The sequence below is a fragment of the Virgisporangium aurantiacum genome, from assembly GCF_016863635.1.
GTDB lineage: Bacteria > Actinomycetota > Actinomycetes > Mycobacteriales > Micromonosporaceae > Virgisporangium > Virgisporangium aurantiacum.
Genome location: NZ_BOPG01000114.1, coordinates 1 through 56,508, shown reverse-complemented (window position 1 = coordinate 56,508; position 56,508 = coordinate 1). Strand labels below are relative to the sequence as shown.

The following is a 56,508-nucleotide window of genomic DNA, read 5'->3' as shown; positions in this document are numbered from 1 at the left end:
ACCGGCGACCGTGTACGAACAGGCATCCGAACTCGGCGAGGTCGGCGCCGGCCTCGTGGTGGCACCCAACGCCGGCCGGCTGCTTCGTCGGCTCGGGGTGATGGACGAACTCGTGCGGCGTTGCGTACGGATGGAGGTCGGCTGGGAATTCCGGCGATGGCGGGACGGAACCGTCCTCTCGGCCGAGGACCTCGCCACCTCGTGTGAACGCCTCTACGGTGAACACACCTACACCGCCCATCGAGCCGACCTCCTGGACTGCATCAAGCTCGCCGTCCCCGACACAGCGGTTCGCCTGCGCAAACGCCTCATCGAGGTCGTAACCAGCGTCGATCATCCCGTGCTGCGCTTCGACGACGGCCACGTGGTCGAAGCCGACGTGGTCATCGGCGCGGACGGCATCCACTCAACAGTGCGCCAGTCCCTCGCCACGGCGACCCCCGCGACGTATTCCGGCCTCTGCGCGTTCCGCGCACTGGTCCCGATCGAGCGGACCCCGCCGTTCGCCCGCCGGCGCGCGCACACGCTATGGATCGGCCCCGGTCGCCACCTGGTGCACTACCCCATCTCGGCCGGGAAGTACGTAAATCTCGTAGCCTTCTGCCCGGCCGGAGACTATTCCGTCGAATCGTGGTCCGCGACGGCGACCCTTGAGGAGTTCCTCACCGAGTTCGAAGACTGGGATCCCCGCCTACGCCATCTCATCCAGTCGGCCGGGACGCCCGGACGTTGGGCACTGCTGGACCGACCCCCACTCCGCTGCTGGACGTACGGCACGGTCACGCTCCTCGGCGACGCGGCTCACCCGATGTTCCCGTTCTACGCCCAGGGCGCCGCCCAGGCGATCGAGGACGCAGCCACGCTCGCCGGCTGCCTCGCCGACGAACCCGCCGATCCGGCCCACGCCCTCCGCCGCTACGAAAAGCTGCGAATCCCCCGCACCACCAAAATGCAGCAAGTAAGCCGTGCCCGATCACACATCAACCATCTCCCCGACGGCCCCGAGCAACAGGCCCGAGACAAGGCGTTCACCAACGACGACCCCCTCGCGGCCAGCGGCTGGATCTACGCCCACGACCCCGAAGCGATGGCGCCTCCGCCGTAAGGGTCAACCCGCCTCGACCGGGTTTCGGGCACCTCGATTGTCACCGCACCGGTCTCCATCGTGACGCCCATCTGGTCGGGATTGCACTATCACCGACTCGCGCCGGGCGTCGATCGTGTGTCCTGCTCCATCGACGGCAATCGCGGCAGGAACCGAAGCATCTGGCGACGGCGTCAGCCCCACGGGTGCCGGTGCTCAGGCCGGCTGGTTCAGCGGGCGCGCCGATTGGCAGCGGATGGTGTGGGCAGTTGCCGAGGTGGCGGTGCGCCTGGCCGACGGGTGAGCAAGGTCCGGGCCTATTCGGGCCGCTGCCCGCCCCGTTGCTGTGCCGCAAGTGCCCGGCGGGCATGTGGCAGGCATCCCGCTGCGTCGTCGAGTGCGAGGTGGGCTGCGGCGACGTGTGTGCCCGGGCGGCGAGCAGTATGTAGCCGGATGTGGCCCCGCTGTCGGTGTGCGTGTCGGCTGCCAATGTCAACGATCATCTGGTCCTGCCGGTTGCGCTGGCGGCGGTGACGCCGGTGCGGCAGCCGGTCGGCCGACCGCGGAAACGACCGGCTAACCTCCACGGTGAGAAGGGCTACGACTACCCGGTCTGCGGGTGTTGCTCAAGCACCGGGCATCACGGCGCTGATCGCCCGCCGCGGGATCGAGTCCTCCAACCGCCTGGGCCGCCGCACTCGCCCGCGCACACGTCGCACTGAAGCGGCCGCCGCCAGATCCGGGCCAGCGCGGCGTGGGCCGATCGGTCCGCGACCGGGGGTGACCGACGGGTGGCCGCCTCGGGGTAGTCGGTCGGCTTGGGTGCCCGGGCAGACCTCCGGCTGGACCTGTTGGACATGCCAGCCGCAGCGACAGTCGACGTGCGTCCGAATCTGTTGATATATAGGTGATCGTGAGGCTCCTCAATCGGGGCGTGACTCGCCGGAGAATCACAAAGAACTCCGCTCAGTCCTCTCGCCGCGGTCGGCCTCGTCCTGACGCACCCATTACGCCGAGGGCCTACACGTCACGGACAGGCAGCGGCACCGGTTGTTAAGCGGCCGAACGCGCACCGCCGTCTGGACCGGGGTGGAGATGTTCACACCTGGTAGGTGGCGACGGTGGTTTGGAGTTCGGCGGCCATGCGTGCCAGGTCCTGGGCGGTGGTTTGGGTTTGGGTGGCGCCGGTGGCGGTGGAGTCGGCGGCTTGTGCGACGCCGCTGATGGTGGCGGCGATGTCGGCGGCGCTGGTGGCGGCGTCGTTGACGTTGCGGGACATTTCGGTCGTGGTGGCGGTTTGTTCCTCGACGGCGGCGGCGATTGTCGAGGTGTAGTCGTTGATCCGGTGGGTGACCGAGGTGATCTCGCCGATAGCGGCGCCCGCCTGGTCGGTTTCGCTCTGGATAGCGGCGATTCGCCGGGAGATGTCGTCGGTGGCTTTGGCGGTCTCCTGGGCCAGGTCTTTGACCTCGGTGGCCGCGACGGCGAAGCCCTTGCCGGACTCGCCCGCGCGGGCGGCCTCGATCGTGGCGTTGAGGGCGAGGAGGTTGGTCTGCTCGGCGATCGAGGTGATCAGCTTGACGACGCTGCTGATCTCGGTGGAGGACTGGCCGAGCCTCGCGACGATCTCGTTGGTGCGCTGGGCGGTGCGGGCGGACTCGGCGGCGGCCTCGGTCAGGCTGTGTCGCCAGGGTCGCGGCTGGCAGGGCACCAGGCCCAGCTCACGCATGATGGACCGGACCAACTCGAGGCTGCAGTCCACCTCCCAGCGGACCAGGTCGGCGTACACCCGCCGGTACCCGTACGTCTCGTCGGATTCGGTGAATGAAAACTCAACAACGCGGCTGATATCGGTTCTCCGTCGCGCGGTCGCCGACACGTCGCGGTCTCTCCATTCGTAGAAGCCGGACCGGGATACGCGCAGCCGCGCGCACATGAACACCACCGGAAACTGGTATGACCCGTCACCGGTCTCAAAAGACTGTATGAACTCGTACTTCTCGCTTACGGCTGGCGCTGGGCGAAGTACGAGGCACATTTTTTTAGGAACTCATTTTCCATCTTGACTTCCCGCAACTCCCGCTCCGCCTCACGGAGGCTGGCCCGCTCATCAAGCGTCAGCTTCGGCTCCTCGCCGGCGTGCTCGCGTCCGTACGCCGCGACCCAGTTACCGAGGGTTCCCTCCAGGATGCCAAGTTCCCGAGCGACCTTTGCTATCGGTAGCGACGACTCGATCACCCGCTCGACCGCCGCGGCACGATATTCGGGGGAATAATTTCGACGCTTCTCAGGCACAATTCCTCACTTTTCCAGAGAAGGATCTTAATAGATCCCTTGTCCGGAAAGTCCGTGGCACCCCCCTTCTGCACCTACTGCACCCGGGCCCAAGAGCCGATACGCCAGCCTGGTCCTCTGCGCCGTGATCCGTGAGCTGCAACAACTACTCATCCACGTGGCCGGTGTATACCAAGTTTTCAAGATCGGCGCTTCCATGCGCGTCTCATCCTGGAGTCTTCGTGATCGCCGACCTGGACCGACCGCCGAACAGCGGCGCAGCCGGGGACGCGCCGCTGCCTCGACGGTTGCCTGGCTGAATGGACGCGGCCCAGCGCTGGTGCGCGCCGGCGATGCGCTGCCGTGCTCGCCCGCCCTGCGGGCGCGGGCCTGAGCCCGGTTCAGCCCACCTGAACCCGGTTGCGGCCGCTCTGCTTCGCGCGGTAGAGCGCCTCGTCGGCTCGGTTGAGCAACGTGTCGAGGTTGTCGTCGGGCTTGAGATCGGTCAGGCCCACGCTGATGGTGACCTTCACCGGGCCGTCCGGGCCGGCACACGTCGTCGCCTCCACCGTGGCCCGGACCCGGTTCGCGGTCTCGATTGGGTCGCCGTGCATCTCCGGGAGCAGGACCGCGAACTCCTCGCCGCCGAGGCGACCGACGATGTCGTGGTCGCGTAGCTGCCCGGCCAGGACGCGCGCGACGGTCCTGATCACCTCGTCACCTGTGCTGTGCCCGTAGGTGTCGTTGACGCGTTTGAAGTGGTCGATGTCGAGCATCATCGCGGTTACCGGACGGTTGTTGCGCGTGGCGATGTCTAGTTGTCGGGTGGCCAGGTCGGTGAAGTGGCGCCGGTTCGCGATGCCTGTCAGCCCGTCGGTGATGGCCAACCGCTGGACCTCGGCGAACAGCGTGGCGTTGTCGTAGGCCGTGGCACCCTGCCGGACGATCGCGGCAGTGATCTCGATCTGGGCGTCGGTGAACGCGTCGCGACCGGATCCGGCGATCAACACCCCGCTGCCCTGGCTGCGGGTGGACAGCGGGACGGCCAACCAGCAGCGGGACGGTCCCAACACCGCGCGTATGTAGGCGGGAACCGGCTCGGATGCCGTACCGGATTCCGGCTGAAGCGGGACCGCGACTTCGATCTCGAACGGGCGCCTCCCGTCCGGAGCCGTCAGCGTGAGCGCGCCATCTTCGCGCAAGAGAACGCCGACCCAATCGGCCGAGGCAGCCTCGACGGCCACCTCGAGCAGCCGTTGTATGACCTGATCCGGCTGGAGTGTGCCGGTCAGCTCGGTCATCGTCTGGCGTAGCGTCTCGGCGATATCCCGCTGCCGGCGGGCCACCTGCACCGCAGCGTCGAGTTGGGCCGCCCGCGCCGTCTCCAGGGATGTCGCGACGTGGTGGCTGATGGCCGACAAGATTTCGACATCGTCGTCGGTGAACACGCCCTTCGCGACCCGGCTGTCGAGGTAGACAGCGCCGATGAGCCGCCCGTCGATCTCCATCGGTGCGATCATGATGCTGCGCAGGCCGTACACCACGGCGCTGTGCGACCCGACGGCGGCGCCCTCCTCGGTGCCGGTGATGACGATGGCCGCGCGCTCGACCGCCACCCGCTCGACCAGGGAGGAGCTGTAGCCAGCAAGTTCGTCCATGTCGTGCCCGACACGGTCGCGGCCCAGGACGGGGCGAAGTGTCGCATCGCTGTCCGGCAGGAACAGCAGCGCCCGCTCGGCGCCGAGGATCGTCAGCGTCTGGTCAAGTGCCACGCGGCTCAGCTCGTGCGGGTCCAGCACGCGGGCGGCGGCGAGACTGACCTGCTGTAGCGCCTCTAGCCGGCGGTAGGAACGGTCGCTAGCGACCGCGGTGGCCTTCCGGTTGCTCCGGCCGCCGCGCGGCGTAGGCGCCTCGGCCACCCCGAACTCCGTGCGCACCCAGCGAGCCCGGTGGGTCCAGCCGTACCTGGTGGCCAGCGCGAGCGCCACCTCCGCCTGACGCTGTGCCTCGCCGTCCACACCGAGCGCGCCGAGTGCTCGCGCCCGGATCCTGGCCATCTCGAAACCGATCGCGGGGGCGTCGAGCCGGTAGATGGCCGGTTCGTGTCGGGCGAGCAGCGTGAGCGCCTTGTCGTGCTCGCCGCGCAACTGCAGCAGCCCGGCCCGGGCCGCCGCCGCGTAGCCGCGCAGCAGCGGCCCGTTGGCCGCCCGCTGTAGCTGGCGCACTGCGCGCCGGGCCGCGTCCAGCCGGGCCGGCAACTCCCCGGGGGTCGCCTGGTGACACTGCGCGAGCCGGCCCAGAGCCAGGTAGACGTAATAGGTGCGGTACACCGTGAACAGCGCCGACAGCCGCACGCCGAGCCGGTCGAACTCGGCTATCGCAGCCTCGAACGGCTCGCCGAAATCGCCCCGCTCGTAGGCGCACTGGATGGCGGCCAGGACGACGCTGACGAGCCGGGCCGTCTCGTCAGGTCCATGGCGGCGCTGCTCATCGAGCAGCGTGGCCGCCCGCGCGGCGTCACCGAGCAGTGCGTGCGCCATCACTGCGGCATTGCCGTGGACGATCCCGGCCGGGAGCTCGGCCGCGGCCACAGCGGTCAGCCCGTGCTCGTACCAGGTCAGGGCCTGCCTGGCGTGGCCGCAGTTCACCAGGTGCTGGCAGCGGGTCAGGACGCCGCTGAGGTAGAGCCCCGTGTCCAGCCAGCGCCGCTGCTCCTCGCAGACCCGGAAGGCGACCTGGCCGTCGTCGATGCCGCCGATCAGCTTCGCCAGCGCGGACATCACGACAACGCCAGCGGCAAGCTTCGGGTCGCGCAGGTCGGTTGTGGCGATGGTGGCGGCGCGGGCGAAGACCCGCTCCGCGCGGCGCCACTGACGCACTTTGGCGAAGAACATGCCGCGCGAGACCAGGTGCTCCACATACACGGGAGAAATGCCGAGCCGGGTGGCCGGCCAGGCGACACGCGCCCCGAAGAACGGCGCCTCGGGCTTCATCACCCCTACGGCGGAGCTGTGCATCGCGGAGATGTTGAGGGCCGCGCGCAGCCGGACCCGTTCGCGTATGTCCGGCGGAGTCCGCGTGGGGTGCAGCCGCCCCCAGCCGAGCCTCCCGACCGTCCCCGCGAGCAGCAGCGCCCACAGCGTGGACACGACCAACAGGAACGAGTTACGCGGCATCGGGTGGCCGATAGTGGCCAGGCCCTCCCGACACGTCTCGACTGCCGCGGTCAGCTCCCAGCCGTCGCGTTGGGCGTTGGACAGCGTCAGCAGCAGGGCCGCCCGGCGTAGCGGCTCGCGCTCCGAGTCCAGCGCCAGGCCCAGCTCCCGCTTGGCCGCGTCGAGCCGCCCGGTGCGTAAATACGCCTGCGCCACCGCCTCGCGAAACTCGCTGTCCGGCGCGATGCCGGCCGCAGTGGCTGCGGCGGCCGCCGGCTCCAGGAACGCCACCGCGGCGGCGTGCGCGTTTTCCACCAGTGCCAGCCGGCCGGCGGCGAGTCCGGTGTAGTAGACCTGCTCCGGTGTCTGGTCGGTCTCGCCGGCGGCGTAGTGCGCGGCCACGGCGTACACCTGGTCGGGGGTGCCGGATCCGCGCGCGTCGAGTGCCTCGGCGAGCCGCTGGTGCACCCGGCGCAGTTCGCTGGCGTCCTGGCCGAGCAGCAGCGCCTCCCGGATCCGGTCGTGCACGAATCCGACCTCGGCCCCGGCAGTCTCCACCAGCCGGTGATCGATGGCCTCGCGCACCGCGGCGAAGACCACCCCGGGTTCGAGCCCGGTGGCCTCGGCCACCAGGTCGGGGGGGAAGCGGGAACCGACTGCCGCAGCGACCATGAGGACGTCTCGTGTCTGGTCGCCGAGACCGTCGACCCGGGCCAGGACGAGATCGAGCACGTCGGCGGGCAGCCGAAGCGCCTCCAGCAGGTCGGCGTCCAGCTGCCACACGCCCCAGTTCGGGTAGAGCGCCCCGGCGTCGACGAGCGCGTGCAGGTACTCCAGCGTGGCGAACGGGTTGCCGCCGCCGCGCACCGCGAGCTGCGCGGCCAGTTCCGGCCCGACCCGCGTCCCGCCGAGGTGGGCCGAGACCAGGTCGGCGATCCGCTCGTCGTCGAGCGGGCCTAGGGTGACCCGCAGCGCCAGAGTATCCCCGGCGTCGGCGCAGAATCCGTCCACCGCCTGCTGGTACTCGGCGCCCTCGCGCGCGGTGGCGACCAGGAGCAGCGGGGCGTCCAGCATGTCGCCGGCTAGCCGGCGCAGCACCCGGCGGGTGGCCGGATCGGCCCATTGCACGTCGTCGAGGTGGAGCACCAGCCCGCCGGCCGAGCGGGCGAGGGTCGTCAGCAACTCGGCCACCGCCGCCACGAGCTGTTCGGACCGGTCCTCGACGGACACGGCCGGCGCCGCGAGCACCTCGGCCAGCGCCAGCGACAGCGGCGCCAGCAGGGCCGCGCCGGCGCCGGCGGCCGCCCGGACGCGGGCGATCCCCGCCGCTCGGTCGGGATCGGACATCGCGATCACGGATCGGACATACCGGTCGATCGCTGTACGCAGGGCCCCCAACGGCACCGGCTCGTCCGGATCGCACTTGCCGGCCAACGTCAACGCACCGTCGGCGCGCGCCGAGGTGACCAACTCCCGCGCCAGCATGCTCTTGCCGGTTCCGGTGGCCCCCGACACCAGCACGATGCCGCCAGTCCCGGTGCGGGCACGCTGCCAAGTTTCGCGTAGATCCGCCCGCTCCGCAGCCCGGCCGATCAACCGGGCGCTGGCACCCGCGCCGACGGGATCCGCCACCGCGTCGCCGCCCGGCCACCCGGCCGGCATCAGCGCCGCTAGGGCGCGGCGCAGGTCGTCGGCGGACTGGTAACGGTCATCAGGGTCCTTGGCGAGCAACCGGCCGATGACCTCGGCGCATCCGGGTGACAACTCGGGCAACGTCACCCGCGGGTCGGGTGGGGCGGCCACGGCATGCAGGCGCATCAGCTCGCCGACGTCGTCGCTGACGAACGGCAGCGTTCCGGTGGCGCACTCGAACAGCACCACGCCCAACGAGTACAGGTCCGCCCGGCCGTCCACCGCCCGCCGGAGCATACCTGTCTGCTCCGGCGCGGAGTAGTCGAACGTCCCCGCCGCCGCGGCGTCGTCCCGGTGGGCGATTTGATCACGGTCTGCGAGCCCGAAGTCGATCAACCGGCCGATGCCGTCGGACGCCACCACGATGTTCGACGGCTTGATGTCACGGTGTACCAGGCCGACACTGTGCGCCGCCGCAAGCACGCCCGCCACGTCCCACCCGAGGCGGACAAGAACCGCCTCGTCGATCGGCCCCTGCTCCAGCACCGCAGCCAGCGGGGAGCCCTCAATCAGGTCCATCACTAGATATGGCCGGCCATCGGCTTGCCCGACGTCGTGGGGCCGGGGCGCGCCCGGGTGGTCCAGCCGGGCTAACAGCGCCGCCTCCCGGCGGAACTGCAGCAGCAAGTCACCGGCGCCACCCACCTCCCGGTGCGGCGCCTTCAACGCGTAGTCGACACCGTGACGGCGCGCCCGGTAGACGGTTGCGTAAGCGCCACGGCCCAACTCGCCAAGGACTTCAAGATCCGCCCCGAAACTGTCCACCACACCGGTTTCATCGGCGCCCGGACACGCGCCCTGAGCCGATCACCCAGTCGGAGACACCGCTGAACCGGACGCCGCGCGACGGACAGGGTCATGACGGGGCGTTTCCAACTCAGAAGCGGGGTCACGTCGTCGAACAGACCGTCCCGCGCGAAGGCACCTCCGTATGATGGCCACGTGGATGGTGGTGCGCAACCCGGGTTGTCCAGCTCGCTGAGGCCGCCGCGTATTCGCTGGCGGTCACGTCCGCATGGGTTAGCAAATCAGGCAGGGCTGCGTACACGTCCGCTGGCCGTGCGGTTGGCCGAGGCACTGTCGGCCCCGCTCGGACTGGTGCCGCCCGCCGCCGGACAGGTGCTCGTCGACGACGTGTCGCTGTCCGGCGCGGACCTTGTCGCGTGGCGACGGCACATCCTTCATCGACGCACTACCCGACGGCTATACCACGCGCCTCGGCGACAGCGGCACCGGCCTGTCCGCCGGCCAGCGACAGCGGGTTGCGCTCGCCCGGACCTTCCTGCGGGACGCCCCGCTCGTCCTGCTCGACGAACCTACGGCGAACCTCGACGCGGAGACCGCCGCCGGGGTGCTGGCGTCGGGCTGCTCGCCGCCGGGCGGACCGTCATCATCGCGGCGCACCGGCCCGACCTGGTCGCTCTCGCCGACCGCGCCATCCCTATGCCGGTGCCCGGCGGGACCGGAGCATCGTGACACCGGCCTGGCTGCGGCTACTGCTGTCTGCCACGCGGCCGGCGGCAGTAGCCGGCTCGCACTGTCCACTGTGGCGGGTGTCGGAGCCACCGGGCTGGCGTCGGGCTGATGGCCACGGCGGCGTTACTCATCTCCCGCGCGGCGCTGCATCCGCCGGTGCTGCACCTGATGGTGGCGATCGTCGCCGTGCGGGCGTTCGGAATCAGCCGCGGCGTGCGCCCCGTCACCGACGTCGAGGCCGTTCTCGACGCACTGATCCGGGTACTGCTGCCGTACACGGTGACGGTTCTGGTCGGCGCCGGCTCGGTCGTCCTCGTGGGCGCGATGCTGCCCGCCGCCGGCGTGACGCTGGCGGTGGGACTCGTCGCGGTCGGTGTCGCGGTGCCGGTCATCCAGGCAGCCGCCGCCCGCTGCAGCGACGGCCGACTCGTCCGCTGCGAGGCGAACTGTCCGTCGCGACCGTCGACCTCATGCACGGCCTGCCCGACCTGGTCGCCTACGGCGCCGTCGACGACCACCTGGCCCGCATCGCCGACATCGACCGGCGGCTGGCCGCTGAAGTCCAGCACGAGTTCGTCGCCATTCTTGACCGCGCGCAGGTTCACTGTGGACAGGTGGTTGGTGTGCCCGTCGTGCTCCAGGAAGTGGCTCACGTGCACGGTGGTATCCGGCAGTTCGGCCAGACGCCGGCGGGTGGCCCACTCCGACTCGTCGATCATCCGGTGCATCATTGCCCCGACCTACTCGGCGGTGTAGCGGTCGAACACGCTACGCAGGCGATCGCGGGCCACGTTGAGGGCGGCGATGAACGCCCGGATGTCAAGGCCTAGCGCGGCGGGGAGCCTCGTCGCGGTCAGGATCATCTCCAGCACGTCCTCGCGCACTCGCCGCGGTCGACCAGCTTGACTCCGGGTATGCGCTGGCCTTCCTCGCCGTCACGATCGACTTCTTCCAGATCCCCGATGACGCCGACAAGGGCGCCGAGGCTCGACTCGCTCGACAAGCGATCCTGAACCACGGGAACCGACGCTTCCACATCCTGGTCGGCGAGCCAGCCCTCCGAACCAACGTCGGCGGACGAGACGTCGTGCGAAACAAGCTTGAGCGCCTGTCCGCGGCGATCAATTTGCCGCAGGTTCGCTTCGGTGTGGTCCCGCTTGGTGCCGGCCTACCGCGTGCCACTCCATACCGGTTTCTGGATCATCGACGACAACTCGTCCAGTTCGACACCTACACCGCCGAACTGTCTCTCACCAGGCCCGACGAGATTGCGGCGGCGTACGCGCGAGCATTCGAGAGGCTGACCGCTCTTGCGGTCTACGGCCCCCGAGGCCCGTGCAGTGACTCCTATGTGACTACATAGCGTCGTTGGTGCGCATGCACGTCGTCGCCAAGGGCTTAACGAGAATCCGGGCACCGCTCGGCGATCGCCTTTGGAGCGCAGCCCAAGGGTGACCACCACTCCGGTGACCGCCCATATAAGTTCGTCGACACTGTCGCCCAGTGAGGGAGTCAATATGGCGATGCGACCGTTCAGGCAACGTCCGGTGCGGCTCGGGCCACTTTGAGCAAAGGAGTTTCCGCCGATCAAACAGATGAGGATGGCAACCGATCGCGGGGGGGTATCGCAGCTACGGTCGATGTTCAATGCCCTCGGCCCGCGGCGTCTCCGTCGCCTTCGCACCGGCGAGGGACGCTCCCGCGATGACGAATACCCGCCCGTGCGTTGATGTCCATCAATCTGTTTGGCCGGCGCGGATCAGGCCCTGCTCGTAGGCGTAGATCACTGCCTGCACTCGGTCACGAAGCGACAGCTTGGTCAGGATCCGATGGACGTGGGTCTTCACCGTACCCTCGGAGAGGTATAGCCGGCCCGCTATCTCCGCGTTGGTGAGGCCCTGGGCCACCAATGTGAGCACCTCCCGTTCCCGGTCGGTCACCGTGGTGACGGGCGTCAGCGGCGCCGTCGGTGCGGCCGCCGGTGCAGCGCCGATGTACCGGTTGAGCAGGCGGCGGGTCACCGACGGCGCCACCACGGCGTCGCCGCGGGCCACCACCCGGATCGCCGTGAGCAGGTCCGGCGCGAGCGTGTCCTTGAGCAGGAACCCGCTCGCACCCGCGTGCAGGGCCGCGTAGACGTACTCGTCGAGATCGAAGGTGGTCAGGATCAGTACCCGGATCCGGTCGTCCTGTGCGCAGATGCGCCGGGTGGCCTCGACGCCGTCGACCTCGGGCATCCGCACGTCCATCAGCACCACGTCGGGTTGGCGCTCCATCGCGGCGGTGGTCGCCTCCGCGCCGTCGCCGGCCTCGCCGATCACCTCCATGTCGTCGGCGTTCTCGAGGATCATGCGGAAACCGGCCCGCACCAGGGCCTGGTCGTCGACGACCAGCACCCGGATCACGCGTCCTGCCCTCGCACCGGCAGCACCGCCCGCACGACGAAACCGCCGGCCTCGCCCCGGCCGGCCGAGAACCGGCCGCCGAGCAGATACACCCGCTCGCGCATGCCGCGCAGCCCGTGGCCGCCACCGCCCGGAGTGCCGCCACCGCCCGGGGTGCCGCCGCGGCCGTCGTCGCGGACCTCGATTTCTACGCGGTAGTCCTGGAAGGACACCGCCACTTCGGCGGACGCGCCCGGTCCGGCGTGTTTCATCGTGTTCGTGAGCGCCTCCTGCACGATCCGGTACGCCGAAAGGTCCACAGTGGATGGTAGGGCGGGGCGCTTGCCGTCGACCGTGAGCCGCACCTTCGTGCCGGCCTCCGTCACCTGACCGACCAGGGCCGGCAACCGGTCCAGGCCGGGCTGCGGATGCCAGACGTCCTCGATCCCGTCGACCCGGGCGAGCACCCGTCGCATGTCGGCGAGCGAGTCGCGGCCGGTCGCCACGATCGCCTCCAGCGCCGTCCGGGTGTCGGCCGGTTTCCGGTCCAGGGCGGCCGCCGCGCCCTGCGCCTGAGTGACCATCACCGACAGGCCGTGCGCCACCACGTCGTGTAGTTCGCGGCTGATCCGGGCGCGTTCTGCGGTAGCGGCGAGGGTGGCCCGCTGCTCCTGTTCCCGCTCCAGGTCCAGCGCGCGGGCCCGCTGGCTGCGGGCGGCCGAACCGGTGGCCCACGAGGCGATCAGCACCGATCCGAGCAGGAGCACGCCGCTCCACGTGTTCTGGGCGATGTTCGTCGAGCGGACCGGGCCGGGCGGCGCGGGGCCGCCCACCGCGGCGCGGGCGGGCACCACCGGGATGCGGTCCGGCAGGCCGGGGACCGGCAGCGAGTTCGCCGCCGAGTACAGGCTCCACCCGGCGACGCCGATCAGCAGGCCGGCCAGCGCTCCCACCGAAGCGGCACGGTGGTAGCGCAGGGCGACTGTGTAGAGCAGGATCGGGACAGCGAGGTCGATGATCATGAACGGGACCGGCAGCGCCATGTGCATGCCGACCGCTACCGTGCCGAGGACGAGCATCGACGCCGGCCACCGGCTGCGCGCGGCGATCGCGACCACGGCGATCGCCGCCGCCACCCACCAGGTCACGAGCTGCCCGGTGTGCGGGCCTTCTCCGGTGATCCGGTTGCCCGCCGTGACCACCGCGGTCGGGGAGTTTACGACGGCGCACGCCGCGAGCAACGCGAGCGCCACCGCCCCGTCCCGGACCACTGGTCGCGTCCGAACGGCAATTCCGATCCGACCTCCCACGATGGGCGAATCTACCGCCGGAGCCGTCGCAGTCGCGTGCACCGCGGGGTGGATCCCCCGGTGGCGGACGTATATCGCGGGATAGACGCGGGTCCGCTCCCCGCCGGTAGACGCGCGTAGCACGGCGCCGCCGGCACGGTGGCCGCATGACACGACAGATGTTTCCGACACCGACCCGGACGGTCCGCGAGGTCGGGCTGCTCCTCGCCGTCGCGGCGGCGCTGGCCACCGTCCTGGCCCTCACCGGCTGTTCCGGCTCCGACGAGGACGGCGGCGTGGCGTCCGCCGGCGACGGTCCCAACGCCACGAGCAGCGCGAACGCCGCCCAGCGCGGCGACAGCCTGAAGTTCGCGCAGTGCATGCGCGAGAACGGCGTGCCCGACTTCAAGGACCCCGGCGGGGACAGCGGCGGCGGCGCGCTAATACCGCAGGGCACCGATCAGGATGTGGTGAAGGCGGCAATGGAGAAGTGCAAGCAGTACAGCCCGAACGGCGGCGAGCCGCCGCAGATCGACGCGGAGTCGATCGAGCGGCAGCGCAAGTTCGCGCAGTGCATGCGCGAAAACGGCGTGCCGGACTTCCCGGACCCGGAGGGTGACACCGGCGGATCGGGCAGCCAGCTCAAGGGCGTCGACACCAAGTCCGAAGCGTTCAAGTCCGCCCAGGAGAAGTGCGAGCAGCTCGTGCCGCGGCCGAGCGGCACGGGTCCGGGTCGAACCCGATGACGCGGCGTCAACCCAGGTCGCGCCGCCAGCGCTGGATCACGCGGGCGGCCATCGGCGTGGCCGTGGTGCTCGTTGGTGGAACCGCGGCCCTCGCGGCCGTCGGGCTCGACTGGTCCGGGGAGACCGATAAAACCGCCCGGGATCGGGTGCCGGCGACGACGCCGGTCACCCGGCAGACCCTGGTGGAGACCAAGTCGGAGAGTGGCGAACTCGGCTACGACGCGCCGGTGACGGTGTCGGCGCGGGCCGCCGGAACGGTCACCAGCATGGCGGGTGTGGGCACGGTGATCCAGCGCGGGCAGGCCCTGTTCCGGATCGACGACAAGCCGGTGATCGTCCTCATCGGGACACTGCCCGCGTACCGGGCCCTGTCGAGCGGGATCGAGGGGGCGGACGTGAAGCAGTTCGAGACCAACCTCGCGGCGCTCGGGTACGACGGGTTCACCGTGGACGAGGAGTACACCGGTTCGACCGCCTCGGCCGTGCGGGAGTGGCAGGAGGACCTCGGCATCGACGAGACGGGTGTGGTCGACCTCGGCCGGGTCGTGTTCGCGGCCGCTCCGCTGCGGGTCGAGACACAGTCGGCGAGCGTCGGCGCGGCGGTACAGGCGAGTACTGCCGTTCTCAGCTGTACCGGTACGGCACGCGTGGCCACGGTCGAACTCAACATCGGCGACGCCCGCCTGGCTCCGGTCGGTGCTGCGGTCGAGGTGACGCTGCCCAACGGCAAGAAGTCCGCCGGAAAGGTCATCGCGGCCGAGACGGTGGTCGACGACAGCGAGGGTGGCGGCGGCGATTCCGAGACCACGCTGGAGGTCACCGTGTCCATCGACGACCAGACCGCGCTGGCCACGTTGGACCGTGCGGCGGTGACCGTCGCGTTCACCGCGTCGAAGCGGGAGAACGTGCTCACCATTCCGGTCGCGGCCCTGCTGGCGCTGGCCGAGGGCGGCTACGGGGTGGAGATCGTGGAGGGCGCGTCGAGCCGCGTAATGGCCGTGGAGACCGGGCTGTTCGCCGGTGGCCGGGTCGAGGTGTCCGGCGACGGGTTGACCGAGGGGATGACCGTGGGGGTGCCGTCGTGACCGATTTTGTGGTGGACCTGAACATGGTGACGCGTACGTATCCCGGCGATGTGACCGCCGTCCGGGAGGTGTGCCTGTCCGTCGGGTACGGCGAACTGCTCGCGATCGTCGGGCCGTCCGGCTCGGGGAAGTCCACGATGCTGCATCTCATCGGCACGCTCGACCGGCCGACCACCGGTACGGTCCGCATCGACGGGCACGACGTCGCCGCGCTGGCGGACCGGCAGCTGTCGGCGCTGCGCGCCCGCCGGATCGGGTTCGTATTCCAGCAGTTCCACCTGGCGCCGGGCCAGCCCGCCGTGGAGGCCGTCGCCGACGGGCTGCTGTACTCCGGTGTCGGCATTGCCGAACGGCGGGCGCGGGCCGAGGCGACACTCACCCGGGTGGGTCTCGCCGACCGGCTCGATCACGAGCCCCACCAGCTGTCCGGTGGTGAGAAGCAGCGGGTGGCGATCGCCCGTGCGGTGATCGGCGAACCCGCGCTTCTGCTCGCCGACGAGCCGACCGGCAACCTCGATTCCGCGTCGGGCGCGGGAGTGGTCGAGCTGCTCCGGGAACTGCACGCGGGCGGCACGACGGTCATGGTCATCACGCATGACCGCGACATCGCGACGTCGCTGCCGCGCCAGGTGGTCATGCGAGACGGGGAGGTGGTCGCGTGACGACCACGACCACGCGCCGGTCGGCCGCACAGACGCTGAGCCCGGACCGGCTGCGCCCGGGCGACCTGCTCCGGGTCGGCGGCGCCGGCCTGCGCACCCGGCCGCTGCGGGCGTTCCTCTCCGCACTCGGCATCGCCATCGGCATCGCCGCGATGACCGCGGTCGTCGGGATCTCCAGCTCCAGCCGGGCGGAGGTGGACCGGCAACTGGCCGCTCTCGGCACCAACCTGCTCACGGTGGCGCCCGGCAACACGCTGCTGGGCGAGGACGCCAAGCTGCCACTGGAGGCGGTGGCGATGATCTCCCGCATCGGGCCGGTGACCCGGGTCGCCGCGACCGGCACCGTGTCCGACACCAAGGTCTACCGCAACGACCGGATTCCGTCGGTGCAGTCCGGCGGCATCGCCGTGCGGGCAGCGCATCTGGAACTGCTCGCGACCGTCGGTGCCTCCGTCGTCGAGGGGACGTGGTTGAACGCGGCCACCGACCGGTACCCGGCGGTGGTGCTCGGTTCGGCGACGGCGAAGCGGCTGGGCATCGCCACGGTCGGTGCCGAGGTGCGGATCTGGCTGGGCGGGCAGTGGTTCACCGTGATCGGCATCCTCGACACGGTTCCACTGGCGCCGGAACTGGACTCGGCGGCCCTGGTCGGTTGGCCGGCCGCCGAGGAGTACCTCACGTTCGACGGCCACCCGACCACCGTCTACACGAGGACGACCGACCCGTCGGTCGAGGAGGTGCGTGCCGTCCTGGCGGCGACCGCGAACCCGGAGGCGCCGAACGAGGTCAAGGTGTCCCGGCCGTCCGACGCGCTCGCCGCGCGTGAGGCCACCGACGAGGCGTTCACCGGGCTGCTGCTCGGCCTCGGCGCGGTGGCGCTCCTGGTCGGTGGGGTCGGTGTGGCCAACACGATGGTCATCTCGGTACTCGAACGCCGGGCGGAGATCGGCCTGCGCCGGTCGCTGGGTGCCACGCGTGGCCAGATCCGGGGGCAGTTCCTGTCCGAATCGCTGCTGCTATCGGCGTTGGGCGGAGCCGGCGGCATGGTGATCGGGGTGGCGGTGACCGCGCTGTACTCGCTCACCCAGGAGTGGCCGACGGTGGTACCCGCGTGGGCGACCGCCGGTGGCGTCCTGGCCACGCTGGTGATCGGCGCGATGGCCGGCCTCTACCCGGCGATCCGCGCGGCCCGGCTCGCACCAACCGAGGCGCTCGCCACGCCGTAGGACGGCGCGGCGCCCCGGGTTCAGTCGTCGTCGAGGGCGTCCAGCTCATCAGCTCGGCACAGGAACGGACGTCCTCGACGGCGACCCGCGGCTCCACCACTCGAGGAGGCTGCGCCCAACTACGGTGACGACGACCGCTTCGCGCGGCCCGGCCGGCGACGACGCGTCTCCCACGGCGGCACAGAACCGGTTACTTACCAGGCTCTCAGCACGACTCCCGCGGCTGACACGTCCGGGCCGTTCGAGGTGCCGTCAGCCGAGGACACTGCAAACTCGACTACACCCGCTGACCGAGCCAATCCAGGCTCAGGCGACGGCACCGGCACCGGCACCGGCACCGGCACCGGCACCGGTTGGAACGACTCGGAGCGCTGCACCGGCCAGCAGGCCGATGCCAATGGTGCCGATAAGCGCGGCGACGACGTCGACCAGCCAGTGCTCGCCGAGGACCACCCGGCTCCCCGAGACCAGCACGGCGGTGGTGAACCCCACTCCCATGACCGCCCGCAGCCAGCCTGGCCGCTGTGACCCGAAAAGCAACGCCGCGGTGACCACCGCTGCCATCAGAACAGTCACGTGACCGCTCGGGAACGTGCCGGCCTGCGGCTGCAGCGGTGGGCCGGGTCGCAGAATCAGATCCTGCGCGAATATCAACGAGGCGCACAGCAGGCCCACGGTGATTGACCGCAGCAGAAAGCCCGTCGCCCGCGCGCGGCCGCGCCACCACACAGCGGCGATACCCCCGGCCACGCCGATCAGGCAAAGCAGCGTCCCCGCAGCGCTGATGGTGGTGGCTACGGTCGCGATGGTGCTTCCGGACGCGGCGGTAGCGTGGGCGAAAAGCCACGCATCGGCGGGCGGGACGACGTCGCGCAGCAGCATGCCGGCCGTCAGGACACCACCGATGCACACGGCTCCTGCACCTGCCAGCGCTAGCCGTTGTTTTCCTGGCGTCAAGGTCATGCGGATCATCGTCGCAGCGTCGCGGTCGCCGCGACATAGGTACCATCCCGGATTCCTCGGTGAGCACATGCGGGGCTATACGACGAGGAGCACCAGGGCACACCCTGCGGGCACAGACGCGGCGAGTCGGCTCCGGCGTGTGACGACCGGAACCAGCCCGGCCGGTACACGTAACTCCCTCACGCATACCGGCCACGCGCCACTATTGCCGGCGTTGGATGGTGGGCGGGCTATGGTGCGGTGCCTCCGTCAGGGAGAGCGGGCTCTTACGGCCGGGTAGAGTCCGGCGATCGCGCCGATCACGAGGAATGCCGCACAACGGTGTACACGCGTTCAGATGTGGACGGTGGGTGCGGCGTCAGGATCGGCCTGCAGCGGGCCGGAGCGCAACAGCAGGCCACTGATCACCGCGCCGGCGAGGAAGAATCCGGCGCACCAGGCGAACGTGGTGGTGTAGCTGTCGACGGTGGCGGCAGCGATGATGTCGGGGCTGGGGGTTCGGCCTGCGAGGTTGTCCGTCATTGCGGTGGCGGCGATGGTGCTCAGTACGGCGGTGCCGATCGACCCGCCGACCTGCTGCGCGGTGTTGACGAGTGCGGAGGCGACGCCGGCATCGGCGGCGTGGACGCCGGAGGTCCCAGCGGTCATGGCCGGCGCCATCGCTAGGCCGATGCCCATGCCCATGACGATCAGCGGCCCGAGGACGTCGGCGGCGTAGGTCGAGGCGACGTCGAGGCGGGTGAGCCAGAGCATGCCGGCTGCGGCGATGAGGAAGCCGGTCGGCACGAGCGGGCGTGGCCCGATCCTGGGTACGAGCAGGCTGGTGGCGGTGGTCGCGGTGACCGCGAGGGCACCGATCATGGGCAGGAACGCCACGCCGCTGCTGATCGGGGAGAAGTTGAGGGTCTGCTGCAGGTAGTAGGTGAGGAACAGGAATACGGCGAACATGCCGATGCCGAGCGTCAGAACGGTGAGCAGGGCGCCGCCGCGCGTGCGGTCGGCGAGCACGCGCATGGGGACGAGTGGGTGCGCGACGCGGATCTCGATGGCGACGAACGCCGCGAGCAGGACGGCGGCGGCGATGAGCCAGCCCCAGACGGCGACGTCGCTCCAGTCGTGTGTCTCGGCGTTGGCGAATCCGTAGACGACGGCGAACAGGCCGGCGGAGACGGTGAGGGTGCCGGGGATGTCGAGGCGATGGCGGGGGCCGTCGGCGTGCTGGTTGTGTAGCAGCGCCGTGGCGCCGATGATGGCGGCGAGGGCGAAGACGACGTTGACGTACATGCACCAGCGCCAGTCGAGGTATTCGGTGAGGAGCCCGCCGAGGAGCAGTCCGATGGCGCCGCCCGCGCCGGCGATGGCGCCGTAGATGCCGAACGCCTTGGCCCGCTCCTTTGCGTCGGTGAACGTCGTGGTCAGCAGCGACAGGACGGCCGGCGCCAGTAGTGCGCCGAAGACGCCCTGGCCGGCGCGGGAGGTCACGAGGACGCCGAAGGTGCCGGCCGCGCCGCCGACGGCGGAGGCGGCTGCGAAGCCGACGAGACCGATCAGCAGCGTGGTCTTGCGGCCGATCAGGTCCCCGATGCGACCGCCGAGTGGGAGGAGGGCGCCGAAGGCGAGGGCGTAGGCGGTGACGATCCACTGCCGGTTTTCGTTGGTGAAGCCCAGGTCGGCCTGGGCCGAGGGCAGCGCGATGTTCACGATCGTCGCGTCGAGCACCACCATGAGCTGGGCGATGCCGAGTACGCCCAGGATCATCCAGCGTCGGCCGTGGTGCACATTGTGGTCGTCGTGACTGGCATGGCCGCCGCCGGCGGCGGCGCGATGGGTGTGAGCGGTGGTCATGTGGAGTCACCTTTCTCGCGGCGTGGAGGACTCTTCTCCACTTGGCTGGGCTGGCCGAGCTTAACCGGAGAAGGCTCCTCCAAATGGAGAGAGTGTCTCAACTCATGTAGGGTTCGGTCATGGCGCCGGACACCACCCGCTTCGTCAAGGCGGCCACGGAGGCGGCCACGGAGGCGGACGGGGATGCCGGACGTCCGGGGCCGGCTCGGCCGTTGCGGCGCGATGCTGAGCGGAACCGGCGACGCATCCTGGCGTCCGCCCGCGAGGTCTTCGCCGCGCGGGGGGTCGACGTGACATTGGACGACATCGCCCACCACGCCGGTGTGGGCGTGGGCACCGTGTACCGCCGGTTTCCGAGCCGGGAACACCTCGTCGAAGCCCTCTTCGACGAGGACCTCGACCAGATCGTCGCCTGGGCGGGTGAGGGGATACGTGCTCGCGACGCCTGGGCCGGCCTGACCGGCTTCCTCGAACGGTCCGTCACGTTCATGTCCACGGACCGAGGGCTACAGGATGTGCTGTTCAGCCACGCCTACGGCCGGCAACGGGTGGCGAGGATACGGGAACGGATCGCACCCGCGGTCGATGCACTGATCGCGCGCTGCCAGCGGGTCGGTGTCGTGCGGGACGACGTGGTTGGCGGCGACATCGCACTCGTCCAGTTCATGGTCGCGGCTCTGATGGAGTACACCGAGCACGTCGAACCGGGCCTGTGGCGACGCTACCTGGCACTCGTGCTCGATGGGCTGCGAACACCATCGTCGGCGTTGCCGGTAGCCGCGCCGACCATCGACATCCTGACCCAGATAGCGGAGCGGTGGAGGCCACCCCGCCGGCACGGTTCGGAGCCATCCTCAGGTCGGTAACGGGCCGCCGGTGTCAGGGGATGTCCGTAGCCGCCGGGAACGGCCGCTGAGTGTCCGGTAGGTCGTCGAGGCCGAGCACCCGCTCCAACAGCCGGAGCCGGAAGGCGGCGGTGAGCGCTGCGAACCACAGCGCGAGCGCCGGTAGCACGATCACGAACACCGGTGCGGCGGGTCCGGCCAACCCGAAGTAGGTGTACAGCGCCGGGACGAACAGAACAGCGGCGAAGACCGCGACCAGTGCGGCGACCAGCAGGACGGGTCGCCGGTCGGTGGTCGGGTGTGTCCAGGCGGCGAACAGCCGCGACGGTGGGGCGAGAAACAGGATCAGAACGAACGAGGCCAGGCACATGAAGGTGGACAGTCCGGTTTGTGCGCCGATGGTCGCCGAAGCGGTCGCGAAGTCGGTGTCGGTGCCGTAGGTCAGGCCGGTGTAGTTTTCGAACTCGTCGATGACCTGGGTTGGGGTGCGTCCGGATCCGAATCCGACCGTGATCGCCTGGTACAGCGTGGCGTACACGGCTACGCCGAACCCAGCGGTGACCAGCGCGGCGGGGACGACGAAGCGACCGAGGGTGGCGAGCATCCGGGTGTCGGGTGGAACCGGTCGGGCCCACATCGTCAGGAACAGCGTCGGCACTCCGACGGTGAGCAGGGTCAGTCCAACCTGTGTCGGCGAGTACGGGAAGCCCAGCCCGAGCATGGTGACGGTGAGGATGACCAGGCCCTGACTGGCCACGCGGGTCAGGAAGATGTGCATCGACAGGCCGATGCCGCCGATGATGCGTCGGCCTTCGCGCCGGGCGGGCAGCAGCGCGGCGAACGAGTCGTCGACCAGGACGATGTCGGCGACGTCACGGGTGACGCTGCTGCCGCTGCGCATGGCGACGCCGACCTGGGCGCTCTTGAGCGCACGGGCGTCGTTGACGCCGTCACCGATCATGGCGACGTATCGGTTCTGGCGACGCAGCGACCGGACGACGCGCTCCTTGTGTTCCGGGGCGACGCGGCCGAACACGACGGTTCGTGCCACGACCCGGTCCAGGTCCGTGTCGTCGAGGCCGTCGAGCTGCGCCCCGGCCACCGGCTCGCCGACGTGCAGGCCAGCTCGCGTCGCGATCGCGGCCACTGTGCCCGGGTCGTCGCCCGAGAGCACCTTGAGCGTGACGCCGCTGGCGCATAGCCGTTCGATCGTCTGCGGGACATCGGGGCGCAACTCGTCGGCGAGGGCGACCAGAGCGACAGCTTCAATGGCCGGCAAAGCGGGAGTGCCCGCGCCGTCGCGCAGACGGGCGTCGCCTCCTGCCGCCCGGGCTAGCAGGAGGACCCGCAGCCCGTGCCGGGTCCGCTCGTTGACCGCGGCTTGCGCGATCGGTTCGCGTAGCCGGGGCGCGAGCGCATCGGGGGCACCGAGCACCCACGTGCCGGCGTCGGTGACCATCCCGGACCAGCGCAACGAAGAGGCGAACGGCACCTCCTCACGCACCTGCCAGTCGGTGTGTGGCAGCTCCGCGGCGAGGGCCAGCATGGTGAGATTCGGTGTGGTGGCATTGCCGGCCAGGCTGCCGAGCGCGGCCTCGACCTCGGCGACGTCGTGGCCGCGGAGCGGGACGACCTCGTGGACGGTGAGCCGTCCGGTCGTCAACGTGCCGGTCTTGTCGGTGCACACCACATCGACGTTGCTGACCGACTCGACGGCGTTGACCTGCTGGACCAGCGCACCATCTCGGGCGATGGACGCGGCGCCGACCGTGTAGGCGACGGCGATGAGCAGGAACAGGCCGTACGGTACGAGCCCGGACAGCACTGCGGTCGTCTGCACGATCCGCAGCACAGTGAACCCTTCGATCGCTGCCTGGGCGAGAATCGCGCTGCTCATCAGCACCGTCAGTGCGATGACGAGTCGGACCACGAACTCGATGCGCCGCTGCAGCGGCGTTCTGTCGGTCGTCGCCCGGCGAGCTTCAGCGGTCAACCGCCCGGCGTAACTGTGCGACCCCACATCGCGGGCCAGCTGATAGCCCTCACCGGCAACGCACAGACTCCCCGACCGCAGCTCATCACCGGGGTTCTTCACGACCGGATCCGACTCACCGGTGAGCAGAGACTCATCGGCCTCGACCCGACCCCCGTACAGACCACCGTTCAAACCACCGTCCAACCCACCGGTGAGGACACCGTCCAGCAGTGGCCCGTCCACCACGATCTGGTCACCGGCCCGGACCCGTAGCACGTCACCGCGAACCACCGCCTCGGGCCCCACCGCCCTCTCCTGACCGTCGCGCACTACGAGCACGTCGGCCCTGTCCAACAGCTGGAGGCGGTCGAGTTTGCGCTTCGCCCTGATCTCCTGAGCCGCGCTGATCACCGCGTTGAGAAGTCCGAGTCCCACGCTGATCACGGCGTCGCTGTAGCGGCCCATGGCCAGGAGTGCCACACCAATGACGAACAGGATCACGTTGAAGAACGAGAAGACATTCGTCCGCACGATCGCGGTGACGCTGCGGGTCGCTCCGCCCACTGCGGTGTTCGCCTCGCCGCGGCGTCGGTGCGCCTCCGCCTCCGCGGTGCTCAGTCCCGCCACGGGCGCCGTCACCTGGCTCATTCGTAACAAGTCCTTGCCATCGTCGCGTGCCGCACAGCGCTCATGCCAACCCGAAATGACAGTACGTCCATGTTCGCGGTCACGGCGGTGACTCGCCCGGTCTGACCAGCCCGGTCTGGTAGGCGATAACGACCAGTTGGGCCCGGTCCCGTACACCCAGCTTGGTCATGGCCCGGTTTACGTGTGTCTTGACGGTCAGGGGTGACAGGTACAACTTGGCGGCGATGTCGTCGTTGGACAGGCCGTACGCGACGAGCGCGAGGACCTCCCGCTCGCGGTCGGTCAGGTCGTCCAGTGGTGCCGGGACGGGTAACGGTCCGGGTTCGGCGTGGGCGAGGAACCGAGCGAGCAAGCTGCCCGTGGCCTTCGGCGACAGCAGTGCCTCCCCGCTGGCGACGACCCGGATGGCGCGGACGAGGTCGGCCGGCTCGACGCCCTTGCCGAGAAATCCACTCGCCCCGGCGCGGAGCGCGCGGACGACGTTGTCGTCATGCTCGAACGTGGTGAGTACCAGGATCCGCACACCGGCCAGGCTCTCGTCCGCGGCGATTCGTTTGGTGGCCTCGATGCCGTCCATGTCGGGCATCCGGATGTCCATCAGTACCACGTCGGCCCGCTTGGAGCGGGCCATCTCAACCGCCTCACGCCCATTGGTGGCTTCGCCGACCACCTCGAGATCCGGCTCAGACTGGATGATCATAGAAAAGCCTGTGCGGATCAGCGCCTGGTCATCGGCGAGCAGAACTCGGATCGTCACAACAACACCCCTTTAGCTGCCGGGAGTTCCGCGTGGACGACGAACCGGCCGCCGGGTTGGACGCCGGCGCTGACCGTGCCGTTGGCAGCGGCCGCGCGTTCGCGCATCCCGACCAGGCCGTAGCCGGACCCCTTCCGCGGTCGCCGTCGCGCGGCCGGGTCGGTGACCGGGTTGGTGATCCCGTTTGTGACGTCGATCTGGACTGCGGCCGGAGTGTAGGTCACCGTCAGCTGTGCCACGCCGCTGCCGTGCTTCTGGGCGTTGGTCAACGCCTCCTGAATGATGCGGTAGGCGGCGAGATCGACGACCGCGGGTAGTTCTCGTGATGCACCGTTCCGCCGGTGTTCGACCTTCAGCCCGGCGGCGGCGAAACCGTCGAGCAACTCCGACAGCCGGGCCAGCCCTCGGGTCGGTTCGGTGTCCACATCGATGTCGTCGGAGCTGCGGAGCACACCCACGACGGAGGCCAGCTCCTTCAACACGGTGTCGCTCGCGCGGCGGATGTGAGCCAACGCCGGACCGGCCGCTTCCGGCTGGGTGGGCAACACATGGGTGGCGGCTCCGGCGTGGACATTGATCACCGCGATGTGGTGGGCAACGATGTCGTGCAGTTCCCGGGCGATCCGTAGCCGCTCCTCGGCGACGCGGCGGCGGGCCTCCTCCTCGCGGGTCTCCTCCGCACGCCGGGCCCGATCTTCCACCTCGACGATGTACGCCCGGCGGCTGCGGGTCGCGTCGCCGAAAGCCACGGCCGCAGCGCCCCAGGCGAATGTGCCGAGGTTCTCCGGCGCCCACCAACCGCCGTCGGCGAGTAATCCGCCGATGACGAACAGACCGACCGTGCACCCGCCGGCGACCTGCCAGGCACGTCGACGTTCGCTTCGGGTGGCGAAGGTGTAGGCGACGACGATCCCGGCCACGATGAGTATCGGGTGACGGTGGTGCGTGACAACGATGAAGGCGGAAGAAACGGCCACGGCGAGCAGCAGGAGTGCCGCCGGCCACCGGCGGCGCCCCGCCACGGCGACGAGCGCCGTGCCGACCGCGAGAACATCCCCGGGCCCGGCGTCTCGGATCGCCTCACCTTGTCCACCGGTCACTACGATCACACCAAAAACAGCAACGAGCGCGAGTCCGAACGCCGCATCGGCGACGTGGGGATGCCTGCGCCCCCACGCCTGAACGGCGGCCATCTCCATGCCGCTCACGGTATGCGAGCCCACGGTCGCGGGACCTCATCTCGGCGTGGTAACTGCGGGCGGACGGGGTACCACAACCGCAGTACCCACCGGCCCGCATGTCCGCCCCCGGGCAAAGGAACGAGGGAACGCGTGCAGTCGCACGCCGGTCGTCACCAGGCCAACCCGAGGCATAGGTGCCCGGCCGGTACGCGTGGGGGGATGTCGCGGTGCGTACCGGCCGGGCTAGTTCCTGGTCGGTTAGGAAACCGGAACCGGCTCGGTGACGTGCTCGGACTGCGGCACGTGACTTTGCTTGCGAGCCTGGCGACGTTCCCGACGGGTTTCGACCATGGTGTAGAGGACCGGGATCAGAACCAGGGTCAGCAGGGTCGAGGTGATGAGGCCGCCGATGACGACCACAGCGAGCGGGGTGGAGATGAAGCCGCCTTCACCGGTGATGCCCAGGGCCATCGGCAGGAGAGCGAAGATGGTCGCGAGGGCGGTCATGAGGATCGGACGCAGCCGTCGCCGGCCGCCTTCCACGACCGCGTCGATCACGGTCATGCCCTGCTCGCGGTACTGGTTGACCAGGTCCATGAGGACGATGGCGTTGGTGACGACGATGCCGATGAGCATCAGGATGCCGATGAGCGCGGCGACGCCCAACGGGGTTCCGGTTACCAGCAGCAGACCGAAGGCGCCAATGAACGCGAACGGGATCGACACCAGGAGGATGAGGGTCTGGCGGATGCTGCGAAACACGGCGACCAGGATCAGGAACACCAGTGCGATGGCAGCAACCATGGCCAGAATCAGTTGGGAGAACGCCTCACCTTGATCGGCGGTGACCCCACCGATCTCGTAGCTCGCACCGGCCGGCAGCGTCAGTGTCTCGAGCTTGTCCGTGACCGCGGTGCTCGCCGCACCGGTGTTGTCACCGACCGGGGTGGCGGTGACGGTGTTGGTCCGTTCACCGTCGACATGGGTCCGCTGTACCGGCCCGTCGACCTGGGTGACGGTGGCCACCTGGTCGAGCCGGACAGGGCCGCTGCTGGTCGGCAGCGTGATCGCCTTGACCGCGTCGAGGCTGTTCGGGGCGGTGGTAGTCGTCTTCACGACCACGTCGTGCGCGGCGCCGTCGAGGGTGACCTGGGTGACCGTGGTGCCCTCAACCGACTGCCGCAGCGCGGACACAATCGCAGCGGTGGCCAGGCCGTACCGGGCAGCGGCCTCGCCGTTGGGCACGACACTGATCTGTGGCGCGCTTTCACTGAGATCGCTCTGCACGTCGGTGACCTGCGAAACCTCGGCCATCGCCTGCTGCACTTGTTGCGTGGCCTGACTGAGGGTCTCATCGTTGTCGGCACGGATGGACACCGAGATGGTGCTGCTCCCGCCGGGGCCGTCGGCACCACCGGGGCCTGAGCCGCCGATGGTCAGGTCGCCGGCGTCGGTGATCGTGGCGAGCGTGTCGCGGACGGCGTCGGTGACCTTCGAGCTGTCGGCGTCCGAGGCGAGGGTGAGGGTGTATGAGACGTTGTTGGCGGTGCGGGCGCCGAAGAACCCACCCGACGAGCCGATCACGACCTGGTAGGACTGCACGCCGTCCACACTGGACAGAGCCTGCTCGACCTTCTTCGCCGCGGCGTCGGTAGTGGCCAGATCGGCACCCGCGGGCAGGGCCTGGTTGACCCGGATCGAGTCCTCGCCGGAGTCGCCGAGGAACGTGGTCTTCAGGCCACCGGCCATGGCGAACGTGGCGATCAGCAGAACCACCGCCCCGGCCAGCACGCTCTTGCGGTGACCGACCGCCCAGGTGATGACCGGAAGGTAGATGCGCGGCAGCACGCCGTGCCGCTCCCGTTCCTCCACCCGTGCCCGATACTCGTCGGCCGGGACACCGGCGGCGTCCTTGGGCGCCTTGAGGAACCAGTAAGCCAGCACGGGGACCACGGTCAGCGAGACCAGCAGCGAGGCGAGCATGGCTGCAGAGACGGTGATCGAGAACGAGCCGAACAGCTGTCCGACGAACCCACTGACGAACGCGACGGGGAGGAACACCGCCACTGTCGTCAGTGTGGACGAGGTGACGGCACTAGCGACCTCGCGCACCGCGGACAGGACCGCGGTGCGCCGGTCCTCCCCGTAGCCAAGGTGGCGCTTGATGTTCTCCAGAACCACGATCGAGTCGTCGACAACGCGACCGATGGCGATGGTGAGCGCGCCGAGGGTGAGGATGTTCAACGAATAGCCGCGCTGCCATACCGCGATGAGCGCCACAAGCAGGGACAACGGAATCGACACGGCCGTGACGATCGTGGCCCGGGCCGAGCGTAGGAACAGCACGATCACGAGGATCGCCATCGCCAGCCCGAGGGCCCCCTCCTCGACGAGACCGTCCACGGAGTCACTGACTGAAGGACCGGAGTCGGACACGACGACGAGCTTGGCGTTGTCCCCGAGCGCGGCCTGCAGCTCCGGGAGTTTGGCACGGACGTCGTCGGAGATGGCCGGGCTGCTTCCTCCGTGGTCCATGGTGATCGAGATGCCGAGACTCGGCTTGCCGTCGGTCCGCGTGATCGACGTGGCCGGAGCATCGGCGATCGTAACGGTGGCGACATCCTTGAGCTGGACGGGTGCCGCCGCAGCCGCGACGGACGAGCCGGCGGGGCTCTGGGTTGTGCCCGCCGACGGAGGTCCGCCGGCCTGTGGCGCGCCGGAGGAACCGGGTCCGGCTTGGCCGCCAGCAGACGCGGGGGTGGCGGCAGACAGCCACAGATCCAGAATCTGCTGCAAAGACGCGACCGGCTTGCCCACGGCGAGACTGAGATTGCGTCCGTCGGAGGTGATCTGTCCGGCTGACGACGTGCCGCCGAGTGTGCTCAACGCGTTGATGACCGACTGTGTCGACAGGCCAGCCTTCGCCAGGGCGGCAGCGTTCGGGGTGACGGTAACGACCTGGTCACGCACGCCGGAGACGGACACGTCATTGACGCCGTCGACCCCCCGAAGCGCGGGAACCACCTTGTCGTCCAGGTCGGCGGCGAGCTTGCGCTGGTCACCGTCCGACGTCACGGCCAGAACCATCGTCGGCAGATCGCCGGTGCTGCCGGTGAGCACCTCTGGCGTGACACCTTGCGGCAGCGACGAGGAGATCCTCGACACGGCCTGCTCGACGTCGGCGGATGCCTCGTCGATATCGGTGTCGAAGGAGAACGACACCATCACCTGGACCGAACCTTGTTGGGAAGTCGAGGTGGTGCTTTCCACGCCGTCGAGACCCTCAACTGCCTTCTCGATGCGACCGGTCACCTGTTCCTCAACGACCTCAGGCGCCGCACCCGGATAGGTCGCGACCACGGTCACGGCAGGAAACGACAGATCGGGCAGCAATTGCTGCTTCAGCGACAGAGTCGCGTATACCCCCAGTCCCACGATGAGCGCGGTGAGCAGAGCCACCAGCTTCCGATTCGCCAGACTGATGCGGGACAGGAAAGACACGTGCGACCTCGCTCGGGGAAACGTCTCGTCGTCGGTGCAGCGAGCACCACGGCCGAGTTTGGGCGATACACCTCGGATCGGCATCGTCTACCGGCAGTCGAACAGCTACCGCGGATGCGGTAACTTCGCCACCGGCGTACCACGGATGTGGTAGCTCGCCGACGCCCGCACGCCACCTGTTCAGCGGTTGATCACGGGGTCTTTGGCAAGTGCCGTCGTGCGCTGCCGGATGGTTGATCGCAGCCGATCGGCGTCCGATTTTGTCGCGGCGCCGTCATAGCCCTTGACGCCGGACAGTGCCGCGACGAGCGCGTCGAGTGACCGCACCGCAACGCCGTCAGCGTAGATCTTCCGGTAGAGCTCACGGTAGGCGTCTTCGTAGACGTTTTTGAATTTGCCGGAGGCGAGGAAGCGTTCCTTGAGCTTGTTGCCCATGGCGATCCCACCCGGAGCACCACCGCCGGCATTGTTGCCTCCGCCCGGCGGAGCGAAGCCCTCCGGCAGGGTGAAGCCCTCCGGCAGGGTGAAACCCGCCGGCGGAAACCCGCCTCCGCCCAGCATCCCGCCCATGGAGATCGTGTCGTGTGGTCCCTGCGCGGCGTCGCCGCTGAAGGTGAGGTTGTAGTCCCAGCCGATGACGCTGAACCGCTTGGTGTCCAGGTCGTACCAGAGATAGAAGTTGTGCCCAGGCCCAGCCATGTCGTCGAAGTTGAGCAGCAGGTTCTGCAGGGCGACGTAGCGGGCAAACGATTCCACCTCGACGTGGCTGGCCAGATCGGCGTCGAAGTCGGCGTCGGATGACTGCTCGACCCACTTCACCAGGTTGATCACGGGCTGCAGGTCGTGACTGCCGGTGTTGTTGACCTGTTTGTAGTCGTCGTTGTAGGCGGTAGGGTCCTCGCCTTGATAAGTGAAGCGCCCAGTGCTCAGCGACTTGTAGAGGACCCCGTCACCGATGCCGTCGGCGAAGTTCGCGTCGGGGTGCTGCACAAGGAGCCGGGCCTTCACCGGCCGGTCGTTGACCTGGAATCCGGCGTAGGCGTACCGCTGGGCCGGCTCGCCGGCCTCGTCGATCACCGCAAGGGACAACGCCTCGTTGAGCACGGTGCTCCCGCCGCCCATGCCGGAGATACGCACGGCGACCTGCCGGTGGCCCTGGTATCGGCGACCGTCGGCGAACTCGTCGAAGCTGAGCAGCCATGGCAGCTCTTCCGGCTTGGCGCTGTCCAGCGAGACTCCGCCCAGCCCGGCAGCGCCAAGACCGCCACCGGGGAACTGACCACCCCCGGGGATCTGACCACCACCCGGGAACTGACCACCACCGGCCGGACGGCCGTCGGTGGCCGCGTTGGGGCCGCCCCGGGTGTCTTCGGCGCCTTCGCCAAAGAACGGTCGGGTCTTGCCCTTGTGAGTCAGTTGCGCGAGGGTCGAGTTGCCCTTCAGGCGCAGGCCGACATCCTTGACGAGGGTCCCGTCAATGGTGACGTCGGCGCGGACGTACTCCTTGTCGCCGGTCGCGATGTAGCCGTCCATCATCCGCTGGTAGGCGGCCGCGCTGTAGGTGATCGACACGGTGTGTGCGACGGCGTTGTCGAACAGGTCGACGGACCCGGTGACATTGTGGGTGACGTCGTCGGATCTGCCGTCGCTGCTGCTGGTCACGATCGGGCGGACCTGTACATTGCCCGCGAGCACGATCAGCGCGACCACGGCCGCGGCGCAGCTGGCCAACAGTTTCCAGTAGTGCCGAACGCGGACGGGGATCCGGTGCTTCAGCCGGGCGGCCGTCGCTCGTTTCCCGGCCGAAGGTGGAGTGGCCATCACAGGTCCGTCTGGTCGTAGCCGGTCAGCACGGTGACCCGCTGGCCGGAAGTGACCTCGCTCAGCGCGGGGATGAGGTCGCCGGGCTCGCCGCCCTTCTTCAGCCGGACGGTGTACATCAGTTCTGTCAGCGCCCCGCCCCGGATCGATTCCATGCTGACCAGTTCGAACTCGGTGGTGTGTCGGATCAGCACGTCCTGGATCGCCGCGGTGTAGTTGCCTTCGGGCGGGACCTGCACCTTGACGACCTGCCGCTGCACGTTCAGCTGGAACCAGCCGAACCGGTACATCACAACGATGACCAGACAGATCGCCGCGGCGGCGACGATTGCCAGCAGGTAGAAGCGGGTGCCGGTGGCCATGCCGATGCCCATGACGAGGAAGATGAAGCCGACGTCACGAGTCTCCTTGATCGCGTTGCGGAACCGGACGACCGACAAGGCGCCGACCAGTGCGAACGCGCGAGCGATGTTGGACCCGACGACCATCATGATCAGCGAGATGAGCATGCCGAGGATGATCAGCGTCTGCACGTAGGACTGGCTGTAGGAGATGTTGCGGTGTGTGGCCCGGTAGACCCAGCCGATAACGGCGCTGAGCAGGAACGACAGGGTCAGCGAGACGACGATGTCGGCGACGCTGAACGTGCCTGTGAGGTCTTGAAGCTCGAAGTCCATGACTGTTATGCCTTCAAGGGTGCGGCCGGGGCGAGCGCCTCGGCGGGGTCGGCGGGGACGTGGAAGATTGAGCGCGGTGCGCGACCGAACGCCTCGACGCTCTGGCAGTACTTGGACATCCGCACGATCGACAGGTTCAGACGCGCGGCGAGGTCGGTCAGCCAGTACGGGACGCGGTCGTTGGCCTTGACCTCCAACACCGACAGCCACGCCGGCACGATCAGCCGGTTCTCGGCCGCTGCGGCCAGGTGGAAATCGCGGTCACGGCCGCGGACCCGGTGGTCGAGGGTCACTCGCAGGCCTACGTCGGCGTCCCGGCCGATGTAGGCCTCGCGCTGGTAGGCGGTTGTCGCTGTCGGGACGAGATCAAAGCCGCACACCAGACCGAGGACCTCGTTGAGAAACGCCCTCTGTCCTGGCTGGCAATCGACCATTTGACGGTCGTCGCACAGCAGGCGTGCCTGCTGGTACGGGATGGCGATCCGCCGCTTCTGAGTGACCCGGTTGACCCGCTGCTTGATCTCGACGAAAACGACGGTGTCATCGGTGATCCCGGCACGGTCGCCATAGTGGCGAATCCGCACCTTCCGACGGAACCGCAGACCCTCGATCTTCTCCCAGTAGAAGCGGAGCTGGCGGGTGTCGTAGTAGAGGCTGGTCACGCTGTAGCCGTCGGCGCCGCCGTGCTGGTCCGGATCGAGACGGGGATGTAGCTCGTCGCGTACATCGGACAGCTGGTCACTGGGAACCAGATACTTGATCTCGTATCGGTTGAAAGCGTGCAACGCACTCGGCGCTCGTAACGCGTGCCCGGCATGATCGTTGTCGTCGGTCGCCAATGGGGGCGCACCAACCGGCGGCGAGTCAGGTGCTGCCGGCTGTGCGCGGCGACGGCCGAGGCGAAAACGCATGCGCTATACCATTTCTACTCTGCCCCAGAGTCCCTCACGCACGAGGCGCGGTAACCGGCGGCTGAACCGGAGGCGGCTATCAGGTGAACGACAGATAGCCTGGAGCCGGACATTAAGAGCATCCGGAGCTGTCTGTAAGAAAGGGCTAAGAACGCAGTCCGGGTGTTCGGTCGACGAAAGCCGGATATTTGATTCTGAACCCGACGCGGGAGTCGAAGAATCTAAGAACCGAGTAAGAAGCGGACCCGCGCCGGTACGGCGTTCCTAGGGTGGACGCCATGAGTTCGGGCTACCGACTACTGATCAGCGACGACGACCCCGCCGTGCGGCAGGCGCTGGAACGCGCCTTACGATTCGAGGGCTACCAGGTGGAACTGGCTGCTGACGGCGCGCAAACCCTCGCCCAGGTCGCCAAGGTCAAACCCGACCTGGTGATGCTCGACGTCATGATGCCAGGCATTTCCGGGCTGGACGCCTGCCGCTGGTTGCGTTCCAACGGGGACCACACACCGGTTCTGATGCTCACCGCCAGAGACGCGCTACCGGACCGGGTTGCCGGGCTGGACGCCGGCGCCGACGACTACCTCACGAAGCCTTTCGCGTTACAGGAACTGTTGGCCCGGGTCCGGGCACTGTTGCGACGAGCCGGGCAACCGCCCGGTCAGACCGACGTACAGAAACTGGGTGATCTCGTCTTCGATCGTCGCGCCCGTCAGGTCTACCGTGGCGGCGAACCGATCGACCTCACACGGACGGAGTTCAACCTGTTGCAGACCCTCATGGACCATCAGGGCCAGGTACTCACCCGCAGCCAGCTGTTCGAGCACGTCTGGGGCTTCGACCTCGACCAATCATCCAACAGCCTCGACGTCTATGTCGGCTACCTGCGCCGCAAGATGGAAGCTGGCGGCCGTCCGCGCCTGGTGCACACCGTACGCGGAGTCGGCTTCGTACTACGCGACGACGAGCGGCGATGACCGGCCGGCCGTCCATCAGACGGCGCCTGGCACTCATCGCCGGGGCCGCGACCACGGTCGTGGCGGTCGTCATGGGGGTATCGGCCTGGTTGGCGTTGAGCCAGACATTGATCCGGCAGATCGATCGGGAGCTGAACGCGATGACCCACGGCCCGTTGCCGCAGCTGACCGCCGAAGCCGCCGCCACCATTCCCACCACCCCCTTGAAGGCCGACAACGATCTGCGTCTACAGGTCCGGTTCACCGACGGTGCCCGCGTCACCGTCCCCCGCGATACTGCGGAATTGCCGTGGAGCGCAGCCGATACCGCCGTCGCCAACGGTGTCCAGGCGGAGGCCCGCTACACCGTCGACACCGACCACGGCCGCTTCCGCGTCCTCACCTTCCGTGGCAACCTGGGCCAGACAATCCAGATGGCCCGGTCACTGGCCGGAACCGACGCGACCCTACGACGATTCGGCCTACTCACCGCCGCGCTGATCGTCGGAGCGGCGAGCATCGCCGCCGTCGCGGGACGGCTGGTCGCCCGTGCCGGTCTGCGTCCGGTCGACGAACTGACCACCGCCGCCACACGCATCGCCGAGACCCGCGACCTCAGCAAACCCATCCAGGTATGTGGCCATGACGAGATCGCCCAGCTCGGCCGGGCGTTCAACCACATGCTGGGGCGTCTGGACGTCGCCCAGCGCCAGCAGCGTGAACTGATCGAGGACGCCGCCCACGAGTTGCGAACCCCTATGTCGAGCCTGCGTACCAACGTCGAACTGCTCATCCACGCAGGTGATCGGCTCGCACCGTCCGACCGCAGTGCGTTGCTGACCGACCTCGCCACACAGAGCATCGAGCTGACCGATCTGGTCGCCAATCTCGTCAACCTGGCCCGCTCCAACACCGGCGATGAGCCGGCCGTCGCCACCGACCTCACCGAACTGGCCGCCGAGGCAAGCGACCTCGCCCGCGCCCACTACCCGCGCACAACGTTCCGGCTCGACGCGCGCGACGCTCTGACCATCACCGCCAGGCCCGGTGCGGTGCAACGAGCTCTGGTCAACCTGCTGGACAACGCCGCCAAGTTCGGACCACCCGGACAGGACGTCGAGATTCACATCCGCGATACAGCCATCGGCACGGCGTCATACGCCGAGGTCAGCGTCCACGACCGCGGCCCCACCATCCCCGCCGACCACCGCGACCGCGTCTTCCAACGGTTCCACCGCCTGGACGCCTCCCGTTCCATGCCCGGCTCGGGCCTCGGACTGGCCATCGTTCAACAGACCGCCGCACAGCACGGAGGCATCGTCACCGTGGACGCACGCCCGGGCGGCGGCAACACCTTCCGCCTCCTCCTCCCCGCTACGCCGGTATCGCCGACGCCGCCTGGCGAGAACCGCTGAGACCTGCGGCCCCCGCGACGTCGCCCCGGTACTGCAGTCTTTCCTGACTCGGCTACGTCTCTGTCCAGAGTGGACCGTGCGGCGCCGTCGCTGTCACGCCAGGCGTCCGGTTCAGTTCCCGGTCAGCGCCGTCGGCTCGGCATTGTCCACCTCAGACCCGCGAGACGGTGTCGCGTCGGGGTCCGGAGCGTTGTGGTCGGCGAGCCTCTTCTCTGGCAGGAGAGTGGCTAGTACCAGGCCGAGGACGAATACCGGAACCATGTAGCGGAGCACCGGTGTCAAGGCGTGCTGATAAGCCAGAATCACCGCCTCTTGGGTCGTGTCCGGAAGCGAGTGGACCGCGGCGGGGGTCAGCGAGTCGGTGTCGCCGACAATCATGGCAGCGTCGGAGGCGAGGCGGTGCTCGAGCTGATCGGTGAGCCGGTGGGAGAACACGGCGCCGACGGCCGCGGTGCCGAGAGTGGCACCGATCTCCCGGAAGAAGTTGTTGGCGGAGGTCGCGGTGCCCACATCGGCGCTGCCGAAGTCGTTCTGCACCGCCAGGACCAGCGTCTGTACGATCAGGCCGAGGCCGGTGCCGAGCACGAACACATAGGCGCAGACCATGACGAGCGAGGTCGTGGTGTCCATTGTGGACATCAGGGTGGCAGCGGTGCCGACAAGGACCGTGCCGGCGATGGGATAGATCTTGTAACGGCCGTTCCTGCTCATCAACCGTCCGGAGAGGATGGCGGTGACCATGATCCCGACGACCATGGGGACCAACAGCAAACCGGACTCGGTGGCGCTGACGCCGTAGACCATCTGCAGGTACGTCGGCAGGTAGCCGACGATCGCGAACATGCCGATCCCGATGACCAGCAACCCGATCAGGGTAGCGATGTTGAAGATCCGGCTACGAAACAGCCGGAGCGGGATGATCGGCTCCGCAGCGCGGCTCTGAGAGTAGAAGAACACCACCCAGGCGAGCGTGCCGGCGGCCGCCATGCCGATGATGAGCGGGTCGGACCACGCGTAGTCCGTGCCGCCCCAGTCGGCCACCAGGACGGTGCAGGTCACCGCGGCCGCCATGAGTGTGAAGCCGAGGTAGTCGAAGGCGACCGCGGCGGCCTTGCGGGGCAGGTGCAGAGCGAACACGCCGATTGCGAACGCCAGGGCACCGACCGGCAGGTTGATCCAGAACGCCCAGCGCCAGCCGATGCCGTCGGTGAACCATCCGCCCAGCAGCGGCCCGGCCACCGAGGAGAGGCCGAACACGGCGCCGATCGGCGCCATGTACTTCGCGCGTTGTCGCGGCGGTACAAGGTCGGCGATGATCGCCTGCGAGGTGATCATCAGTCCGCCGCCGCCCATTCCCTGTATCGCGCGGCCGATGATCAGCATGGTCATGTCCTGCGCTGCCCCCGCCACCGCGGAGCCAGCGAGGAAGAGGCCGATGCCGCCGAGGAACAGGAGCTTACGGCCTATGAGATCGCCGAGGCGGCCGTACACGGGCATGACGATGGTGGCCGCAAGAATGTAGGCGGTGATCGTCCATGCCATGTGGCTGACGCCGTGCAGTTCGCCGACGATGGTCGGCAATGCGGTGCTGACGATCGTCTGGTCGAGCGAGGCGAGCAGCATCGCGGCCATGAGGGCGGCAAAGGTGAGGCCGAAGTGGCGTGGAGTGCGGGTCGTGGACTGTTCCTCTACCTCAACGGCCCGGGTCGAGTCGGTCACGGGGGCTCCTGGAATCGAAGTGCGACGGCGGCGCAGAAGGGTAGAGCCGCCGTCGGATCGGTGCCGGCGGCGGCCCGCAAGAGGTGAGAGATCGGTCAGGCCGCCGTGCGGGGCAGTGAGGCGGGCCTAGTGTCTTCGACAGTTACTGCCATCGGCCGATCAGCTCGATGTAGTGCTCGCCCTTGACCCGTCTGCCGTCGTATGTGCCGGTGAACGCCGCCGTGGCTTCCAATCGGACGCCGGCGACAAGGACCAGTTCCTGCGCTGGAGTCCCGGTGACCTTCACGTCCAGTTCCGTGCGAAGCGAGGGAATCCTGACCCGGAACCGGGTCGGGTACTTCTGCCCGGTCTGCGGACTGGTCCACGGCTCGGACGCCCCTCGCTCGAGCGGTTCGACCGCGACCAGTTCGTAGGAACCGTCCGGATGCAGCACGGTGGCCCAGCAGTCCTCCACGTCGGCGCCGATCACGTCCCAGATGGCGATCTTGTCGCCGTTGGGCATGCTGAGATTCATCCACGCCCACCGCAGGAGCTGAGGCAGCGGTCCCCACTGCCGGTCCAGCCAGGCGGTGCCGGTGATCGCGTGCTGGCGGCCCTCGATGACGAGGGTTCCCGATGTGCGCATGGACGGGAACGCGTACTCGTAGTTCGGCACATCGAGCAGCTTGACCAGGCCGGATCCCGCGTACTTCATGACGGGTCCGGTCGGCACGAATTCGGCGTCGAGGGACCCCCACGGCGCGGCGGCCTTCACCGTCATACGGGTGGCATCACCGGTCCACGTCATTTCGGGCAGTTTGATCTCAAGCTTGTCCTGGCTCCAGTGGAACTGCTCGTCAGTGAGGGTGGTGGAGTGGCTCTTGTACCAGCCGGCGGTCGTGTCCGTCACCGAGATCGCGTAGATGCCCGCCAGCCCTTGAGCGTTCGGCGCGGCCAGTGCGTGCCCCAGAACACCGAAATCGTGACCGCCCGCCTTCACCATGCTGGCGAAGTAGATCGAGTCGGACCAGGTGACTTCCGGTCCAGGGGTTCGCGAACCCAGGTCGGTGTTCGGGTCGACCCAGGAGGGGAGTCCAGACCCGGCAGGAAGCATCGCGTCGCCGGGTTGGCGCGTGACCACGGTGGCGGCTGCGGCCGGCGCCGACGGTGCGACGGCCGCAGCGGCGATGGCCGCAGCTCCCGTGATGACCATGCGGCGATTCGGTCGAAGATCGGTCATGTGGGTTCCCTTTGCTGGTGGCTGCCCACCGCGGGACGGGATGGGCGGATCGGTGACCGGTTGCACCAACCACCGACCAATTAATCGAACGGTCGGTATTCTCACGGACCGTACCGTGCCGTAGAAAATTAATCAAACGGTCGGTATGCTGGCCAGACGCTACGTACGTCACCTGTGGCGAGCCTGAGAGGGTGTAACGTCCGGCCTCAAGTTCGGCGCGGACGCGGAGCGACGACTAGGAGCGGGATGGCACGCACCGTAGGCAGCAGCGCCGACGCGACGCGCAGACAGATCCTCACCACCGCGCGGGAGCTGTTCGTCGACCATGGCTACGCGGCCACCTCGATCAAGGACATCACCGAGCGCGTCGGCGTGACGAAGGGCTCGCTGTACTACCACTTCTCCTCCAAAGAGGAGATCCTGCACGCGCTGGTCAGCCCGCTCATCGAGGCTCTCGAGGTGTTCACCGCCGAGGTCACCGCGGCTGGTGGTCTCAACGCCGAGCTGGTCCGGCGGCTACTCAACCTCATCGACGAACACGCGGGAGTCCTCAAGTCCGTGTTCGGTGACCCGTCGACCGCGCAGAGCCTCGCTGTCCGCTTTCGGTTACCGGAGCGCATCGACGGCCTGATACGCGCCGTGGCCGGGTCCGAAGACGCGGACGCCGTCCTGCGGGCGCTCTGTGTGCTCAGCGTCATCCACGCCGCCACGCTTGCACCGGCAGGGATCGACGTTGACGCCAACGGCATCCCCACGCCGCGCTTCGGCACCGCTCCCCTGACCGGCGACCAACGCGCCTTCGTCCTGGCAGCCGCGCTCGCCGTGCTCGACCTCACCACCTGAAGGGCTGGTCGGGCGCCTGGCTAGCCCACTGCCCGCTTGGTGGCGTGGTCCGTCTCCGCCCGGGCGGACCATGATGTGCCGCCGGCACAGCGCGCGTATGCCGCCCGGCGACACCGGTCTCGGCCGCTGCCCGGTGGACCCGTACGTTCGGCAGGTGCAGACCTCAATTACGGTCCCGGGGCCGTCGAAGCACCCGGTCGGCGTTGACCCGCCGCGCCAGTGACAACACGTCGGCCGGCCCCGCCGCGCCAACACGCTGATACATCCGCCCGGCAAACACGGGCGCTCACCCCCATCGATAGGTCAATCCCGCATCCGCGAGCGGAGCGCGGCGAGGAGACCGAGTACCAACTCACCCAGGATCGTGGGCTCGACGGCCGCGTCGCAGCGTCGGATCAGCGCGCCGACCACCGGGCCTGACGCGGCCTCCTCGGGTCCGCCCGGGTGCGGCCCGCGCGGGAATGCCACCACCTCCGCCCCGTCGGACCTGACCTCCACCGACACGGTGCGACTCCCAAAGTCCACAGTGGACTGTGCCGGCGAATGGATCAGATCCTCGGTGATCGCGGCCCGGTCGGCACGGCCGGGCCGCGCGGTGGTACCCAGCACGGAGCCGAGCAGCATGCCGATGTCACGGGCGCCGATGGCGATCAAGGCCGACGCCACCGGCGTCCCCCAGCGCCACATCCGGTCTTCCCGCAGCACCGGCACCATCTGCAGTAGGTTCGCAGTCTCGAAGACCATGGCCCGCCCCGCCGGCGCCGGTGGCGACGGCGGCTCCACACGCCACAGCGCGACCGGGTTGGTGTGCAGCCGGGGCTCGAACCACCACGACCGGCCGGGCTCCTCGACATCGGTCCGCGGCGGAAACATGCGGACTCCGCGACAGGGCAGGAAGTCGGCGAAGACGGACCCGTCGCCGCCATAGGCCATCGGCAGACCCAACTCGGTCAACCGATCGAAGACCACCCAGCCGAGCCGCTCCAAGGGACCACGCAGGCTGAGCGCAAGCTCGAACTCGTACGGTGAGAACGCGGTGCCCTCGGCCGGACCCGGCTCCCCGTCTTCACCCAGTACGGTGGCGTCGATGTCGACGTGCGCCCAACCGGAGAACCCGATCCACCGCTCGGCGGCCACCGCCAGGACGAATCCACGCTCGGACCAGAAATAGCCGGTAACCTCGAGCAACTCGGCCACCCGGCGTGCGAGCGCCTGCCCCTCCCCCGCATATTTCACGTAGATCTCGACGCTGGCGCCCACTACAGAACCCCTGCTACCCGTTGGGTTGGTTGATGTCGCTGCCCCCTGGGCGCCGACCGACCTCGTTGGGATCCCCATCGATCCCACGAACTGTACCGCCGGCCGCCATTCTCGTCCTTCCTCTCCATCGCCTGCGCCAGTTCGGCGTCGCTATGTCAGAGCATCACATCGAAGCGTCCGTGTGGCAGGCATAGAAGATGCCCTCTGGGCGGGGGGACTGGGAGTTGGTTAGGCGCCCGACTGGCCCAGGCCTGGCAGCTATGGGCCGATCCCAGGCAACTCGAGCGCGTTGGAGATCGAAGGCCGCCCTCGCCGACGAGGCCTGCCAGCCCCTGGTCGGAATGCCGGTGACCATCCTTCGGGTCAGATTCGAAGCAGACTGAGCCGACGCGGTGACCCGCATGGCAATCGACGGGATCTTCCCATCGCGTGAGGTCGGGGGCCGGTTCGAGGATGTGTACGCGCAGGGTTGCGCGCGGCAGTTGGGCAGATCCCCGGCAGTGTTCTCCGCTGTCCCGCCGTCCGGCCGTCCGCCCGTCTACGGAGTCGCGTTGACTCGACGTGCTGGATGGATGTGTGGGAGCCACCGATCCGGCTGTGTCCAGCGGTAGATCGGTGGCTCCTGTGAACTGTGCACGCGGGGCGGTCAGACGTCGGAGTGCTTGAGACGCCACGCCGCGGCTCCGATGACGGCGGCCAGGTAGCCGAGGAAGACGGCCAGGCCGGCCCATGGGGTCAGCGCATCGGTTTGCTGGGTGACGGCGGTGAAGGCGCTGCTGGCGTTGGAGGGCAGGTACTGCAGCGCGGTGCTCCATCCGTCGGGGAGCAGGAGTTCCGCGACGCCGGTGAGGAGGAACAGGACCCCGAACAGAGTGCTGATCGCGGCCGGCGTCGAGCGTAGGAGGGAGCCGAGCCCGATGCCGAGGATGCCGGATCCGGTTAGGACGACGGCCGTACCGATCACAGCTCGGGCCACGCCCGGGTCGGACCAGGAGGCGCCGCCGTCGCCGATGATGGCCTGGCCGCCGGTAAAGGCGATCGCGGTAGCGGCGAATGCGACGGTGAAGACGACCGCGGCGAAGACGGTGATCTTGGCCCAGAGGACCGGTAGCCGTTTCGGTACGGCGGCCAGCGATGACCGGATCTGGCCGGTGCCGTACTCGCTGGCCATGAACAGCACGCCGAGGGCGCCGAAGACCAGCTGGGCGAACGTCACGCCGGCCAGGCTCGCCGAGACAGGGTCGCTGGCCCCCGAGCCTGGGCCGGGCGGGGCACCGGTGGTGGTCGTGCTTGTGTCGCCGGTGAATATCGACGCGGCGAGCAGCCCGATGCCGATGAGGAGGGCGGCCGCGACGACCATCGTGGCCACGGTCGACCGCAGCGACCAGAACTTGATCCATTCGCTCCGGGTGACCCGGGCCTGGGTGACGCGGATGGGGGGGCGGGTGAGGGCGACTGTGCTCATCGTGCGGCTCCGGTCAGCGTGTTGTCGGTCGGGACGGCTCCAGCCGAGGTGGCTGCGGTCGAGGTGGCGTGGTATTCGACGGTGTCCTTGGTCAACTCCATGAATGCCTCTTCCAGCGACGGCCGCTGGATGGTCAGTTCGTGCAGGGGGATTCCGGCGAGGGCGGCGCGGTCGCCGATGTCGGCAGCCGATAGGCCGGTGATCTCCAGGACGCCGCGCTCGACGCTCAGCGTCGTCACGTGCGGCCCGGCGACCAGGTCGTGTAGCTCCGCAGCGCGGGGCGAGCGGACCCGGACGCTGTCGCGGCCGGCTCGGTCGATGAACCCGCTCATGGAGACGTCGGCGAGCAACCGGCCTTGGCCGATCACGATGAGGTGCTCGGCGGTCAGTGCCATTTCGCTCATCAGGTGCGAAGAGACGAAGACGGTGCGGCCCTGGGCTGCGAGGTCCCGCATCAGGTTACGGATCCAGAGCACCCCTTCCGGGTCGAGGCCGTTGGTCGGCTCGTCCAGGATGACGACGTCCGGGTCGCCGAGCAGTGCGCTGGCGATGCCGAGCCGCTGTCCCATGCCGAGGGAGAATCCGCCGACGCGCTTGCGTGCCACCTGCGACAGCCCGACGATGTCGATCACCTCGTCGACCCGCGACCGCGGTACGCCCGCTGTCGCCGCCAAGGCCAGCAGATGGTGGTATGCCGAGCGGCCGGTGTGCACCGCCTTGGCGTCGAGCAGGGCACCGGCCTGCCGCAACGGATCGGGATGATCGGCATATCGGCGGCCGTTGACGGTGGCGGTCCCGGCCGTGGGGTGGTCCAACCCCAGAATCATCCGCATCGTGGTCGATTTACCGGCGCCGTTCGGTCCGAGGAAACCCGTAACGATCCCGGGTCTGATTGTGAAGCTGAGTCCGTCCACGGCAGTCCGGTCGCCGTAGCGCTTGGTCAGGTCGTGTACTTCGATCATGGCTTCAACTATCGGGATTGAGGCGGGTAGTCGGCGTCCTCTGTCGGCAGGCCGCTGCACTACCACCACCGTGGTAGCCCCACCACGTGGGGATACCGCACTCAGACGAGACCCTCGCGGAACATGGGCCTGCGGTTCAGCGAGGTACGCGATCGGCGTGTTCGTCGACGAGCTTCGTGGCGATGTTGTCCAGGGCCTGATCCAGCAGCACCCGGTCGGCCGGGTCGGTCATTGTGATGTCGTCCAGGCGGGTGTCGAGCCACTGCCGCCAGGCGCCCTGGACACGTTCGAGCTGTAGCTGACCTACGGCGGTGAGCTCGACGGTGTCGCCGTCGAGACGGGCGTAGCCGGCCTGACACAGATCGGCGAAGGCAGGCATGACAACTTCCGGTGGTAGCCGGTGTGCGTGGGCGATCGTGTTCAGATCTGCGTTTCCGCGGGCCTTCGTATGCAGGTGGGTCTGGCCCACGGCCCACGCCTGCGCCGGATTGAGCGGGCTACCGGAGGCGGCGAGCACGCCGTCGAAGACCCCGCGGGGATCGACGGTGCGCATGGTGGCGCTGATGGCTCGTTCGAGTTGGGCCACGCGGTCGGCCGAGTGCGGGGTCGAGAAGCCCTCCCCGACGTCGGACGCGGTGGCACGGGCGCTGTCGCGCAGCGGTAGCTCCTTGAGCAGCCATGCGACGAGGAAACCCAGAACGGCGACGGGAACGACCCAACGGAACACGTAGCCGATCGTGTCGGCGTACGCGTTGATGATGGGTGCGGCCTGCGCCGCGGGCAACGCCCTGAGCGCCTCCGGGCTGTGCGCCGCAGCCGGCGGCAGACCGGGATCAGCGGCGAGGGCGGCGCTGAGACTGGGGCCGAGCTTGTTCGCGTACAGGGTGCCGAATATCGCTGTGCCGAAGGAACTGCCCAGGGTGCGGAAGAACGTCACCCCGGACGTGGCGGTACCGAGATCGGTGTAGGAGACCGTGTTCTGCACCACAATCGTGAGGACCTGCATCGACAGGCCGATGCCGGCCCCGAGCACGAACATGTACACCGACTCGACCCACACACCCGTGCCGGCATCCATTGTGGACATCAAGAGCAACCCGATCGACATGACCGCGCCGCCCGCGATGGGGAACGCTTTGTAGCGACCGGTGCGGCTGACGAGGTTGCCGGAGATGACAGAGGTCAGCAGCAACCCGACGACCATCGGCAGCGTGCGAACGCCGGAGGCGGTCGCCGACACGCCGTCGACGTACTGCAGGAACGTGGGGAGGAACGTCATCGCGCCGAGCATGGCGAAGCCGACGATGAAGCTCAGCGTCGAGCAGATCGTGAATACCGAGTTGCGGAACAGCCTCATCGGCAGCATCGGTTCGGGAACCCGCATCTCCACGACGACGAATGCGGCCAGTAACACGACAGCTGCGGCGAACAGCCCGATGATGACCGGCGAACCCCAGGTGTACTCGTTGCCGCCCCACGACAACGCCAGGATCATGCTCGACGATCCCACCGCGACTAAGGCGATGCCGAGGTAGTCCACGATCGGCTGGCCCGGCACGCGCACGGCGGGGATGGCCCTGGCCGCCACCGCGATCACCACCACCGCCACCGGGACATTGATGTAGAACGCCCACCGCCAACTCAGATGGTCTGTGAACAACCCACCCACGGTGGGCCCGACGACCGTCGTCACGCCGAACACCGCACCCAGCGCCCCCTGATACCGCCCGCGGTCGCGTAGTGGGATCACATCGGCGATCAGCGCCATCGCGGTGACCATCAGCCCGCCTCCGCCGATGCCCTGCGCCACCCGCGCAGCGATCAGCACCAGCATGTCGTTGGCCAGGCCGCACACCGCCGAGCCGGCCACGAACACGACCGCGCTCACCTGGAACACCAGCTTGCGGCCGAACAGGTCACCGAACTTGCCGGCCAGTACCGTGGACACCGTTTCGGCCAGCAGGTAGGCGGTGACGACCCACGACATGTGCCCCGCACCACCGAGGTCGGCGACGATGGTCGGCAGCGCGGTCGACACAATGGTCTGATCCAGCGCGGCGAGCAGCATCCCGAGCATGACCGCCACGAAGACGACGTTCACCTGCGCCCGGCTCAGCACCGCCGACCGGGAAGACGCACCGCGCTCCACCTCGGTAGCAGTGGCCATGGGCCAAGTTTTGCGGACGGCCACGGTCCGCGTGTCCACTTCTACGAACTTGCTCCTCGCCGCGCCACGCGACCGCGAGCAGGCCCCGCTCGGGCACAGTCCTTGCGGCACCGGCCGGTCAGTCGACCGTCTCGTGCGCGTCCGGTTCGCGTCCGGTTCGCGTCGTACTGCTCGCCGCTGATGCAGGCCGGCATACGGTCGGGCAACAGCACAGCCACTCGTCCATGAGGGGCACGACGCGGTCGACAGCCTGTACCGTGCACCTATCCGTTTGTCACCCACAGTTCCGAAGGCGCGTGGAAGCCGATGTTCTCCTCGCATCGCGGTGTGTAGTTCTGGGTGAGCGCGAGGTTCCGGAAACGCGTGAGCATCACACGCAATGCGGTCTCCGCCTCCTGGACGGCGAGCGCGGCTCCGATGCAGTAGTGTGGCCCGCCGCCGAAGGAGAGCGGGCGTCTTGGTCTAGTGATCAAGTCGAAGTCGTCACCGCCGGGCATGTCGCGGTTCGCCGCTGCGATGTGGGCAAGGATCCGGGTACCCGCAGGCAGTAGTTCGTCATCGATGGTGACGTCACGGGCGGTCTCCCGCAGCCAGGCGATGATCGGGGGCATGTACCGGTTCGTTTCGGCAACCGCGATCGGTACGAGTGCCGGCTGGTCCAGCAGTCGCTGCCATCGCTGCGGTTTGACGAGCAGCAGGAACAGCATGTTGACGATCAGGTTCCTGGTCGTTTCATGCCCGGCGACCAGGAGGTTGAAGGCGAAGCTCGCCGCCTGGTTGGTGGTCACGCCGGCTGCGAGCAGCCGTGCGGTGATGCTGTGCGGCGGTGGGTTGTTTTCGGCGAGTTCCAGGCAGTACAGCCAGAACGCGACGAGATTGTGCGCGAGCCGGACCTGCTCGGCGGGCTCCGGCCGGCCCCAGATGAAGTGGATCTGCCCGTCGGACCACTTGCGGATCTGCGCGCCGTCTCCGGCTGGCGCCCCGATGAGATGCAGAATCACGCGCAGCGGAAGCTCTGCCGCGAACTGGTCCACGAGTTCGACCGTCTCCCCGATACGGGAGTCGAGCAACTCCGTGACGATGCCCTCGATGACTCGGGCGTACGAGGCTACGTGGCTTCGTTTCCAGGGAAACACCGATTCGAGTGCCGCGCGCATTTGAGGGTGGAACGGCGGATCGCCCGCCGCTGTCACCGGTTCGGCTCCGAGTTCGGAGAGCACGGTCAGTGCCTCGGGGCAGGGGAGGTACAACGGGAGCAGAGTGCTGCGGTTGACGAAGTCGTCGCCTTCCTGGCCACTGCCCTGTAGTGCGGCACGTACGTCCGAGTAGTGTGACAGTACCGGAATGGTCTGCCCTGACTGTTCGTCGAGAAGCGCGTGGGACACGCGCTTCCTTCGTAGCTGCTGCCATGCCTCCGTCAGGTCGACGTGAGCTGATTGCCGGTACATGTCGCTCATGGGGGATCCCGTCCGCTCGGTGAGGACGAATTGGGTGGGGTAGCACGTGCCGCGGATCCTCGGTAGCACCGGGACCCACGGCACAACCATCGCGACCGGCGCGGTACACCCGGAGCCACCGGTGCGGCGTTGTCGAAACGGGATGTCACACCAGCGATCCTGTGACCGCGGGCGACGACGTGAGCAGGATATCGGTGCTCGATGCTTTTTCGTCAAGGCACACCACACTTCGCGGCGGACACGCGACCGTGGGTTAGCTGTGAGGAACCGATGATTGTTCGGTGACGTTTTGATTAGACGCAACACAACGATGGCTGCAACGACCCGTTTGGAGGTGTTCGTGAAGCCGGTATCCGGTGCGACCAGCGTGCTCGTGTGTCCGCTGCGGATGCGTTCGGCGCGTGGCGGTTGGATCGTCGGTCGGGTCGAGACGGGAACGTTTGTCGCCGTGCCACCGGTCGCGGTGCGGGCGATCGAGCTGCTCTCCGAGGGTCGGACGGTGGACGCGGTCCGCGCCATGCTCCTGGCCGAGGGGCAGGACGTGGACGTGGCGACGTTCGTTACCACGTTGCTCGGGCTTGGATTTCTCAGCCAGGTTGACGGTCGTGCGATCGTGCTGCCGCCACCGCTCCGGCCGACGCTGCCCTGGTTGCGGGCGCGGCACGTGCGGTGGTTGCTGCACCCGGCCGCCGCGTGGGCCACGGCCGGGATCGTGGTCGCCGGGATCGTGGCGGTCCTCGCCGACCGCAGCCTGTTCCCCGGTTACCGGGATTTGATCTGGAGTGACAGCGGCGGTGCGGTCATGCTCGGCAACACCGCGATTGCCTGGGCGATCATTGCGATGCACGAGCTGGCGCATCTGGCCACCGCCCGTGCCGCCGACGTACCCGGGCGAATGAGCCTGAGCACGCGACTGCACTTCCTGGCTGCACAGACCGACGTCACCGGTGTCTGGACCGAACCACGCCGCACGCGGCTGACGGTCTATCTGGCCGGGGCCGCGGTCAACCTGTCCATCGCCGCCATAGCCATTCTTACCCTCGCGGTTGCCCAACCCACGGGTCTGACCGAACGGCTCCTCGCTGCGACGGTGCTTCTCTCGCTTATCCCCATCCCGTTCGAGTGCCTTGTCTTCATGCGCACCGATGCCTACTTCGTCCTCCAGGACCTCACCGGCTGCACCAACCTCTACGCCGACGGTACAGCCTACTTCCGGTACACCACCGCGCGGCTCTGGCGGCGCCTGCGACGCGTCCACCACTCACCCGCCGCAGACCCGAGCCGTCGACTGCCCGCGCACGAACGTCGCGCCGTCCGCGCGTACGCCCTGGTCCTCGTCATCGGCACCGCGATCTGTCTGACAGTCGCGGCCAGCACCGTCCTACCCGCCGCTCTTCTCCTGCTTGTCCGCGCGGTCGAGACTCTTGTCGCCGACACCAGCACGGGTGCCGACCTGTTCGACGCCGTGGCTGTCATCGCGGTACTGGGCGGCTTCCACCTCCTCTGGGCTCGGACCTGGTGGCAGCGGCACGGCCACCGGGTCCGCCGCACGAGGAACGTGACCACCACGCCGACGGAGGAAGGGCCCCTGAAGGAAAGGGGGTGACGACGTGACCACCATCGAAATCCGCACACTCGACCGGCTCGAAACGACCGCCGTGTTCCGTCCGTAGTGGCCGTGTGCACCAAGCTCAGCGGCCCGTGACGATTCACTCCTGTGCGACGTACGGCCCACTAACGGCGCCGGGCCGCACGACCGGGACGGCGCTACCTACTTTGGCTCGGACCCGGTGGCGCCGAGACGGGGATCGGGTCCGGCCGGACGAGGACAGTGTCCATCCACCGATGAGAGAGGGGGTGACGACGTGACCACCATCGAGATTCGCACACTCGACCGGATCGAGACGACCGTCGTGTATCGCCCGTAGCGGCCGCACACACCGAGGATGGACCTGGTGGCAACGACACGGTCGCCGGGTCCGGCCGGACGAGGAAAGTCCATCCACCGACAAAGAGAGGGATGACAACGTGACCACCATCGACACCCGCACACTCGACCGGCTCGAAACGACCGGCGTGTATCACCCGTAGCGGCCGTGCGCACCGAGGGCGGACCTGATGGCACCGACACGGTCATCGGGTCCGGCCGGAGAATGGCAGTGTCCACCACACCGATGGAAAAGGGGGGTGACAAGGTGGCCACCATCGAGATCCGCACGCTCGACCGGATCGAGACGACCGTCGTGTATCACCCGTAGCAGCCTGGCGCACCGAGCGCGGACCTGATGGCACCGACACGGTCACCGGGTCCGACCGGACGAGGACAGTCCACCCACCGACAAACAGAGGGGGTGACAATGTGGCCACCATCGACATCCGCACACTCGACCGCATCGAAACGACCGCCGTGCATTACCCGTAGCAGCCTGGCGCACCGAGCGCGGACCTGATGGCACCGACACGATCATCGGGTCCGACCGGACGAGGACAGTCCACCCACCGACAAACAGAGGGGGTGAAAACGTGACCACCATCGACATCCGCACACTCGACCGCATCGAAACGACCATCGTGCATCGCCCCTAGTGTCCTGCGCCGGTAGTTCGATGAATTAATGTAGCGTGCGGTGTGTGGCTGGTCGTGGGCGCCCGAAGGTGCCGTTGGTGTTGTCGGGTGAGGAGCGGGAGACGCTGGTTCGTTGGTCGCGGCGGGCGAAGTCGTCGCAGGCGTTGGCGCAGCGGTGCCGGATAGTTCTCGGGTGCGCGGAGGGTAAGTCGAATCAGGACGTGGCCGCGCAGTTGGGGATCTGGCCGCAGACGGTCGGTAGGTGGCGTAACCGGTTCGTGGCCCGGCGGTTGGCGGGCCTGGTCGATGAGCCGCGGCCGGGTGCTCCGCGGCGGATCACCGATGAGCAGGTTGAAGAGGTGATCGTCAAAACGTTGGAGGCGGCGCCGGCTGATGCCACGCACTGGTCGAGGGCGTCGATGGCCGCGACGTCGGGGCTGTCGAAGTCCACGATCGGGCGGGTGTGGAAGGCGTTCGGGCTCAAGCCCCATCTGGTCGACACGTTCAAGCTCAGCAATGATCCGCAGTTCATCGACAAGGTCCGTGACGTGGTCGGGCTGTATCTGGATCCGCCGGAGAAGGCGATCGTTCTCGCGGTGGACGAGAAGTCGCAGATTCAGGCCCTGGACCGGTCGGCGCCGGTACTGCCGATGATGCCCGGGATGCCCGAACGGCGTACCCACGACTACGTCCGGCACGGCATCACGACCTTGTTCGCCGCGTTGGATGTGGCCACCGGCGAGGTGATCGGATCGATCCACCGCAGGCACCGGGCCGTGGAGTTCCGCAAGTTCCTGGCCAAACTCGACGCCGAAGTGCCGGCCGGCCTTGACGTGCATCTGATCTGCGACAACTACAGCACCCACAAGCACCCCACCATCAAGCGGTGGCTCGCCGCGCATCCCCGGTTCAACATGCACTTCACCCCGACCTACTCATCCTGGCTCAACCAGGTCGAGCGGTGGTTCGGACTCCTCACCGACAAGCGACTGCGCCGCGCCGCCCACAGGTCGATCCAGGCGTTGGAGAAAGACATCCGCACCTGGATCGAACAGTGGAACAGCGACCCGAAACCCTTCACCTGGACCAAGACCGCAGACGAGATCCTCGACCGCCTCGCCTCATATCTTCAACGAATTCCCGGCGCAGGACACTAGCGGCCGTGCGCACCGAGCGCGGACCTGATGGCACGACACGGCGACCGGGTCCGGACGAGGACAGTGTCCACCACACCGATGGAAAGGGGGGGTGACAAGGTGGCCACCATCGAGATCCGCACACTCGACCGGATCGAAACGACCTTCGTGTATCACCCGTAGCAGCCTGGCGCACCGAGGGCGGGCCTAGTGGCACCGACACGGTCGCCGGTCCGACCGGACGAGGACAGTCCACCCACCGACAAACAGAGGGAATGGCAACGTGACCACCATCGACATCCGCACACTCGACCGCATCGAAACGACCATCGTGCATCACCCCTAGCAGCCGTGCGCACCGAGGGCGGACCTGATGGCACGACACGGCGACCGGGTCCGGACGAGGAAAGTGTCCACCACACCGATGGAAAAGGGGAGTGACAAGGTGACCACCATCGAAATCCGCACACTCGACCGCATCGAGACGACCTTCGTGTATCGCCCCTAGCGGCCGTGCGCACCGAGCGCGGACCTGATGGCACCGACACGGTCATCGGGTCCGACCGGACGAGGACAGTCCACCCACCGATGAAGAGAGGGGTAGCAAGGTGACCACCATCGACATCCGCACACTCGACCGCATCGAAACGACCATCGTGCATCACCCCTAGCAGCCGTGCGCACCGAGCGCGGACCTGATGGCACCGACACGGTCACCGGGTCCGACCGGACGAGGACAGTCCACCCACCGACAAACAGAGGGGGTGACAACGTGACCACCATCGACATCCGCACACTCGACCGCATCGAAGCGACCGCCGTATTTTACCCGTAGCGGCCGTGCGCACCGAGCGCGGACCTGATGGCACGACACGGCGACCGGGTCCGGACGAGGACAGTGTCCACCACACCGATGGAAAAAGGGGGGGTGACAAGGTGACCACCATCGAAATCCGCACACTCGACCGGATCGAAACGACCGCCGTGTATCGCCCGTAGCGGCCGTGCGCGCCAAGCTGAGGGGCCGGTGACGATTCGCTCCCCGTACGACGCACGACCCCACGGACGGCGCCAGGCCGCATCGAGGCACCCACTGCCAGCCGTCGCTGGCCGCCCCTGGGGGCGGCCAGCGGCTGTTGTTCGCCGATGTCGCGGAGCGTTTGTGGGTTGGCGGACGCCTGGGAGGGGCGCGGGCCTGGCTCGGCCCGGCCGAACGCCACCACGTGGGTGAAGCCATTCAAGTGGCCTCGACGACAGTCGAGTGTCAACGCCGCGGCTATGCTGGCCGAGGTCTGCCGGCCATAGCCGATCGTCCTGCTCTCGGCGGCGTCCGATGGGGTTGGATACGGGGTCGCCCGGTCGCCGGTGCCACGGCGCCTATGGGCGCGGAGCGGGGGTTGCGAACTTCGGTCCCGCATACCTGGCGAGGATCCTGGCGATCTCCTCTCGGCACTCCTGGAGCTGGTCCAACTCCGCAACTGCGTAGCCCTTTCGGCTGCCGCCCAGCGGGAATGTCGGGAAGAGTGCCGTCCACTGGCAGGGTGACAGTTGGCTTCATCTGTGAATAACCGGCCGATCATCGATTCCTCACAACTGCGCTCGTCGCCCGATCGTGCGCGGTGTCGGCAGTTCTGACCCCGTTGCCGTGCGGACTTGGTGGTCACGGTCCGTCCACATCCGACCACTTGTCACGATGCGTGAAGGCGTCGACCGCATGTGGTTCAGAGATGTGGCCAGCCCCGCCCAGCAGGGGCTATCGGCTGTCTGCTGGTCTCCAGAGGTGAGCGTCGACCTGCATATAATCGCCGCCGGAGATCTCGCCAACGAAGTCGCCCGATAGTCCATGGCGGCGCCTGGTGGGGGCTGCTCGGTCATCGGGGGTGCGCCGTAGATGGAGTATCGATTGCTCGGGCCGGTCGAACTGCACGATCAGTACGGGACCGTGCCGCTCGGTGGTCCACGGGGTCGCAGCATCCCGCCGGCGCTGCTCTTGGAAGCCAATCGGGTCGTCCCGATCGAGAAGCTCGTTGCGGCGGCGTGGGGTGATGATCCGCCAGCCACCGCTCAGATCCAGGTACGCAACCGGGTTACGAGACTGCGCCGGTTGCTGAGCCGAACGGCGGATGGCGCGCAAGTGATCCAGACGAGCGGTTCGGGCTATATGTTCCGTGTCGCCAACGGTCAATTGGATCTACAGCGATTCGACCGGCTTGTCGGGCAAGCCAAGACGTTGGTGCTCGACGGGAAGCCGAACGAGGCGGCCGCAGCGTTGCGCGAGGCGCTCGAACTCTGGCGAGGGCCGGCACTGGATGGACTTCGCACGCCGCCGCTGGAAGCGGCGGCGCGACGCCTTGAGGAGACTCGGGAACACGCGTTGGAACGGCGGATCGAACTTGACCTGGCCGGGGGGCGCGAAGTCGCCCTGACGGTCGAGCTGAACGCCATGATCTCAGCCCATCCGTACCGGGAGCGGCTATGGGTGTACCTCATGGTGGCGCTGTACCGCGCAGGTCGCCAGGCCGATGCGCTGGAAACGTTCCGGCAGGCTCGGACGTTGTTTGCCGAGCAGCTGGGTATCGAGCCGGGCGCCACCCTGCAACGGCTGCACGAGGCGATCCTGCGGGCCGACGACAGGATCGTGGAGACGACTGTCTTCGGGCCGAGCGCGGCGACGCCGGAATCCGTCCTCGCGTGGAGGCCTCAGGAACCGGTGTCGAACCCGGTACGGGTTCCAGGCCAGCTTCCGCACGACGTGTTCGGCTTCGTCGGACGCGGCAGGGAGATCGCGATTCTGGATTCGCTGCTTGATGCGCTGGGCGCCGGCGAGCCGGCCACCGCCGGTGGTATCGCGGTCATCTCCGGTACGGCCGGAGTGGGCAAGACTGCGCTGGCTGTCCACTGGGGACATCGGGTCGCCGGCCGCTTTCCGGATGGCCAGCTCTACGTCAACCTGGGCGGGTACGCTCCGGGCCAACCGGTGCAGCCGATCGACGCGCTCGCACAGTTCCTGCACGCTCTCGGTGTTCCACCGGCCGGAGCGCCACCGGATCTGGCCGAGGCGGCCGCACTTTACCGTTCGCTCCTGGCTGGCAAGCGAGTACTCGTCGTCTTGGACAACGCACGCTCGGTGGACCAGATCCGCCCGCTGCTGCCTGGCAGTCCGCGGTGCCTGGTCCTGGTCGCCAGTCGCGACCGACTTGGCGGCTTGGTGGCGTTGGACGGGGCGCACCGCGTCGGGCTTGACGTACTGACCCGCGACGAGGCACACGCCTTGCTCAGCCGGAGCCTCGGCACAGGTCGGGTAGCCGCCGATGCGGCGGCCGTCGACGAACTGTCCAGGATCTGCGCCTACCTGCCGCTGGCCCTGCGAATCGCGGCCGCGAACCTCATCGACAACCCGCAGCGCAGCACGGCCGACTACGTCGCCGAGCTGGTCGGGCAGAACAAGCTTGCCGCGCTCGCCGTCGACGGCGATCTGGAGGCAGCGGTTCAGGCCGCGTTCGACCTGTCGTACCGCACAGTGCCGCCTCAGACGCAACGGCTGTTCCGGCTGTTGGGTCTGGTGCCCGGACCCGACTTCGACGCCGGCGCGGCTGCGGCACTCGCCGGCGTGTCCGAAGTGGACGCTGCCCGTATGCTCGACCGACTCGCTTGCGCGCATCTCGTGTACGAGCATGCGTATGGCCGATTCACGTTCCACGACCTGCTCCGACAGTACGCAAGCGAGTCCGCCGTGCGCACGGATGCCGATTCCGACGCGGCTACTGGGCGACTGTTCCGGTGGTATCTGGCCGCCGCCGAGCGCGCGGCGGCGATGCTGTATCCGGATCTGCTGCGGGTGCCAGTCGTCGACGACGACGCCAGATCGGTCCCGTTCACCGACCGCGGTGGCGCGCGCTCCTGGCTGGACGCCGAGCGGGCGAACCTGGTAGCCGCGTGTGTCACGCTCGCGGAGAAGGGACCGCGGTCGCTCGCCTGGCGGCTGGCGGGTGCGTTGCGCCGCTACCTGGCCCGGCATGGCCACTTCACCGACTACCTCACCGCCAGCACCGCAGGATTCGACGCGGCCAACCGTGAGGGCGACGAGCAGGCCCAAGCCTGGTTGTACCACAGCCTCGCCCATGTCCGTCACAGCCAGGGCCGGCAGGGCGAAGCGATCGCATACCTGCGGCGTTCGTTGGAACTGAGCCGGCGATCCGGCTGGCACGAAGGCGAAATTTCCGCCTACGGCAACCTCGGCGTGGTGTACGGCGAGACCGGACGGCTACGACGAGCCCAAGCACGGTTTGAGGCGGCGTTGAGGCTCAGCCGGGCGGCCGGCGACACGGTCGGCGTCGCGCGGATTCAAGCCAACCTCGGTGACGGATACCGGCGGCTGGGTCGGTTGGAGTTGGCCGCCGCCGAACTCGGCGAGGCTCTCGCCGGTTACGAGCGTGCTGGCGCCTCCGATCGGGCGGTCGAAGTACAGGACAGCGTGGGCGCCGTACTTCACCTCCTCGGTCGCTTCGCCGACGCGTTGCGGCATTTGGAGCACGGGCTGGCGCTTTGCCGCCAAACGGGCGACCGGTCCGCCGAACCGTCCATCCTGGTCAGTTTGGCGGCGGTGCACCGCGACACCGGCCGCCATCACCTTGCGCTGGAACATGCGCAGGCCGCGGTCTCGTTGGCCCGGGATCTCGGGTGGCCGGCGAAACAGGCTGCCGCGCTGAGCGCGCTCGGCCAAACCTACGACCGTTTTGGCGACCATACGGTCGCCCTGGACTGCCACCGGGAGGCGATCCGGCTGGCCGGCCGAGCGGACCGCCCGTACGAGACTGCCGAGGCGTTCGTAGGGATGGCCAGCAACCGGGTCGCAGCCGGCGACTACAGCGCGGCGCTCGGCTTCGCGATTGAGGCGGCGGGCCTCGCCGAGAAGTGCCACCTCATGCCGCTGCTTGGCCTGGCATTGACCGCGACGGCTCGAGCACGCCTCGGCTTGCGGTCACTGGCAGACGCTGCCCGCGACGCCCGTCGCGCGGTGGACATCCATCGGGAGACCGGGTACCGGTTCGCCGAAGCCGAAGCACTCATCGTGCTCGCAACCGCACTGTCCAAGATGGACGGTCAAGAGGCCGTGTCACCACACCAGCGGGCTGCCGAGGACGTGTTGACCAGCCTCGGTCTACACCCATAGACGACCAATCCGCGGCAGCGCGCACCGAGGCGACCAATCGGTGCGCGGCCTTTGCAGATACTCCTGGACCGGCTGCCTGCCGTACTACCGCATGTCCAACGTTGTATGCGGTGCCCGGTTGTCGAGTTGGGTCGTGTTGGTCGGTGCGGGACGAAGCCCGAGTCGGCGAAGTTCGAGGTTGGCCAGTGTGCGGACGGTGGTTGACTCACCGTGTTGCCAGGCTTTCAGTGGAGCAAGGTCGAGCCTTGCAAGGGTGCGGAGCGGCTGGTTGGCGAGCGCGCGTAGGGCGAGGAGATCGGCTCCGCCCGGGGCGTGGCGAAGCCGTGACGCGGCGGTAGCGTCGGTGACCCATCGAAGCCGGCGAGGCAACCAGGACACCACAATGAGCCCAACTGGACCGATGACTATCAAGATGACGATCAGCACGGCTAGGTCATGGACGAGGTTACTTTCGGTTCGCCCGGCAGCGGCGAGTGATCGTGCCGCGTCGGCGGCCTGCGCGAGAGGGTCAGCGGCGCGGTCGCCGACCAGCGGGATGTCGCGCAGCTTCGCGGCGGTTTGGTCGAGGTCCGTGGCGAGGCTTTGTCCTCGCTTGTGGACGGTGTCTCCGACGGCGGCGAGGCTTCCCACCCAGCGATACACCTTGACGGCGATCCAGGCCCAGGCGCCAACCCATGCGGCGGCCAGAAGATCGGCCGCTGTCTGGCGAAGACGTCGGGTCGGCATTTCAGCGTAGAGCACGGCGCAACCTTTGCTTGGCGGGAGTCTTCGCCCACGACCGCGACTGCAGATGTCTGTGCCCCCACGCCCGAGCTGCGGCGATGTCCATGCTGACAACGGTAGGCGAGACAAGGTCACGAGGCCTCGTCTCGGCGTGGTAACCGCTGGCGGCTGGCTACCACAACCGCAGTACCCCACCTGCCCACGCGCAGACGACGTCGATTACGCCGCTCGGCGGCGACAGTTGGTGGCATGATCGAAGTACACGACCTCACCAAGCGGTACGGCGACCGGACCGCCGTGGACGGGCTGACCTTCACCGTCAAGCCCGGCATCGTCACCGGATTCCTCGGCCCGAACGGCGCCGGCAAGTCGACCACGATGCGGATGATCCTCGGGCTGGATCACGCGACGTCGGGCACCGCCACCGTCAACGGCCGCCCGTACGCCGATCACCCCGATCCGCTGCGCCAGGCCGGTGCCCTGCTCGACGCCAAGGCGGTGCACACCGGCCGCTCTGCCTACCACCACCTGCTCGCACTGGCGGCGACGACGGGTTTGCCGACGTCCCGGGTCGACGAGGTGATCGACATCGTCGGGTTGACACAGGTGGCCCGCAAGCGCGTCGGCGGGTTCTCCCTCGGCATGGGCCAGCGGCTGGGCATCGCCGCCGCCCTGCTCGCCGACCCTGAGGTGGTCATCCTGGACGAGCCGACCAACGGCCTGGACCCCGAGGGTGTCCTCTGGATCCGAAATCTGATGCGGGATCTGGCCGCACAGGGCCGGACCGTGTTCGTGTCCTCACACCTGATGAGCGAAATGGCACTCACCGCCGAACACCTCATCGTGATCGGCAAGGGAAGGCTGCTCGCCGACGTCTCGATGAGCGGGTTCATCGACAGCGCCGCCCGCGACAGCGTCCGGGTGCGCTCACCCCGCGCCGCCGAACTGCACGATCTGCTCACCGGACTGCAGGCAAGCATGCTCAGCATCGATCGTGGCGTCTTCGAGGTCGCCGGCCTGTCAGCCGCCCAGATCGGCGACCTGGCCGCCCACGCCGGAATCCCGCTGCACGAACTGAGCATCGTGCGGCCCTCCCTGGAGGAAGCGTTCATGGAACTGACCAAGGACGCCGTCGAGTACCACGCCACCCAAGCGACCCCAACCCCGACCGAAGCCATCCTGACCGGAGCCGCACGATGAACACAGTTGCCCTGACCAACCCCCAGACCCGAGTCACCCAGACCCGAGCCA

At 68.4% G+C, this 56,508-nt stretch carries 38 protein-coding genes and 1 pseudogene; 15 read left to right on the top strand and 24 right to left on the bottom strand.

Annotation, left to right across the window (positions count from 1 at the left end; all coding sequences use genetic code 11):
• A partial coding sequence (locus Vau01_RS59220; protein WP_204012748.1) for an FAD-dependent monooxygenase occupies positions 1 to 1,105 on the top strand: 1,105 nt, incomplete at its 5' end.
• A gap of 1,078 nt (positions 1,106 to 2,183) precedes the next feature.
• Here Vau01_RS59220 and Vau01_RS59215 read toward each other — a convergent pair.
• The 3 genes from Vau01_RS59215 to Vau01_RS59205 form a co-directional block, all read right to left on the bottom strand.
• Positions 2,184 to 3,020: a methyl-accepting chemotaxis protein gene (locus Vau01_RS59215; RefSeq protein WP_373320500.1), complete on the bottom strand. Its 837-nt coding sequence runs from the start codon at positions 3,018 to 3,020 to the stop codon at positions 2,184 to 2,186.
• A 68-nt stretch (positions 3,021 to 3,088) separates the two neighbouring features.
• Positions 3,089 to 3,379: a transposase gene (locus tag Vau01_RS59210; RefSeq protein ID WP_204012744.1), complete on the bottom strand. Its 291-nt coding sequence runs from the start codon at positions 3,377 to 3,379 to the stop codon at positions 3,089 to 3,091.
• Between the two features lie 380 nt (positions 3,380 to 3,759).
• Positions 3,760 to 8,970: a diguanylate cyclase gene (locus Vau01_RS59205; protein ID WP_204012742.1), complete on the bottom strand. Its 5,211-nt coding sequence runs from the start codon at positions 8,968 to 8,970 to the stop codon at positions 3,760 to 3,762.
• 312 nt (positions 8,971 to 9,282) lie between these two features.
• Here Vau01_RS59205 and Vau01_RS64305 point away from each other — a divergent pair.
• Positions 9,283 to 9,681: pseudogene (locus Vau01_RS64305) on the top strand (ATP-binding cassette domain-containing protein); the annotation flags it as partial.
• Positions 9,682 to 9,698: 17 nt separating this feature from the next.
• On the opposite strand, the gene Vau01_RS59195 reads toward Vau01_RS64305, so the two are convergent.
• Together Vau01_RS59195 and Vau01_RS59190 are read right to left on the bottom strand one after the other, a co-directional pair.
• Positions 9,699 to 10,400, bottom strand: a complete 702-nt coding sequence (locus tag Vau01_RS59195; RefSeq protein WP_204012729.1) for a hypothetical protein — start codon at positions 10,398 to 10,400, stop codon at positions 9,699 to 9,701.
• Positions 10,401 to 10,421: 21 nt separating this feature from the next.
• Positions 10,422 to 10,565 carry a hydantoinase B/oxoprolinase family protein gene (locus Vau01_RS59190; RefSeq protein ID WP_204012726.1) on the bottom strand — a complete coding sequence of 48 codons (144 nt, stop codon included), beginning with the start codon at positions 10,563 to 10,565 and terminating at the stop codon, positions 10,422 to 10,424.
• A gap of 35 nt (positions 10,566 to 10,600) precedes the next feature.
• Here Vau01_RS59190 and Vau01_RS65570 point away from each other — a divergent pair, with 35 nt between their 5' ends.
• Complete coding sequence (locus Vau01_RS65570) at positions 10,601 to 11,044, top strand: Scr1 family TA system antitoxin-like transcriptional regulator (RefSeq protein WP_373320499.1); 444 nt, start codon at positions 10,601 to 10,603, stop codon at positions 11,042 to 11,044.
• Between the two features lie 373 nt (positions 11,045 to 11,417).
• On the opposite strand, the gene Vau01_RS59185 is transcribed toward Vau01_RS65570, so the two are convergent.
• Both Vau01_RS59185 and Vau01_RS59180 read right to left on the bottom strand, forming a co-directional pair.
• Entirely contained in the window at positions 11,418 to 12,032 is a 615-nt protein-coding gene (locus Vau01_RS59185) for a response regulator (protein WP_239152985.1), read from the bottom strand.
• 50 nt (positions 12,033 to 12,082) lie between these two features.
• The gene (locus Vau01_RS59180) at positions 12,083 to 13,375 is read right to left on the bottom strand and encodes a sensor histidine kinase (protein ID WP_444546062.1); all 1,293 of its coding nucleotides are present in this window, start codon (positions 13,373 to 13,375) and stop codon (positions 12,083 to 12,085) included.
• A 146-nt stretch (positions 13,376 to 13,521) separates the two neighbouring features.
• Between Vau01_RS59180 and Vau01_RS59175 the strand changes: the two genes are divergently transcribed.
• Genes Vau01_RS59175 through Vau01_RS59160 form a run of 4 tightly spaced genes read left to right on the top strand, consistent with a single transcriptional unit; the run spans position 13,522 to position 17,073 of the window.
• On the top strand, positions 13,522 to 14,100 hold the full coding sequence (locus tag Vau01_RS59175; protein WP_239152981.1) for a hypothetical protein: 579 nt from the start codon (positions 13,522 to 13,524) through the stop codon (positions 14,098 to 14,100).
• Positions 14,097 to 15,185 (top strand): peptidoglycan-binding protein, encoded by a 1,089-nt coding sequence (locus Vau01_RS59170; protein WP_204012721.1) that lies wholly within the window; start codon positions 14,097 to 14,099, stop codon positions 15,183 to 15,185. The genes Vau01_RS59175 and Vau01_RS59170 overlap by 4 nt, the downstream gene beginning before the upstream one ends.
• Before the next feature lie 23 nt (positions 15,186 to 15,208).
• Positions 15,209 to 15,847: an ABC transporter ATP-binding protein gene (locus Vau01_RS59165; protein ID WP_373320498.1), complete on the top strand. Its 639-nt coding sequence runs from the start codon at positions 15,209 to 15,211 to the stop codon at positions 15,845 to 15,847.
• Entirely contained in the window at positions 15,844 to 17,073 is a 1,230-nt protein-coding gene (locus Vau01_RS59160; protein ID WP_204012718.1) for an ABC transporter permease, read from the top strand. The genes Vau01_RS59165 and Vau01_RS59160 overlap by 4 nt, the downstream gene beginning before the upstream one ends.
• A 306-nt stretch (positions 17,074 to 17,379) precedes the next feature.
• Here Vau01_RS59160 and Vau01_RS59155 read toward each other — a convergent pair whose 3' ends face one another.
• Positions 17,380 to 18,045, bottom strand: a complete 666-nt coding sequence (locus Vau01_RS59155; RefSeq protein ID WP_204012715.1) for a phosphatase PAP2 family protein — start codon at positions 18,043 to 18,045, stop codon at positions 17,380 to 17,382.
• A 324-nt stretch (positions 18,046 to 18,369) separates the two neighbouring features.
• Complete coding sequence (locus Vau01_RS59150) at positions 18,370 to 19,881, bottom strand: MFS transporter (RefSeq protein WP_204012702.1); 1,512 nt, start codon at positions 19,879 to 19,881, stop codon at positions 18,370 to 18,372.
• Positions 19,882 to 20,000: 119 nt separating this feature from the next.
• Here Vau01_RS59150 and Vau01_RS59145 point away from each other — a divergent pair, with 119 nt between their 5' ends.
• Entirely contained in the window at positions 20,001 to 20,747 is a 747-nt protein-coding gene (locus Vau01_RS59145) for a TetR/AcrR family transcriptional regulator (protein ID WP_204012699.1), read from the top strand.
• A gap of 13 nt (positions 20,748 to 20,760) precedes the next feature.
• On the opposite strand, the gene Vau01_RS59140 is transcribed toward Vau01_RS59145, so the two are convergent.
• The 7 genes from Vau01_RS59140 to Vau01_RS59110 form a co-directional block, all read right to left on the bottom strand.
• Positions 20,761 to 23,349, bottom strand: coding sequence for an HAD-IC family P-type ATPase (locus tag Vau01_RS59140; RefSeq protein WP_204012696.1), 2,589 nt, complete (start codon positions 23,347 to 23,349; stop codon positions 20,761 to 20,763).
• A gap of 79 nt (positions 23,350 to 23,428) precedes the next feature.
• A complete protein-coding gene (locus Vau01_RS59135; protein WP_204012693.1) occupies positions 23,429 to 24,106 on the bottom strand; it encodes a response regulator in 678 nt (225 codons plus the stop codon).
• Complete coding sequence (locus Vau01_RS59130; RefSeq protein WP_444546063.1) at positions 24,103 to 25,299, bottom strand: sensor histidine kinase; 1,197 nt, start codon at positions 25,297 to 25,299, stop codon at positions 24,103 to 24,105. Before Vau01_RS59130 ends, Vau01_RS59135 begins: the two co-directional genes overlap by 4 nt.
• Positions 25,300 to 25,545: 246 nt before the next feature.
• Positions 25,546 to 28,788: an efflux RND transporter permease subunit gene (locus Vau01_RS59125; protein WP_204012689.1), complete on the bottom strand. Its 3,243-nt coding sequence runs from the start codon at positions 28,786 to 28,788 to the stop codon at positions 25,546 to 25,548.
• A gap of 180 nt (positions 28,789 to 28,968) precedes the next feature.
• Positions 28,969 to 30,609 carry a CotH kinase family protein gene (locus tag Vau01_RS59120; RefSeq protein ID WP_204012687.1) on the bottom strand — a complete coding sequence of 547 codons (1,641 nt, stop codon included), beginning with the start codon at positions 30,607 to 30,609 and terminating at the stop codon, positions 28,969 to 28,971.
• A complete protein-coding gene (locus tag Vau01_RS59115; protein WP_204012675.1) occupies positions 30,609 to 31,286 on the bottom strand; it encodes a DUF4956 domain-containing protein in 678 nt (225 codons plus the stop codon). Before Vau01_RS59115 ends, Vau01_RS59120 begins: the two co-directional genes overlap by 1 nt.
• 5 nt (positions 31,287 to 31,291) lie before the next feature.
• Entirely contained in the window at positions 31,292 to 32,197 is a 906-nt protein-coding gene (locus Vau01_RS59110) for a polyphosphate polymerase domain-containing protein (RefSeq protein WP_204012672.1), read from the bottom strand.
• A gap of 278 nt (positions 32,198 to 32,475) precedes the next feature.
• Here Vau01_RS59110 and Vau01_RS59105 point away from each other — a divergent pair, with 278 nt between their 5' ends.
• Both Vau01_RS59105 and Vau01_RS59100 read left to right on the top strand, forming a co-directional pair.
• A complete protein-coding gene (locus Vau01_RS59105) occupies positions 32,476 to 33,174 on the top strand; it encodes a response regulator transcription factor (protein ID WP_204012670.1) in 699 nt (232 codons plus the stop codon).
• Positions 33,171 to 34,568, top strand: a complete 1,398-nt coding sequence (locus Vau01_RS59100; RefSeq protein ID WP_204012668.1) for a HAMP domain-containing sensor histidine kinase — start codon at positions 33,171 to 33,173, stop codon at positions 34,566 to 34,568. The genes Vau01_RS59105 and Vau01_RS59100 overlap by 4 nt, the downstream gene beginning before the upstream one ends.
• 111 nt (positions 34,569 to 34,679) lie before the next feature.
• Here Vau01_RS59100 and Vau01_RS59095 read toward each other — a convergent pair whose 3' ends face one another.
• Entirely contained in the window at positions 34,680 to 36,287 is a 1,608-nt protein-coding gene (locus Vau01_RS59095) for an MDR family MFS transporter (protein WP_204012666.1), read from the bottom strand.
• A 142-nt stretch (positions 36,288 to 36,429) separates the two neighbouring features.
• On the bottom strand, positions 36,430 to 37,611 hold the full coding sequence (locus tag Vau01_RS59090) for a lipocalin-like domain-containing protein (RefSeq protein ID WP_204012664.1): 1,182 nt from the start codon (positions 37,609 to 37,611) through the stop codon (positions 36,430 to 36,432).
• A 141-nt stretch (positions 37,612 to 37,752) separates the two neighbouring features.
• On the opposite strand from Vau01_RS59090, the gene Vau01_RS59085 reads away from it, so the two are divergent.
• Positions 37,753 to 38,349: a TetR/AcrR family transcriptional regulator gene (locus Vau01_RS59085; RefSeq protein ID WP_204012662.1), complete on the top strand. Its 597-nt coding sequence runs from the start codon at positions 37,753 to 37,755 to the stop codon at positions 38,347 to 38,349.
• A 303-nt stretch (positions 38,350 to 38,652) separates the two neighbouring features.
• On the opposite strand, the gene Vau01_RS59080 is transcribed toward Vau01_RS59085, so the two are convergent.
• From Vau01_RS59080 to Vau01_RS59060, 5 genes are all read right to left on the bottom strand, one after another.
• Positions 38,653 to 39,609 carry a hypothetical protein gene (locus tag Vau01_RS59080; RefSeq protein ID WP_204012660.1) on the bottom strand — a complete coding sequence of 319 codons (957 nt, stop codon included), beginning with the start codon at positions 39,607 to 39,609 and terminating at the stop codon, positions 38,653 to 38,655.
• Between the two features lie 646 nt (positions 39,610 to 40,255).
• A complete protein-coding gene (locus tag Vau01_RS59075; RefSeq protein WP_204012657.1) occupies positions 40,256 to 41,074 on the bottom strand; it encodes an ABC transporter permease in 819 nt (272 codons plus the stop codon).
• A complete protein-coding gene (locus Vau01_RS59070) occupies positions 41,071 to 42,036 on the bottom strand; it encodes an ATP-binding cassette domain-containing protein (RefSeq protein WP_204012654.1) in 966 nt (321 codons plus the stop codon). The genes Vau01_RS59075 and Vau01_RS59070 overlap by 4 nt, the downstream gene beginning before the upstream one ends.
• 136 nt (positions 42,037 to 42,172) lie before the next feature.
• A complete protein-coding gene (locus Vau01_RS59065; RefSeq protein WP_204012638.1) occupies positions 42,173 to 44,203 on the bottom strand; it encodes an MDR family MFS transporter in 2,031 nt (676 codons plus the stop codon).
• 263 nt (positions 44,204 to 44,466) lie between these two features.
• On the bottom strand, positions 44,467 to 45,660 hold the full coding sequence (locus Vau01_RS59060; RefSeq protein WP_204012636.1) for a cytochrome P450 family protein: 1,194 nt from the start codon (positions 45,658 to 45,660) through the stop codon (positions 44,467 to 44,469).
• Between the two features lie 274 nt (positions 45,661 to 45,934).
• Here Vau01_RS59060 and Vau01_RS59055 point away from each other — a divergent pair, with 274 nt between their 5' ends.
• The 3 genes from Vau01_RS59055 to Vau01_RS59045 all read left to right on the top strand — a co-directional run bounded on the left by Vau01_RS59055 (position 45,935) and on the right by Vau01_RS59045 (position 54,534).
• Positions 45,935 to 47,266: a hypothetical protein gene (locus tag Vau01_RS59055; RefSeq protein WP_204012627.1), complete on the top strand. Its 1,332-nt coding sequence runs from the start codon at positions 45,935 to 45,937 to the stop codon at positions 47,264 to 47,266.
• Positions 47,267 to 48,290: 1,024 nt separating this feature from the next.
• Positions 48,291 to 49,382, top strand: coding sequence for an IS630 family transposase (locus Vau01_RS59050; protein ID WP_204012624.1), 1,092 nt, complete (start codon positions 48,291 to 48,293; stop codon positions 49,380 to 49,382).
• A gap of 1,870 nt (positions 49,383 to 51,252) precedes the next feature.
• Positions 51,253 to 54,534, top strand: a complete 3,282-nt coding sequence (locus tag Vau01_RS59045; RefSeq protein WP_204012621.1) for an AfsR/SARP family transcriptional regulator — start codon at positions 51,253 to 51,255, stop codon at positions 54,532 to 54,534.
• 84 nt (positions 54,535 to 54,618) lie between these two features.
• Here the strand turns inward: Vau01_RS59045 and Vau01_RS59040 are convergent, their stop codons facing one another.
• Complete coding sequence (locus tag Vau01_RS59040; RefSeq protein ID WP_204012619.1) at positions 54,619 to 55,275, bottom strand: hypothetical protein; 657 nt, start codon at positions 55,273 to 55,275, stop codon at positions 54,619 to 54,621.
• Positions 55,276 to 55,506: 231 nt separating this feature from the next.
• Between Vau01_RS59040 and Vau01_RS59035 the strand changes: the two genes are divergently transcribed.
• Positions 55,507 to 56,457, top strand: a complete 951-nt coding sequence (locus tag Vau01_RS59035; RefSeq protein WP_204012616.1) for an ABC transporter ATP-binding protein — start codon at positions 55,507 to 55,509, stop codon at positions 56,455 to 56,457.
• The last annotated feature ends 51 nt before the right edge of the window (positions 56,458 to 56,508 follow it).

What these genes read in the sequence shown, in the direction of transcription:
- Vau01_RS59215 (WP_373320500.1), bottom strand. Translation starts at nt 3,020, where the DNA reads ATGTGCGCGCGGCTGCGCGTATCCCGGTCCGGCTTCTACGAATGGAGA.
- Vau01_RS59195 (WP_204012729.1), bottom strand. Translation starts at nt 10,400, where the DNA reads ATGATCGACGAGTCGGAGTGGGCCACCCGCCGGCGTCTGGCCGAACTG.
- Vau01_RS59185 (WP_239152985.1), bottom strand. Translation starts at nt 12,032, where the DNA reads ATGATCCTCGAGAACGCCGACGACATGGAGGTGATCGGCGAGGCCGGC.
- Vau01_RS59175 (WP_239152981.1), top strand. Translation starts at nt 13,522, where the DNA reads ATGACACGACAGATGTTTCCGACACCGACCCGGACGGTCCGCGAGGTC.
- Vau01_RS59170 (WP_204012721.1), top strand. Translation starts at nt 14,097, where the DNA reads ATGACGCGGCGTCAACCCAGGTCGCGCCGCCAGCGCTGGATCACGCGG.
- Vau01_RS59165 (WP_373320498.1), top strand. Translation starts at nt 15,209, where the DNA reads ATGGTGACGCGTACGTATCCCGGCGATGTGACCGCCGTCCGGGAGGTG.
- Vau01_RS59155 (WP_204012715.1), bottom strand. Translation starts at nt 18,045, where the DNA reads ATGATCCGCATGACCTTGACGCCAGGAAAACAACGGCTAGCGCTGGCA.
- Vau01_RS59150 (WP_204012702.1), bottom strand. Translation starts at nt 19,881, where the DNA reads ATGACCACCGCTCACACCCATCGCGCCGCCGCCGGCGGCGGCCATGCC.
- Vau01_RS59145 (WP_204012699.1), top strand. Translation starts at nt 20,001, where the DNA reads ATGGCGCCGGACACCACCCGCTTCGTCAAGGCGGCCACGGAGGCGGCC.
- Vau01_RS59140 (WP_204012696.1), bottom strand. Translation starts at nt 23,349, where the DNA reads ATGAGCCAGGTGACGGCGCCCGTGGCGGGACTGAGCACCGCGGAGGCG.
- Vau01_RS59130 (WP_444546063.1), bottom strand. Translation starts at nt 25,299, where the DNA reads ATGGCCGCCGTTCAGGCGTGGGGGCGCAGGCATCCCCACGTCGCCGAT.
- Vau01_RS59120 (WP_204012687.1), bottom strand. Translation starts at nt 30,609, where the DNA reads ATGGCCACTCCACCTTCGGCCGGGAAACGAGCGACGGCCGCCCGGCTG.
- Vau01_RS59115 (WP_204012675.1), bottom strand. Translation starts at nt 31,286, where the DNA reads ATGGACTTCGAGCTTCAAGACCTCACAGGCACGTTCAGCGTCGCCGAC.
- Vau01_RS59110 (WP_204012672.1), bottom strand. Translation starts at nt 32,197, where the DNA reads ATGCGTTTTCGCCTCGGCCGTCGCCGCGCACAGCCGGCAGCACCTGAC.
- Vau01_RS59105 (WP_204012670.1), top strand. Translation starts at nt 32,476, where the DNA reads ATGAGTTCGGGCTACCGACTACTGATCAGCGACGACGACCCCGCCGTG.
- Vau01_RS59100 (WP_204012668.1), top strand. Translation starts at nt 33,171, where the DNA reads ATGACCGGCCGGCCGTCCATCAGACGGCGCCTGGCACTCATCGCCGGG.
- Vau01_RS59085 (WP_204012662.1), top strand. Translation starts at nt 37,753, where the DNA reads ATGGCACGCACCGTAGGCAGCAGCGCCGACGCGACGCGCAGACAGATC.
- Vau01_RS59075 (WP_204012657.1), bottom strand. Translation starts at nt 41,074, where the DNA reads ATGAGCACAGTCGCCCTCACCCGCCCCCCCATCCGCGTCACCCAGGCC.
- Vau01_RS59070 (WP_204012654.1), bottom strand. Translation starts at nt 42,036, where the DNA reads ATGATCGAAGTACACGACCTGACCAAGCGCTACGGCGACCGGACTGCC.
- Vau01_RS59065 (WP_204012638.1), bottom strand. Translation starts at nt 44,203, where the DNA reads ATGGCCACTGCTACCGAGGTGGAGCGCGGTGCGTCTTCCCGGTCGGCG.
- Vau01_RS59060 (WP_204012636.1), bottom strand. Translation starts at nt 45,660, where the DNA reads ATGAGCGACATGTACCGGCAATCAGCTCACGTCGACCTGACGGAGGCA.
- Vau01_RS59045 (WP_204012621.1), top strand. Translation starts at nt 51,253, where the DNA reads ATGGAGTATCGATTGCTCGGGCCGGTCGAACTGCACGATCAGTACGGG.
- Vau01_RS59035 (WP_204012616.1), top strand. Translation starts at nt 55,507, where the DNA reads ATGATCGAAGTACACGACCTCACCAAGCGGTACGGCGACCGGACCGCC.